This window comes from Pseudomonas sp. Fl5BN2, assembly GCF_009908205.1.
GTDB lineage: Bacteria > Pseudomonadota > Gammaproteobacteria > Pseudomonadales > Pseudomonadaceae > Aquipseudomonas.
Genome location: NZ_JAAARL010000006.1, coordinates 111,913 through 168,836, shown reverse-complemented (window position 1 = coordinate 168,836; position 56,924 = coordinate 111,913). Strand labels below are relative to the sequence as shown.

At 59.5% G+C, this 56,924-nt stretch carries 51 protein-coding genes, 4 tRNA genes and 1 riboswitch (2 of these 56 only partly in view); of the genes, 39 read left to right on the top strand and 16 right to left on the bottom strand.

Annotation, left to right across the window (positions count from 1 at the left end):
- The 14 genes from acs to astE all read left to right on the top strand — a co-directional run.
- Window positions 1-1,294: the 3' portion of an acetate--CoA ligase gene (gene acs, locus GV819_RS10610; RefSeq protein ID WP_161756023.1), read on the top strand. It extends 662 nt beyond the left edge of the window; only the last 1,294 of its 1,956 coding nucleotides appear in the window; its start codon lies beyond the left edge, outside the window; its stop codon occupies window positions 1,292-1,294.
- A gap of 624 nt (window positions 1,295-1,918) precedes the next feature.
- Window positions 1,919-2,695, top strand: a complete 777-nt coding sequence (locus GV819_RS10605) for an ABC transporter substrate-binding protein (RefSeq protein ID WP_161756022.1) — start codon at window positions 1,919-1,921, stop codon at window positions 2,693-2,695.
- A gap of 92 nt (window positions 2,696-2,787) precedes the next feature.
- Window positions 2,788-3,477 (top strand): ABC transporter permease, encoded by a 690-nt coding sequence (locus GV819_RS10600; protein WP_161756021.1) that lies wholly within the window; start codon window positions 2,788-2,790, stop codon window positions 3,475-3,477.
- Entirely contained in the window at window positions 3,474-4,172 is a 699-nt protein-coding gene (locus tag GV819_RS10595) for an ABC transporter permease (protein WP_161756020.1), read from the top strand. The genes GV819_RS10600 and GV819_RS10595 overlap by 4 nt, the downstream gene beginning before the upstream one ends.
- Before the next feature lies 1 nt (window position 4,173).
- The gene (locus GV819_RS10590) at window positions 4,174-5,286 is read left to right on the top strand and encodes a succinylglutamate desuccinylase/aspartoacylase family protein (protein WP_161756019.1); all 1,113 of its coding nucleotides are present in this window, start codon (window positions 4,174-4,176) and stop codon (window positions 5,284-5,286) included.
- A 23-nt stretch (window positions 5,287-5,309) separates the two neighbouring features.
- Window positions 5,310-6,074 (top strand): ABC transporter ATP-binding protein, encoded by a 765-nt coding sequence (locus tag GV819_RS10585; RefSeq protein WP_161756018.1) that lies wholly within the window; start codon window positions 5,310-5,312, stop codon window positions 6,072-6,074.
- A gap of 112 nt (window positions 6,075-6,186) precedes the next feature.
- The gene (gene argR / locus GV819_RS10580) at window positions 6,187-7,167 is read left to right on the top strand and encodes a transcriptional regulator ArgR (RefSeq protein ID WP_161756017.1); all 981 of its coding nucleotides are present in this window, start codon (window positions 6,187-6,189) and stop codon (window positions 7,165-7,167) included.
- A gap of 456 nt (window positions 7,168-7,623) precedes the next feature.
- A complete protein-coding gene (locus GV819_RS10575; RefSeq protein WP_161756016.1) occupies window positions 7,624-8,844 on the top strand; it encodes an aspartate aminotransferase family protein in 1,221 nt (406 codons plus the stop codon).
- 132 nt (window positions 8,845-8,976) lie between these two features.
- Complete coding sequence (aruF, locus tag GV819_RS10570) at window positions 8,977-9,996, top strand: arginine/ornithine succinyltransferase subunit alpha (RefSeq protein WP_161756015.1); 1,020 nt, start codon at window positions 8,977-8,979, stop codon at window positions 9,994-9,996.
- Window positions 9,997-10,081: 85 nt separating this feature from the next.
- On the top strand, window positions 10,082-11,107 hold the full coding sequence (gene astA / locus GV819_RS10565; protein ID WP_161756014.1) for an arginine N-succinyltransferase: 1,026 nt from the start codon (window positions 10,082-10,084) through the stop codon (window positions 11,105-11,107).
- On the top strand, window positions 11,104-12,573 hold the full coding sequence (gene astD / locus GV819_RS10560; RefSeq protein ID WP_368668888.1) for a succinylglutamate-semialdehyde dehydrogenase: 1,470 nt from the start codon (window positions 11,104-11,106) through the stop codon (window positions 12,571-12,573). Before astA ends, astD begins: the two co-directional genes overlap by 4 nt.
- Before the next feature lie 129 nt (window positions 12,574-12,702).
- Entirely contained in the window at window positions 12,703-14,049 is a 1,347-nt protein-coding gene (gene astB / locus GV819_RS10555) for an N-succinylarginine dihydrolase (RefSeq protein ID WP_161756012.1), read from the top strand.
- A gap of 62 nt (window positions 14,050-14,111) precedes the next feature.
- A complete protein-coding gene (locus tag GV819_RS10550; protein ID WP_161756011.1) occupies window positions 14,112-14,399 on the top strand; it encodes a topoisomerase II in 288 nt (95 codons plus the stop codon).
- A 12-nt stretch (window positions 14,400-14,411) separates the two neighbouring features.
- The gene (gene astE / locus GV819_RS10545; protein WP_161756010.1) at window positions 14,412-15,422 is read left to right on the top strand and encodes a succinylglutamate desuccinylase; all 1,011 of its coding nucleotides are present in this window, start codon (window positions 14,412-14,414) and stop codon (window positions 15,420-15,422) included.
- A 73-nt stretch (window positions 15,423-15,495) separates the two neighbouring features.
- On the opposite strand, the gene GV819_RS10540 is transcribed toward astE, so the two are convergent.
- On the bottom strand, window positions 15,496-16,005 hold the full coding sequence (locus GV819_RS10540; protein ID WP_161756009.1) for a 6,7-dimethyl-8-ribityllumazine synthase: 510 nt from the start codon (window positions 16,003-16,005) through the stop codon (window positions 15,496-15,498).
- Between the two features lie 117 nt (window positions 16,006-16,122).
- Window positions 16,123-16,293, bottom strand: a riboswitch (FMN riboswitch).
- A gap of 220 nt (window positions 16,294-16,513) precedes the next feature.
- Here GV819_RS10540 and ltaE point away from each other — a divergent pair.
- From ltaE to mgtE, 8 genes are all read left to right on the top strand, one after another.
- Complete coding sequence (gene ltaE, locus GV819_RS10535; RefSeq protein ID WP_161756008.1) at window positions 16,514-17,518, top strand: low-specificity L-threonine aldolase; 1,005 nt, start codon at window positions 16,514-16,516, stop codon at window positions 17,516-17,518.
- A 146-nt stretch (window positions 17,519-17,664) separates the two neighbouring features.
- Window positions 17,665-20,289: an alanine--tRNA ligase gene (gene alaS, locus GV819_RS10530; RefSeq protein ID WP_161756007.1), complete on the top strand. Its 2,625-nt coding sequence runs from the start codon at window positions 17,665-17,667 to the stop codon at window positions 20,287-20,289.
- Between the two features lie 96 nt (window positions 20,290-20,385).
- On the top strand, window positions 20,386-21,627 hold the full coding sequence (locus GV819_RS10525; protein ID WP_161756006.1) for an aspartate kinase: 1,242 nt from the start codon (window positions 20,386-20,388) through the stop codon (window positions 21,625-21,627).
- Window positions 21,628-21,815: 188 nt separating this feature from the next.
- The gene (gene csrA, locus GV819_RS10520; protein WP_002554426.1) at window positions 21,816-22,004 is read left to right on the top strand and encodes a carbon storage regulator CsrA; all 189 of its coding nucleotides are present in this window, start codon (window positions 21,816-21,818) and stop codon (window positions 22,002-22,004) included.
- Between the two features lie 62 nt (window positions 22,005-22,066).
- Window positions 22,067-22,157, top strand: a tRNA-Ser gene (locus tag GV819_RS10515).
- 107 nt (window positions 22,158-22,264) lie between these two features.
- Window positions 22,265-22,341: transfer RNA gene (locus GV819_RS10510), tRNA-Arg, on the top strand.
- Window positions 22,342-22,413: 72 nt separating this feature from the next.
- A tRNA-Arg gene (locus tag GV819_RS10505) sits at window positions 22,414-22,490 on the top strand.
- Between the two features lie 422 nt (window positions 22,491-22,912).
- Window positions 22,913-24,355, top strand: a complete 1,443-nt coding sequence (mgtE, locus tag GV819_RS10500) for a magnesium transporter (protein WP_161756005.1) — start codon at window positions 22,913-22,915, stop codon at window positions 24,353-24,355.
- Window positions 24,356-24,466: 111 nt separating this feature from the next.
- On the opposite strand, the gene GV819_RS10495 is transcribed toward mgtE, so the two are convergent.
- A complete protein-coding gene (locus GV819_RS10495) occupies window positions 24,467-24,793 on the bottom strand; it encodes an Arc family DNA-binding protein (protein WP_003204761.1) in 327 nt (108 codons plus the stop codon).
- A 378-nt stretch (window positions 24,794-25,171) separates the two neighbouring features.
- Here GV819_RS10495 and phnN point away from each other — a divergent pair, with 378 nt between their 5' ends.
- Entirely contained in the window at window positions 25,172-25,753 is a 582-nt protein-coding gene (gene phnN, locus GV819_RS10490; RefSeq protein WP_161756004.1) for a phosphonate metabolism protein/1,5-bisphosphokinase (PRPP-forming) PhnN, read from the top strand.
- Here phnN and GV819_RS10485 read toward each other — a convergent pair.
- Window positions 25,728-25,907, bottom strand: coding sequence for a PA3371 family protein (locus GV819_RS10485; protein WP_161756003.1), 180 nt, complete (start codon window positions 25,905-25,907; stop codon window positions 25,728-25,730). The genes phnN and GV819_RS10485 overlap by 26 nt on opposite strands.
- A gap of 23 nt (window positions 25,908-25,930) precedes the next feature.
- A complete protein-coding gene (locus GV819_RS10480) occupies window positions 25,931-26,170 on the bottom strand; it encodes a hypothetical protein (RefSeq protein ID WP_161756002.1) in 240 nt (79 codons plus the stop codon).
- Between the two features lie 290 nt (window positions 26,171-26,460).
- On the opposite strand from GV819_RS10480, the gene GV819_RS10475 reads away from it, so the two are divergent.
- A tRNA-Arg gene (locus tag GV819_RS10475) sits at window positions 26,461-26,537 on the top strand.
- Window positions 26,538-26,557: 20 nt separating this feature from the next.
- On the opposite strand, the gene GV819_RS10470 is transcribed toward GV819_RS10475, so the two are convergent.
- Genes GV819_RS10470 through GV819_RS10460 form a run of 3 tightly spaced genes read right to left on the bottom strand, consistent with a single transcriptional unit; the run spans window position 26,558 to window position 30,793 of the window.
- A complete protein-coding gene (locus GV819_RS10470) occupies window positions 26,558-27,217 on the bottom strand; it encodes a DUF1266 domain-containing protein (protein WP_161756001.1) in 660 nt (219 codons plus the stop codon).
- Between the two features lie 7 nt (window positions 27,218-27,224).
- Window positions 27,225-28,466: a hypothetical protein gene (locus GV819_RS10465; protein ID WP_161756000.1), complete on the bottom strand. Its 1,242-nt coding sequence runs from the start codon at window positions 28,464-28,466 to the stop codon at window positions 27,225-27,227.
- Window positions 28,457-30,793 carry a hypothetical protein gene (locus tag GV819_RS10460; RefSeq protein ID WP_161755999.1) on the bottom strand — a complete coding sequence of 779 codons (2,337 nt, stop codon included), beginning with the start codon at window positions 30,791-30,793 and terminating at the stop codon, window positions 28,457-28,459. Before GV819_RS10460 ends, GV819_RS10465 begins: the two co-directional genes overlap by 10 nt.
- Before the next feature lie 515 nt (window positions 30,794-31,308).
- On the opposite strand from GV819_RS10460, the gene GV819_RS10455 reads away from it, so the two are divergent.
- Window positions 31,309-32,913, top strand: coding sequence for a tetratricopeptide repeat-containing response regulator (locus GV819_RS10455; RefSeq protein WP_161755998.1), 1,605 nt, complete (start codon window positions 31,309-31,311; stop codon window positions 32,911-32,913).
- Window positions 32,910-33,599 (top strand): sensor histidine kinase, encoded by a 690-nt coding sequence (locus tag GV819_RS10450; RefSeq protein ID WP_161755997.1) that lies wholly within the window; start codon window positions 32,910-32,912, stop codon window positions 33,597-33,599. Before GV819_RS10455 ends, GV819_RS10450 begins: the two co-directional genes overlap by 4 nt.
- Here the strand turns inward: GV819_RS10450 and GV819_RS10445 are convergent.
- On the bottom strand, window positions 33,587-34,516 hold the full coding sequence (locus GV819_RS10445) for a LysR family transcriptional regulator (protein ID WP_161755996.1): 930 nt from the start codon (window positions 34,514-34,516) through the stop codon (window positions 33,587-33,589). The genes GV819_RS10450 and GV819_RS10445 overlap by 13 nt on opposite strands.
- A 318-nt stretch (window positions 34,517-34,834) precedes the next feature.
- On the opposite strand from GV819_RS10445, the gene GV819_RS10440 reads away from it, so the two are divergent.
- The gene (locus tag GV819_RS10440; protein ID WP_178124806.1) at window positions 34,835-36,076 is read left to right on the top strand and encodes a glutamine synthetase family protein; all 1,242 of its coding nucleotides are present in this window, start codon (window positions 34,835-34,837) and stop codon (window positions 36,074-36,076) included.
- Between the two features lie 73 nt (window positions 36,077-36,149).
- The gene (locus GV819_RS10435; protein ID WP_161755994.1) at window positions 36,150-37,532 is read left to right on the top strand and encodes an MFS transporter; all 1,383 of its coding nucleotides are present in this window, start codon (window positions 36,150-36,152) and stop codon (window positions 37,530-37,532) included.
- Between the two features lie 58 nt (window positions 37,533-37,590).
- Here GV819_RS10435 and GV819_RS10430 read toward each other — a convergent pair whose 3' ends face one another.
- The 4 genes from GV819_RS10430 to flgA all read right to left on the bottom strand — a co-directional run bounded on the left by GV819_RS10430 (window position 37,591) and on the right by flgA (window position 40,178).
- Window positions 37,591-38,337, bottom strand: a complete 747-nt coding sequence (locus GV819_RS10430) for a flagellar brake protein (protein WP_161755993.1) — start codon at window positions 38,335-38,337, stop codon at window positions 37,591-37,593.
- Window positions 38,338-38,433: 96 nt separating this feature from the next.
- On the bottom strand, window positions 38,434-38,901 hold the full coding sequence (locus GV819_RS10425; protein ID WP_161755992.1) for a flagella synthesis protein FlgN: 468 nt from the start codon (window positions 38,899-38,901) through the stop codon (window positions 38,434-38,436).
- A 48-nt stretch (window positions 38,902-38,949) separates the two neighbouring features.
- Window positions 38,950-39,267 (bottom strand): flagellar biosynthesis anti-sigma factor FlgM, encoded by a 318-nt coding sequence (gene flgM / locus GV819_RS10420; protein WP_161755991.1) that lies wholly within the window; start codon window positions 39,265-39,267, stop codon window positions 38,950-38,952.
- 149 nt (window positions 39,268-39,416) lie between these two features.
- The gene (gene flgA / locus GV819_RS10415) at window positions 39,417-40,178 is read right to left on the bottom strand and encodes a flagellar basal body P-ring formation chaperone FlgA (protein WP_161755990.1); all 762 of its coding nucleotides are present in this window, start codon (window positions 40,176-40,178) and stop codon (window positions 39,417-39,419) included.
- Between the two features lie 75 nt (window positions 40,179-40,253).
- Between flgA and GV819_RS10410 the strand changes: the two genes are divergently transcribed.
- From GV819_RS10410 to flgE, 6 genes are all read left to right on the top strand, one after another.
- Entirely contained in the window at window positions 40,254-41,186 is a 933-nt protein-coding gene (locus GV819_RS10410; protein WP_161755989.1) for a chemotaxis protein CheV, read from the top strand.
- Between the two features lie 43 nt (window positions 41,187-41,229).
- Complete coding sequence (cheR, locus tag GV819_RS10405) at window positions 41,230-42,057, top strand: protein-glutamate O-methyltransferase CheR (protein WP_161755988.1); 828 nt, start codon at window positions 41,230-41,232, stop codon at window positions 42,055-42,057.
- Between the two features lie 248 nt (window positions 42,058-42,305).
- Window positions 42,306-42,713, top strand: coding sequence for a flagellar basal body rod protein FlgB (gene flgB, locus GV819_RS10400; protein ID WP_161755987.1), 408 nt, complete (start codon window positions 42,306-42,308; stop codon window positions 42,711-42,713).
- A gap of 3 nt (window positions 42,714-42,716) precedes the next feature.
- Window positions 42,717-43,160: a flagellar basal body rod protein FlgC gene (gene flgC / locus GV819_RS10395; protein WP_161755986.1), complete on the top strand. Its 444-nt coding sequence runs from the start codon at window positions 42,717-42,719 to the stop codon at window positions 43,158-43,160.
- A 15-nt stretch (window positions 43,161-43,175) separates the two neighbouring features.
- The gene (flgD, locus tag GV819_RS10390) at window positions 43,176-43,904 is read left to right on the top strand and encodes a flagellar hook assembly protein FlgD (protein WP_161755985.1); all 729 of its coding nucleotides are present in this window, start codon (window positions 43,176-43,178) and stop codon (window positions 43,902-43,904) included.
- A 30-nt stretch (window positions 43,905-43,934) separates the two neighbouring features.
- Entirely contained in the window at window positions 43,935-45,278 is a 1,344-nt protein-coding gene (gene flgE / locus GV819_RS10385; protein ID WP_161755984.1) for a flagellar hook protein FlgE, read from the top strand.
- Window positions 45,279-45,526: 248 nt separating this feature from the next.
- On the opposite strand, the gene GV819_RS10380 is transcribed toward flgE, so the two are convergent.
- Window positions 45,527-48,421 (bottom strand): ribonucleoside-diphosphate reductase subunit alpha, encoded by a 2,895-nt coding sequence (locus tag GV819_RS10380; protein ID WP_161755983.1) that lies wholly within the window; start codon window positions 48,419-48,421, stop codon window positions 45,527-45,529.
- Between the two features lie 757 nt (window positions 48,422-49,178).
- On the opposite strand from GV819_RS10380, the gene GV819_RS10375 reads away from it, so the two are divergent.
- Window positions 49,179-49,901 (top strand): response regulator, encoded by a 723-nt coding sequence (locus GV819_RS10375; RefSeq protein WP_161755982.1) that lies wholly within the window; start codon window positions 49,179-49,181, stop codon window positions 49,899-49,901.
- The gene (locus tag GV819_RS10370) at window positions 49,898-51,508 is read left to right on the top strand and encodes an ATP-binding protein (protein ID WP_161755981.1); all 1,611 of its coding nucleotides are present in this window, start codon (window positions 49,898-49,900) and stop codon (window positions 51,506-51,508) included. Before GV819_RS10375 ends, GV819_RS10370 begins: the two co-directional genes overlap by 4 nt.
- 11 nt (window positions 51,509-51,519) lie before the next feature.
- On the opposite strand, the gene GV819_RS10365 is transcribed toward GV819_RS10370, so the two are convergent.
- Both GV819_RS10365 and GV819_RS10360 read right to left on the bottom strand, forming a co-directional pair.
- On the bottom strand, window positions 51,520-52,245 hold the full coding sequence (locus GV819_RS10365; RefSeq protein ID WP_161755980.1) for a 4'-phosphopantetheinyl transferase family protein: 726 nt from the start codon (window positions 52,243-52,245) through the stop codon (window positions 51,520-51,522).
- A gap of 107 nt (window positions 52,246-52,352) precedes the next feature.
- A complete protein-coding gene (locus GV819_RS10360; RefSeq protein WP_161755979.1) occupies window positions 52,353-53,144 on the bottom strand; it encodes a dienelactone hydrolase family protein in 792 nt (263 codons plus the stop codon).
- A 145-nt stretch (window positions 53,145-53,289) separates the two neighbouring features.
- Between GV819_RS10360 and GV819_RS10355 the strand changes: the two genes are divergently transcribed.
- The 3 genes from GV819_RS10355 to GV819_RS10345 all read left to right on the top strand — a co-directional run bounded on the left by GV819_RS10355 (window position 53,290) and on the right by GV819_RS10345 (window position 56,032).
- Window positions 53,290-53,892, top strand: coding sequence for a hypothetical protein (locus GV819_RS10355; protein ID WP_161755978.1), 603 nt, complete (start codon window positions 53,290-53,292; stop codon window positions 53,890-53,892).
- Window positions 53,893-54,011: 119 nt separating this feature from the next.
- On the top strand, window positions 54,012-54,689 hold the full coding sequence (locus tag GV819_RS10350; protein ID WP_161755977.1) for a response regulator: 678 nt from the start codon (window positions 54,012-54,014) through the stop codon (window positions 54,687-54,689).
- Complete coding sequence (locus GV819_RS10345; protein WP_161755976.1) at window positions 54,686-56,032, top strand: ATP-binding protein; 1,347 nt, start codon at window positions 54,686-54,688, stop codon at window positions 56,030-56,032. Before GV819_RS10350 ends, GV819_RS10345 begins: the two co-directional genes overlap by 4 nt.
- A 9-nt stretch (window positions 56,033-56,041) precedes the next feature.
- Here GV819_RS10345 and GV819_RS10340 read toward each other — a convergent pair whose 3' ends face one another.
- Window positions 56,042-56,924, bottom strand: partial view of an AraC family transcriptional regulator gene (locus GV819_RS10340; protein WP_161755975.1) — the 3' portion only. Its footprint extends 116 nt past the window's final position; only the last 883 of its 999 coding nucleotides appear in the window; its start codon lies off the right edge, out of view; the stop codon is at window positions 56,042-56,044.

Below are 56,924 nucleotides of genomic sequence, written 5' to 3'. Positions count from 1 at the left end.
GCGCACTGGTGGCGACATCAAATGGAACCAGCATCGCGACATCTGGTACGAAGACCTGATGAAGGTGGCCGGTAGCGTATGTGCACCTAAAGAGATGGGGGCCGAAGAGGCGCTGTTCATCCTTTACACCTCCGGTTCCACTGGCAAGCCCAAGGGCGTGCAGCACACCACCGGCGGTTACCTGCTCTATGCATCGCTGACCCACGAGCGGGTCTTCGACTACCGTCCGGGCGAAGTCTACTGGTGCACCGCCGACGTCGGCTGGGTCACGGGTCACACCTATATTGTCTATGGCCCGCTGGCCAACGGTGCCACCACCGTTTTGTTCGAAGGTGTGCCGAACTATCCGGACGTGACCCGGGTAGCGAAGATCGTCGACAAGCACCAGGTCAACATCCTCTACACCGCACCGACTGCGATCCGCGCCATGATGGCCTCGGGCACCGCCGCTTGCGAAGGTGCCGATGGCAGCAGCCTGCGTCTGCTGGGGTCGGTGGGTGAGCCGATTAATCCGGAAGCCTGGGACTGGTACTACAAGAACGTCGGTCAATCCCGTTGCCCGATCGTTGACACCTGGTGGCAGACCGAGACCGGCGCCACCCTGATGAGCCCGCTGCCGGGAGCGCATGCCTTGAAGCCGGGTTCTGCAGCGCGTCCGTTCTTCGGCGTGGTCCCGGCCTTGGTGGATAACCTGGGCAACATCATCGAAGGCGCTGCCGAGGGCAACCTGGTGATCCTGGATTCCTGGCCGGGCCAGGCGCGGACCCTGTACCGCGACCATGACCGCTTCGTCGATACCTACTTCAAGACCTTCCGTGGCATGTACTTCACCGGTGACGGTGCTCGTCGCGATGAAGACGGCTACTACTGGATCACCGGTCGCGTGGATGACGTGCTCAACGTTTCCGGGCACCGCATGGGCACCGCCGAAATCGAAAGCGCGATGGTGGCTCACCCGAAAGTTGCTGAAGCAGCGGTAGTGGGTGTGCCTCACGACATCAAGGGGCAGGGTATCTATGTCTATGTGACCCTCAACGGTGGCGAAGAGCCGAGCGAATCCCTGCGTCTGGAACTGAAGAACTGGGTGCGCAAGGAGATCGGTCCGATTGCCTCGCCGGATGTCATCCAGTGGGCGCCGGGCCTGCCGAAAACTCGCTCCGGGAAGATCATGCGGCGGATTCTGCGCAAGATCGCCACGGCGGAGTACGACGGATTGGGAGATATCTCCACCTTGGCTGACCCGGGCGTGGTGCAGCATTTGATCGATACCCACAAGACCATGAACGTCGCCTGAGGCGGTTCCTGAGTCATCCAGCCCCGCCCGGCCTTGCGCCGGGCGGGGCTTTTTCATGGCTGTCGTGTTGGGCGTGATTTACCGCTAAGGCGATGTCTACGCGGGTGCGTGCGCTGTTTGTAGGTGCGGGCTTGCAAGCGAAGAGGTGCGAATAAATATCGGTTTTATCCGGCCGACGTATCCGAATGTTACCTGGACCGATAAAGGTGTAACCCAGCGCCCGTTTTCGGGGCAATGGGAAACGCCAGGCCCCGTTTCAGGGCTGTTTATATCCATATAAAAAATAAGTCATCACGCTGCGCTTGCCGGAATAGAAGGCTTTGCCAATAATAGGCCCGCAATTTGCAGCATAGATCGGTTCCCCGCCTCTCGCTCTTGCATAGATTTGAAGAGCTGTCAATGCGCTGTCCCGGCATTCTCGATGCTTCTGTAATTTGTTGTCGCATTGAGGAAATATCGGCTTCCAGCCTGTCGTTAGAATGCCGGTCACTCGCTCGTCGTTGCCTGTGTGTGAGTCCTCTCTGGGCTCCCCGGGACGCAGCGCCGCAATTGCTGTTCCACCCATTCGCATATTGGGCTGTCGCTCACTCTGCCGTTTTCGCCCTTTACCGATGGAGTTCTAAGATGAAGAAACTCGTGCTTCTTGGCGCCCTGGCACTGTCCGTGCTCTCCCTGCCGACTTTCGCTGATGAAAAGCCCCTGAAAATTGGTATCGAAGCGGCTTACCCTCCGTTTGCCTCCAAGGCACCGGACGGCAGCATCGTCGGTTTTGACTACGACATCGGCAACGCCCTGTGCGAAGAGATGAAGGTCAAGTGCGTGTGGGTCGAGCAAGAGTTCGATGGCCTGATCCCGGCACTGAAAGTGCGCAAGATCGACGCTATCCTCTCGTCCATGTCGATCACCGACGATCGCAAGAAGTCTGTGGATTTCACCAACAAGTACTACAACACCCCGGCACGTCTGGTCATGAAGGCCGGTACCCAGGTCAGTGATGGCCTGACCGAGCTCAAGGGCAAGAACATCGGTGTGCAGCGCGGCTCGATCCATGAGCGTTTCGCTCGTGAAGTCCTGGCGCCGCTGGGTGCCCAGATCAAGCCTTACGGCTCGCAGAACGAAATCTACCTGGACGTGGCAGCCGGTCGCCTCGACGGCACTGTGGCGGACGCTACGCTGTTGAATGACGGTTTCTTGAAAACTGATTCGGGCAAGGGCTTCGCCTTCGTGGGTCCAGCCTTTACCGACGTCAAATACTTCGGCGACGGCGTAGGGATCGCTGTGCGCAAGGGTGACAAGGCCGATCTGGACAAGATCAACGCCGCCATCGCTGCCCTTCGTGAGAATGGCAAGTACAAGCAAATCCAGGACAAGTACTTCGACTTCGACATTTACGGTCAGTAATACCGTCGAGACAGTCAGTCCGAGATGGCGCAAGCAGCAGAATCTCTGAAGTTTGCGCCATTTTTTCATCCCAATTTTCGAGGACCTGAATCATGTTGAAAGGCTACGGGGCTGTCATCCTCGATGGCGCTTGGCTGACGCTTCAGCTCGCCTTGTCGTCCATGGCCTTGGCCATTGTTCTAGGTCTGATCGGGGTCGCGTTGCGTCTCTCGCCGGTGCGCTGGCTGGCCTGGCTGGGCGATCTGTATTCCACGGTGATCCGCGGGATTCCCGACCTGGTGCTGATCCTGCTGATCTTCTACGGCGGCCAGGACCTGCTCAATCGCGTTGCTCCGTTGCTGGGTTTCGACGACTACATCGATCTCAATCCGCTGGCGGCGGGCATCGGCACCCTCGGCTTTATCTTCGGTGCGTACCTTTCCGAAACCTTCCGTGGCGCCTTCATGGCGATTCCCAAGGGTCAGGCAGAAGCCGGCATGGCGTACGGCATGAGCAGTTTTCAGGTGTTCTTCCGGGTATTGGTGCCGCAGATGATTCGCCTGGCGATTCCGGGCTTCACCAACAACTGGCTGGTATTGACCAAGGCCACCGCACTGATTTCGGTGGTGGGGCTGCAAGACATGATGTTCAAGGCCAAGCAGGCGGCTGATGCCACCCGCGAGCCTTTCACCTTCTTCCTCGCAGTGGCGGCGATGTACCTGGTGCTCACCAGTGTCTCGTTGCTGGCGCTGCGTCACCTTGAGAAGCGCTACTCGGTAGGCGTAAGGGCGGCTGATCTATGATCTTCGACTACAACGTCATTTGGGAGGCGATGCCGCTGTACCTTGGCGGGCTGCTGACCACCCTGAAACTGCTGGCTATCTCGTTGTTCTTCGGCCTGCTGCTGGCGCTGCCGCTGGGGCTGATGCGGGTCTCCAAGCAGCCGCTGGTGAACATCACTGCCTGGCTGTATACCTATGTGATTCGCGGCACGCCGATGCTGGTGCAGCTGTTCTTGATCTACTACGGCCTGGCGCAGTTCGAAGCTGTGCGCAATAGCTTCATGTGGCCGTGGCTGTCGAGCGCGACCTTCTGTGCGTGCCTGGCCTTTGCCGTCAATACCAGCGCCTACACCGCTGAAATCATTGCTGGCAGCCTCAAGGCCACGCCGAATGGTGAGATCGAGGCGGCCAAGGCCATGGGCATGTCGCGCTATAAAATGTACAGCCGCATCCTGCTGCCGTCGGCTCTGCGCCGGGCGCTACCGCAGTACAGCAATGAAGTGATCATGATGCTGCAGACCACCAGTCTGGCGTCCATCGTGACCTTGATCGATATCACGGGTGCGGCGCGTACCGTCAACGCGCAGTACTACCTGCCGTTCGAGGCGTACATCACCGCAGGTGTGTTCTACCTGTGCCTGACCTTCATCCTGGTGCGTATGTTCAAGCTGGCCGAGCGGCGCTGGCTGGTCTATCTCGCGCCGCGGAAGCACTGATATGGAACGTATCGATCATGCATTGCCGTGGAGCCATCTGGGCAGCGAACGCCAGATTTCGGTGTTTCGTTTCGGCAGCGGCGAGCGCAAGGCTTATATCCAGGCCAGCTTGCACGCTGACGAACTGCCGGGCATGCGCACCGCCTGGGAGCTGAAAAAGCGCCTGAGCGAACTCGAGGCCCAAGGCGCCCTCAGCGGAGTGATCGAGCTGGTGCCGGTGGCCAATCCGATGGGCCTGGGCCAGCTGCTGCAAGGCAATCACCAGGGGCGCTTCGAGGTCGGCAGCGGCAAGAATTTCAACCGCGACTTCGTCGAGCTGAGCGCGCCGGTCGCGGCGCTGCTCGAAGGTCGCCTGGGTGATGATCCGCATGCCAACATCCGTCTGATTCGTCAGGCCATGAGTGAGGTGCTGGCGGCGTTGCCGGCGCCGGCGAGCCAGTTGCAGGGCATGCAGCGGGTGCTGCTGAGTCATGCCTGCAGCGCTGATGTGGTGCTTGACCTGCACTGTGATGCCGAGGCAGCGCTGCACATGTACGCCTTGCCGCAACACTGGCCGCAATGGCGTTCGCTGGCGGCGCACCTGAATGTGCGCGTGGGCTTGCTGGCAGAGGATTCCGGCGGCAGCTCCTTTGATGAAGCCTGCTCCCTGCCGTGGCTGCGCTTGTCGCGCTTGTTCCCGCAGGCGCAGATTCCGCTGGCATGCCTGGCGACCACCCTGGAGCTGGGTGGCCAGGCCGACACTGGCCGGTCGCAGGCTGAAACGCATGCCGAAGGCATTCTGGCGTTTCTCGCCGAGCAGGGTTTGATCGGCGGTGAGTGGCCAAAAGCCCAGCACGAAGCCTGCGAAGCGATGCCGTTCGAAGGCACCGAATTGTTGTTTGCGCCGCATCCTGGCGTGGTGAGCTATTTGCGTCCGGCGGGTTGCTGGGTGGAAGCGGGCGAGCCGGTTTTTGAAGTGATTGATCCTCTATCCGATCGGGTCAGCACGGTGTGTGCTGGCACCAGCGGCGTGTTGTTCGCCGTTGAGCGGCTGCGTTATGCCCAACCCGGTTTCTGGCTGGCCAAGGTGGCGGGGCGCGAAGCGCTGCGTCACGGGCGCTTGCTCAACGACTGACTGTTTTTGTGAGAACCGACCGCATGTACAAACTTGAAGTCCAAGACCTGCATAAGCGCTATGGCAGTCACGAAGTGCTCAAGGGCGTGTCCCTGAAGGCCGCGGCTGGCGATGTCATCAGCATCATCGGCTCCAGTGGCTCGGGCAAAAGTACCTTTTTGCGCTGTATCAACCTGCTGGAACAGCCCCACGCCGGCAAGATCCTGCTGAACAACGAAGAGTTGAAGCTGGTGGCCAATAAGGACGGTGCGCTGAAGGCTGCCGATCCCAAGCAACTGCAACGCATGCGTTCGCGCCTGTCGATGGTGTTCCAGCACTTCAACCTGTGGTCGCACATGACCGCGATTGAAAACATCATGGAAGCGCCGGTGCATGTGCTCGGCATGTCCAAGGCCGAGGCTCGCGAGAAGGCTGAGCTCTATCTGGCCAAGGTCGGCGTGGCTCACCGCAAGGATGCTTATCCGGGGCATATGTCCGGTGGTGAGCAGCAGCGCGTGGCCATTGCCCGGGCACTGGCCATGGAGCCGGAGGTCATGCTGTTTGATGAGCCGACCTCGGCCCTCGACCCGGAGTTGGTGGGCGATGTGCTGAAGGTCATGCAGGCTCTGGCGCAGGAAGGCCGGACCATGGTGGTGGTGACTCACGAAATGGGTTTTGCTCGTGAGGTTTCCAACCAGTTGGTGTTCTTGCACAAGGGCGTGGTGGAAGAGAGCGGCAACCCGCGGGAAGTGCTGGTTAACCCGCAATCAGAACGTTTGCAACAATTCCTCTCGGGCAGTCTCAAGTAATAACTGCCGTTATGCACCAAATTAGGTCATGCTGCGCACCGCGCGCCAGATGGTCTAACTTGGTGCTGCTGCCCTTGGCTTCTCACACTGTTTTCGTTTCGGATTGCCCGCCATGACTGCCCATCGAATTGGTTTCCTGATTTGGCCCAGCACTAAAGCCTTGACGCTGGCGCTGGCCGAGGAGGCCTTGCGTGTTGCCCAGCGGGTGCATCCGGAAGTGGTTTATGAGCTGGTTTTCCTCCAGGCCGAAGCGCCGACGGAAGGGGCCTGGCAACTGCCGGGAGAGCCTTGGGCGGGCAAGCTTGAGGGCTGTCAGAAACTGTTCCTGCTGGCGGATGAGCCGCCAGCGCCGATGAGCTCCGGGCTGAGCAGTGCTCTCAAGCAACTGGTGCGTGCCGGTTGCGTGATTGGTGGCCTGTCTGCCGGGGTTTATCCGTTGGCCCAGTTGGGTTTGCTCGATGGTTATCGAGCGGCCGTGCATTGGCGCTGGCAGGATGATTTTGCCGAGCGGTTTCCCAAGGTCATCGCGACCAGCCATTTGTTCGATTGGGATCGTGATCGCCTGACGGCCTGTGGTGGCATGTCGGTGCTGGATCTGTTGCTGGCGGTGCTGGCTCGCGATCATGGCGCTGAATTGGCCGGCGCGGTGTCCGAGGAGCTGGTGGTGGAGCGCATCCGCGAGGGAGGCGAGCGCCAGCGTATTCCGCTGCAGAATCGCTTGGGCTCCAGTCATCCGAAGCTGACCCAGGCGGTGCTGCTGATGGAGGCCAATATCGAAGAGCCGTTGACCACCGACGAGATCGCCCAGCACGTGTGTGTGTCGCGTCGTCAGTTGGAGCGGATCTTCAAGCAGTATCTGAATCGGGTACCGAGCCAGTATTACCTGGAACTGCGCTTGAACAAGGCGCGGCAGATGCTGATGCAGACCAGCAAGTCGATCATCCAGATTGGCCTGTCCTGCGGTTTCTCTTCCGGGCCGCATTTCTCCAGCGCCTACCGCAATTTCTTTGGCGCCACTCCGCGTGAAGACCGTAATCAGCGGCGCAGCAGCAGCCCGTTCGAGCTCTCTTCGGTGCCTGCCGAACGCGGTTGATCGTTTGCAAGCTGCGGTCAAGGTTCTCTGCGTTTTGCCCTGCACTCCCTCTGCATGATCTCGGCGGTCCTTGCCGCCGACTGCGCCCAATGTGCGTTGTCGCCCGGCTGGGCAGACGCGGTCTTCGGCTATTCGCAGGTCCCTGCACTTCTTGCCACGCAGGCGCGGCGCGAGCCTTCAGTGATGATCGGCGCGTGAGGCGTACCCTTTGCCGCAGTGCATAACTATCCAGATCATTCATACAATCAAATTCCCGGCAAACCTGCCGCTGGAGCGGTGCGCAGTTTAAACTGCGCCTTTGCGACGCTATTTGTCGCATTGCCATAAACCCGCCTAAAACCGGGGTTGGCGCTATAAGAAGTTGTCGCTTGGCGGCAAGGCCGGGCACAAAACTGTCCTTACAATCCCTCCATCGCTCGCCAGTTTCAGGCGGGTGTTCCTCTTCAGGAGACTCCGATGTCCGTTGAGCAAGCTCCGGTGCAACGCGCCGATTTCGACCAGGTGATGGTTCCCAACTACGCACCTGCGGCTTTCATTCCTGTGCGTGGCGCGGGGTCCCGAGTCTGGGACCAGTCGGGACGGGAGCTGATCGATTTCGCCGGCGGCATCGCGGTCAATGTACTGGGGCACGCCCATCCGGCGCTGGTGGGTGCTCTGACCGAGCAGGCCAACAAGCTGTGGCATGTGTCCAACGTCTTCACCAACGAGCCGGCCCTGCGCCTGGCCCACAAGCTGATCGACGCCACCTTCGCTGAGCGCGCGTTCTTCTGTAACTCCGGTGCAGAAGCCAACGAGGCTGCCTTCAAGCTGGCCCGTCGTGTGGCTCATGATCGTTTCGGTGCCGAGAAGTACGAAATCATTGCGGCCCTGAACAGCTTCCACGGCCGTACCCTGTTCACCGTGAACGTTGGTGGCCAGTCGAAGTACTCCGATGGCTTCGGTCCGAAAATCACCGGTATCACCCATGTACCGTTCAACGATCTGGCCGCGCTGAAAGCGGCGATTTCCGACAAGACCTGTGCCGTGGTGCTGGAGCCGATCCAGGGTGAAGGCGGCGTGCTGCCGGCCGATCTGGCCTACCTGCAAGGCGCTCGCGAGCTGTGCGACAAGCACAATGCACTGCTGGTGTTCGACGAAGTGCAAACCGGCATGGGCCGCTGCGGCGAGCTGTTTGCCTACCAGTATTTCGGCGTGACCCCGGACATCCTCACCAGTGCCAAGAGCCTGGGCGGCGGCTTCCCGATCGCGGCGATGCTGACCACTGAGGCGTTGGCCAAGCACCTGGTCGTCGGCACCCACGGCACTACTTACGGCGGTAACCCACTGGCCTGTGCGGTGGCCGAGGCGGTGATCGATGTGATCAATACGCCAGAAGTGCTGAACGGAGTTAAAGCCAAGCACGATCGTTTCAAGACCCGCCTGTTGCAGATCGGTGAGAAGTACCAGCTGTTCAGCGAAGTCCGTGGTCTGGGCCTGTTGCTTGGTTGTGTGCTCAGCGACGCTTGGAAAGGCAAGGCCAAGGACGTGTTCAACGCGGCCGAGAGAGAAGGCCTGATGATTCTGCAAGCCGGTCCGGACGTGGTGCGTTTCGCGCCGAGCCTGGTAGTCGAGGATGCTGACATCGAGCAGGGCCTGGACCGCTTCGAGCGCGCCGTGGCAAAACTGACTCAAGCCTGATCCAGGCGGCGGTGCTGCTTGACGCCGGCCTTTAAGGCCGGCGTCGAACCTAATTCCTGTGCCGGGTTGTCCCGGCATTTTTTTCCCTGAGTCGGACGGTTTCCGACCTGTTTTAGAGTAAGGAGTGACACCATGCTGGTGATGCGCCCCGCGCAAATGGCTGATCTGGGCGAGGTACAGCGTCTGGCTGCAGACAGCCCGATCGGTGTCACCTCCTTGCCGGATGATGTAGACCGCCTGAGCGACAAGATCGCCGCAAGCGAAGCGTCGTTTGCTGCTGAAGTGAGCTTCAACGGCGAAGAGAGCTATTTCTTCGTCCTTGAGGACGCCGCCAACGGCAAGTTGGTGGGCTGTTCGGCCATCGTTGCCTCGGCCGGTTATTCCGAGCCGTTCTACAGCTTCCGCAATGAAACCTTCGTCCACGCTTCCCGCGAGCTGAAGATCCACAACAAGATTCACGTCTTGTCCCAGTGCCACGACCTCACCGGCAACAGCCTGCTGACCAGCTTCTATGTGGTCCCGGAGTTGGTGGGTTCGGCCTGGTCGGAGCTGAACTCCCGGGGTCGCCTGCTGTTCGTCGCCAGCCACCCGGAGCGTTTCGCCGATTCGGTGGTGACCGAGATTGTCGGTTACAGCGACGAACATGGTGACTCGCCGTTCTGGGACGCCATTGGGCGCAACTTCTTTGACCTCAACTACGCCGAGGCCGAGCGTCTGTGTGGCCTGAAAAGCCGGACCTTCCTCGCCGAACTGATGCCGCATTACCCGATCTACGTGCCGCTGCTGCCCGACGCCGCCCAGGAAGCCATGGGCCAGGTGCACCCACGGGCGCAGATCACCTTCGACATTCTGATGCGCGAAGGTTTTGAAACCGATCACTACATCGACATCTTCGACGGTGGCCCGACCTTGCATGCGCGGGTCTCGGGAATCCGCTCGATTGCCCAGAGCCGCGTGGTGCCGGTGAAGATCGGTGACGCAGCCAAGGGCGGCGGCCGCCAGTACCTGGTGTCCAACGGCCAGTTGCAGGATTACCGCGCGGTGCTGCTGGAGCTGGATTACGCCCCGGGCAAACCGGTGACCCTGGATCTGCAAGCGGCCGAAGCCTTGGGCGTCGGCGAAGGTGCCAGCGTGCGCCTGGTCGCGGTTTAACGCCTGCTTTCACTACCTGGAAAGCAAGCCTGCAAAGCAGCGAGTTTCGCGAAGGCCGTCAGCGGCCTTCGCCTGAGGAGATAGCATGATCGTTCGTCCCGTACGCAGCAGCGATTTACCCGCGCTGATCGACCTGGCCCGCAGCACCGGCACCGGCCTCACCACCTTGCCGGCCAACGAAGAGCGCCTGACCCATCGGGTCGGCTGGGCGGAAAAGACCTTTCGCGGTGAAGCCGAGCGTGGCGATGCGGACTACCTGTTCGTGCTGGAAGACGACAATGGCCGGGTGGTGGGGATTTCTGCCATCGCCGGGGCTGTCGGCCTGCGTGAGCCCTGGTACAACTTCCGGGTCGGCCTGACGGTCAGCGCCTCCCAGGAGCTGAACATCTATCGTGAGATTCCTACGCTGTTCCTGGCCAACGACCTGACCGGTAAATCCGAGCTGTGCTCGTTGTTCCTGCATGCCGACTACCGCACCGGCCTCAATGGCCGCATGCTGGCCAAGGCGCGGATGCTGTTCATCGCCGAGTTCCCGCAGCTGTTCGGCAACAAGATCATTGCCGAAATGCGCGGCATGTCCGATGAACACGGTCGCTCGCCGTTCTGGGAAAGCCTGGGCCGGCATTTCTTCAAGATGGAGTTCAGCCAGGCGGACTACCTGACCGGGGTTGGCAACAAGGCGTTCATCGCCGAGTTGATGCCCAAGTTCCCGCTCTATACCTGTTTTTTGTCCGAGGATGCACGCGACGTCATCGCTAAGGTCCACACCGACACCGAGCCGGCGCTGGCCATGCTCAAGAGCGAAGGCTTCAGCTATCAAGGCTACGTCGATATCTTTGACGCCGGCCCGGCAGTGGAGTGCGAGACCAGCAAGATCCGCGCTGTGCGCGACAGCCAGCCGTTGGTGCTGGCCATCGGCACCCCGGGCGACGACGCCACGCCGTTCCTGATCCATAACCGTAAACGCGAGGACTGCCGCATTACTGCAGCGCCTGCACGCTTCGCCGCGGGCACCCTGGTGGTTGATCCCTTGACCGCCAAGCGCCTGCAACTCAACGCCGGCGACCAGGTCCGCGCGGTTCCGCTGTCTGCTTCTCGGGAGTCGAAATAATGAGCACGCTGTACATCGCCGGCCAATGGCTGGCTGGCCAGGGTGAAGCCTTCACCTCCCTTAATCCGGTGACCCAGGCGGTTGTCTGGTCGGGCAATGGTGCTACCGTCGCGCAGGTGGACAGTGCGGTACAGGCCGCTCGCCAGGCGTTTCCGGCCTGGGCCAAATGCTCCCTGGAAGAACGTATCAGCGTGCTGGAAGCCTTTGCTGCCAGCCTCAAAAGCCGTGCCGACGAATTGGCCCGCTGCATTGGTGAGGAAACCGGCAAGCCCCTATGGGAAGCTGCTACCGAAGTCACCAGCATGGTCAACAAGATCGCCATTTCGGTGCAGAGCTACCGTGAGCGTACCGGCGAGAAGAGCGGTCCGTTGGGCGACGCCACCGCTGTGCTGCGGCACAAGCCTCACGGCGTGGTAGCGGTGTTCGGTCCCTACAACTTCCCGGGGCATCTGCCCAACGGACATATTGTCCCTGCACTGTTGGCGGGGAACAGTGTGCTGTTCAAACCCAGCGAACTGACCCCAAAAGTCGCCGAGCTGACGGTCCAGTGCTGGATCGATGCCGGTCTGCCATCCGGCGTTCTGAACCTGCTGCAGGGCGCTCGGGAAACCGGCATCGCCCTGGCCGCCAATCCGGGCATCGACGGCCTGTTCTTCACCGGCTCCAGCCGCACCGGCAACCATTTGCACCAGCAGTTCGCTGGGCGCCCGGACAAGATTCTGGCCCTGGAGATGGGCGGCAACAATCCGCTGCTGGTTGAGCAAGTCGCAGATCTGGATGCGGCGGTATACACCATCATTCAGTCGGCCTTTATCTCTGCCGGCCAGCGCTGCACCTGCGCCCGTCGCCTGCTGGTGCCGGAAGGGGCCTGGGGGGATACGCTGCTGGCGCGACTGGTGGCGGTCAGCGCGACCCTCGATGTCGGTGCTTACGATCAACAGCCCGCGCCGTTCATGGGCTCGGTGATTTCTCTCGGTGCCGCTCGTGCACTGATGGACGCCCAGCAGCAGTTGTTGGCCAAGGGTGGCGTGGCGTTGTTGGAAATGACCCAGCCCCAGGCTCAGGCGGCGTTGCTGACCCCGGGCATCCTCGACGTCACGGCGGTGGCCGAGCGTCCTGATGAGGAATTGTTCGGGCCGTTGCTGCAGGTGATTCGCTACGCGGATTTCGATGGCGCGATTGCCGAGGCCAACCGCACTCAATACGGTCTGGCTGCCGGTTTGTTGTCTGATTCTGCCGAGCGTTACCAGCAGTTCTGGCTGGAGAGCCGTGCCGGGATCGTCAACTGGAACAAGCAACTGACCGGTGCCGCCAGCAGCGCGCCGTTCGGTGGCGTGGGCGCTTCGGGCAACCATCGGGCCAGTGCCTATTACGCGGCAGATTACTGCGCGTACCCGGTGGCTTCCCTGGAAACCCCGAGCCTGGTGCTGCCAAGCACGCTGACGCCGGGTGTGCGCCTGTCCTGATTCGAGAGGCCTTCATGCAAGCCTGCTCCTGCATCGACCGTAGGAGCCGGCTTGCCGGCGAACGAGCGCACTGCGTTCGTCATGTGTAGATACCGATGCCTATAACAACAGATTCGTGGAGCCTCGCTGATGAAATCCTATGAAGTCAATTTTGACGGTCTAGTGGGGCCGACCCATAACTACGGTGGTTTGTCCTACGGCAACGTCGCCTCCCAGAGCAACAGCCAGCAGGGCTCCAACCCCAAGGAAGCAGCGCTGCAGGGCCTGGCGAAAATGAAAGCGCTGATGGAGATGGGCTTTCAGCAAGGCGTGCTCGCGCCTCAAGAACGCCCGGACGTCGCCGCCTTGCGCAGCCTGGGGTTTGCCGGGACCGATGCCCAAGTCATTCAACAGGCCGCCAAGCAGGCGATGCCGTTGCTGGTAGCCAGTTGCTCCGCTTCGAGCATGTGGGTGGCCAACGCCGCCACTGTGAGTCCGAGTGCTGATACCGCTGACGCTCGGGTGCATTTCACTGCCGCCAACCTCAATTGCAAGTACCATCGCAGCATCGAGCACCCGACCACCAGTCGCGTGCTGGGGGCGATGTTCGCTGACCAGAAACACTTCGCGCACCATGCGGCCTTGCCGGCGGTGGCGCAGTTCGGTGATGAAGGTGCGGCCAACCACACTCGCTTCTGCCGCGAATATGGCCAGGCCGGTGTCGAGTTCTTTGTTTTCGGTCGCAGCGCTTTCGACACCCGCTATCCGGCGCCGCAGAAGTATCCGGCGCGCCAGACTCTGGAGGCCTCCCAGGCTGTGGCTCGGTTGCACGGCCTGAGCGAGGAGGGCGTGGTCTATGCCCAGCAGAATCCATCGGTGATCGACCAGGGCGTGTTCCATAACGATGTAATCGCCGTGGGCAACGGCGAAGTGCTGTTCTATCACGAAGACGCCTTCCTCGAGACCGAGAAGATGCTCGCTGAACTGCAGGACAAGCTGGGCAAGCGCGGTGGCAACTTCCAGTCGATCTGTGTGCCGCGCTCGCAAGTCACGGTGGAGGACGCGGTGCGTTCCTACCTGTTCAACAGCCAACTGTTGTCCCGTGCCGATGGCTCCATGCTGCTGATCGTGCCGGAAGAGTGCCGGAGCAACGAGCGGGTCTGGCAGTACCTGCAAAACCTCACCCGCTCCGGCAGCCTGATCCGTGAGGTGAAGGTCTTTGACCTCAAGCAGAGCATGCAGAATGGCGGTGGCCCGGCTTGTCTGCGCTTGCGTGTGGCGCTCAATGAAACTGAGCTGGCGGCGGTCAATCCTGGGGTTATCATGACCGCGCCGTTGTACGACACCCTGACCCAATGGGTCGGCAAGCACTACCGCGACCGCCTCAGCGAAAGTGATCTGGTGGACCCGCAGTTGCTGCTTGAGTGCCGGACGGCACTGGATGAACTGACGCAAATCCTTAAACTGGGCGCGGTTTACCCCTTCCAGATCAATTGAAAGCCCGCGCCTGGTGCTTGCAACCGGGCGCGCCGCTTCACCCCCAGATGAGAGCTAACACCATGAGCGATACCCTGCAGCTGATCCTTGAAGACACCGATGGCACTCAACTGGAAACCTCCTGCACCCGCGTCGCGGTAATGTGGCAAGGCAAGGAACTGTGGATTCAACAAGACGGCCGTGGCCAGTTGTTGATTGGCGTGGACGTAGAAGAGGGCGATGCGGAATACGCCAACCTGCTGCTGCGTCCGTTGGCGACCAACCTGGTCAGCCTGCAACTGGAAATGGAACCGGCCGATGCTGGTGATGATGATCACGTGCACGGCCCTGACTGCGGCCACGATCACTAAGGAAGCCGCTCTATGCTCGCCCTCGGCAAACTGCTTGAACTGACCCTCGCCGGCCGCGAACCGGCAGAGAAGACTCAACTGACTGTCGACGGCGTGCGCATGCGCTGGCTGAGCGAGGGTGCGCTGGAAGTGCGGCCGCCCGAAGCGCGCGATAACGGTCTGGACCTGCTGCTGTCAGCGGGTATCCACGGCAACGAGACAGCTCCCATCGAGCTGCTTGACCGTCTGTTGCATGACATTGCCCGGGGCGATCTCAAGCCCCGCGCACGTATTCTGTTCCTGTTCGGCAACCCCGAGGCCATGCGTCGCGGTGAGCGTTTCGTCGAGCAGGACGTCAACCGGCTGTTCAACGGCCGACATGAATTGAGCAGCGGCTTTGAAGCCCTGCGTGCCTGCGAACTGGAGCGCCTGGCGGCGAGCTTTTTCAGCCTGCCGCAGCGTCAGCGCTTGCACTACGATCTGCACACGGCGATCCGTGGGTCGAAGATCGAGCAATTCGCACTGTATCCCTGGAAGGATGGGCGCCAGCATTCGCGCCGTGAACTGGCGCGCCTGCGAGCGGCGGGCATGGAAGCGGTGCTGCTGCAGAACAAGCCTTCGATTGTCTTCAGCGCCTACACCTACGATCAGTTGGGGGCCGAGTCATTTACCCTGGAGCTGGGCAAGGCACGGCCATTCGGGCAGAACCAGGGAGTGAATGTCGAGCGCCTGGAAACCCGCCTCAAGCACATCATCGAAGGCGCCGAGCCGCCGGCCGAGCAGGACAGCCTCGACGGTTTGAAGCTGTTCAGCGTGGCTCGGGAAATCATCAAGCACAGCGACAGCTTCCACCTGCACCTGCCGGCGGACATCGAAAACTTTTCCGAGTTGCAAGTGGGTTACCTGCTGGCCGAGGACATTGCTCAGACTCGCTGGGTCATCGAGGAAGAGGGGGCGCGGATCATTTTCCCCAATCCCAAGGTGAAGAATGGTTTGCGTGCGGGAATTCTGATTGTGCCGACCACGGCCGACAGCCTGGCCTGAAATAATTCGCCGGCGAGCCGGCTCCTACAGAGTGGTGTAGGAGCCGGCTCGCCGGCGATGTTCCTTCTAGCGGTTAAACCGCTACTGCGCGCTGCTCGTTACGACGCAGGGCACGAACCTTCTGCAGGGTGTCGGCGCAGGTTTTTGCCGCTTCCTGGCCTTTATGCACGAAGTGCTCGAAGAAGAACTTCTGATGTTCGTCGCCCGCGTGGAAATGATGCGGGGTCAGCACCACGGAGAACACCGGCACTTCGGTTTCCAATTGCACCTGCATCAGGCCGCTGATCACCGACTGGGCAACGAACTCGTGGCGGTAGATGCCGCCATCCACCACCAGGCCCGCGGCGACTATCCCGGTATAGCGACCGGATTTGGCCAGCAGCTTGGCGTGCAGGGGGATTTCGAAGGCCCCACCGACTTCGAAGAAGTCGATATCGCTTTCCTGATAACCCTGGGCGAGCATTTCCGTGACGAATCCCTGGCGGCTCTGGTCGACGATTTCCTTGTGCCAGCAGGCCTGGATAAAGGCGACGCGTTCATTGGCGTGGTGTTTGCTTTTGCTATCGATTGCGGTGGGTTGCATGTTCTGACTCCTGTTTGTATGAAAAACAGGGCATATATGAATCGAATGGGATTTAAGGGTGCGCGCAGAACCGACGTGGATTCCCCACGCCTGCCAGCAACGGCCCTTTGGTGCCAATCCCGTTCTCTCTTCATCCGGACTATGACCGTCGGCCCCGGAATCACACCGGGTCTGCTGTCCTTGTCGTCACCTGTGGCCGAGCCAGAGGAATCGCCAAGCGCTCGCGGGCTATGCGCATTGCGCGCAATTACCGCCGGTGGGGAATTGCACCCCGCCCTGAGAACGTTTGCCCGCGGACTTTTCGCGGGCGGTGATTTTTTAACACAGATCGGCCGGAGACGCATTGCGCCTTTTGGATAATTCCCATCGGTTTTTTCGCAGCCAGGCTCAGGGGGTTCTACAGTTGCTGCTTGATTAATTGTGCGGGCGACGGCAGTAATCCGTTTCGAAAGGGAGTTTTCCCTGTTTGAGGCGGACCTTGCCGGTCCCATAGTCGAGGCCAGATGTGATGAGCGTGATCGATCTTCGTAGTGACACCGTGACCCAGCCAACCCCGGGAATGCTCGAAGCCATGGCCAGGGCCCGTACCGGGGACGACGTGTATGGCGAAGATCCGACGGTCAATCAGTTGGAAGCCGAGTTGGCACGGCGTCTCGGGTTTGCCGCAGCACTGTTCGTGCCTTCCGGCACCATGAGCAATCTGCTGGCGCTGATGGCCCATTGCGGTCGTGGCGATGAGTACATCGTTGGGCAGCAGGCCCACACCTATAAATATGAAGGCGGTGGTGCGGCCGTGCTTGGTTCCATTCAGCCGCAGCCGTTGGAGGTCCAGGCCGACGGTTCGCTGGACCTTGCCCAGGTGGCGGAGGCGATCAAGCCGAATGATTTCCACTTCGCCCAGACTCGTTTGCTGGCCCTGGAAAACACCATGCAAGGCAAGGTGCTGCCGTTGTCCTATCTGGCTCAGGCCCGAGCGTTTACCCGAGAGCGGGGCCTGGCGCTGCATCTGGACGGTGCGCGGTTGTACAACGCGGCAGTCAAGCTGGGCGTAGATGCTCGGGTGATCACCGAGCACTTCGACTCGGTCTCGGTGTGCCTGTCCAAGGGGCTTGGCGCGCCGGTGGGGTCGGTGTTGTGTGGTTCCGTAGAGCTGATCGGCAAGGCGCGGCGCCTGCGCAAGATGGTTGGTGGCGGCATGCGCCAAGCAGGCGGGCTGGCGGCGGCCGGTTTGTATGCGCTGGAGCACCAGGTGCAGCGCTTGGCGGATGATCATGCCAATGCGCAGTTACTGGCTGAGGGGTTGCGTCAGGCGGGTTACTCTGTCGAGCCAGTGCAGACCAACATGGCGTACGTACAGGTCGGCGAGCGTGCCGAGGCAGTCAAGGCGTTCGCCGCGGAGCGCGGCATTCGGCTCAGCGCTGCGCCAAGGTTGCGACTGGTGACGCATCTGGACGTCAATCGAGAGCAAATCGGGCAAGTGGTCAGCACTTTTGCCGAGTTTTCACGTAACTGACAGTGTTCTCCGTCCAATTGACTGTTTGTATCGTACAAACACGCTGTACCAAGTGATTAACGCCGATATAATGCGGCCCTTTGCCGTCGTTTCGTCTGTTGACGTTGCGCACAGGCCTTTGGCCGCAGTCTCCGTGGAAGAACCTAATGAAAAGCGCAGAAATCCGTGAAGCCTTCCTTCGCTTCTTCGAAGAGCAAGGCCACACCCGTGTAGCCTCCAGCTCCTTGATCCCAGGCAACGACCCAACCCTGCTGTTCACCAACGCGGGGATGAACCAGTTCAAGGACTGCTTCCTGGGCCAGGAAAAGCGCGCCTATACCCGCGCTGTCAGCAGCCAGAAGTGCGTTCGCGCCGGCGGCAAGCACAACGACCTGGAAAACGTCGGTTATACCGCTCGTCACCACACGTTCTTCGAAATGCTGGGCAACTTCAGCTTTGGCGATTACTTCAAGCGTGATGCCATCACCTTCGCCTGGAACTTCCTGACCTCTGACAAGTGGTTGAACTTGCCGAAGGAAAAGCTCTGGGTCACGGTCTACGCCAGCGACGACGAGGCTTACGACATCTGGACCAAGGAAGTGGGTGTTCCCGCCGAGCGCATGGTGCGCATCGGTGACAACAAGGGCGCGCCTTACGCCTCCGACAACTTCTGGACCATGGGCGATACCGGTCCGTGTGGCCCTTGCACCGAGATTTTCTATGATCACGGCGCCGACATCTGGGGCGGCCCTCCCGGCTCGCCGGAAGAGGACGGTGATCGCTATATCGAGATCTGGAACAACGTGTTCATGCAGTTCAATCGCACCGCCGATGGCGTGTTGCACCCGTTGCCAGCGCCGTCGGTGGATACCGGCATGGGCCTGGAGCGGATCAGCGCGGTGTTGCAGCACGTGCATTCGAACTATGAAATCGATCTGTTCCAGAGCCTGCTGAGCGCGGCGGCCAAGGCCATTGGTTGCACCAATGATGCCCAGGCATCACTGAAAGTGGTGGCTGACCACATCCGTTCCTGCGGTTTCCTGATTGCAGATGGCGTTCTGCCGTCCAACGAAGGCCGTGGTTATGTGCTGCGCCGGATCATTCGTCGCGCTTGCCGTCACGGCAACAAGCTGGGCGCCAAGGGCAGTTTCTTCTACCAGATCGTGGCTGCCCTGGTGGCCGAGATGGGCGAAGCCTTCCCTGAATTGAAGTCCCAGCAGGCACATATCGAGCGCGTGCTCAAAGCTGAAGAAGAGCAATTCGCCAAGACCCTGGAGCAGGGCCTGAAGATCCTCGAGCAGGATCTGGCCGAACTCAAGGGTTCAGTCGTGCCGGGCGACGTGGTGTTCAAGCTTTACGACACCTATGGGTTCCCGATGGACCTGACCGGTGACATCGCCCGTGAACGCAGCCTGACCCTCGACGAGGAAGGCTTTGAGCGCGAGATGGAAGCCCAGCGTGTGCGTGCCCGTTCTGCCAGCTCCTTCGGCATGGACTACAACAGCCTGGTCAAGGTTGATGTGGCCACCGAGTTCACTGGTTATCACGCCACCAGCGGTTCGGCCAAAGTGGTTGGCCTCTATAAGGGCGGGCAATCGGTCGACGTGTTGAGCGAAGGTGAAGACGGGGTGGTGATTCTCGACCAGACCCCGTTCTACGCTGAGTCTGGTGGTCAGATTGGTGACTGCGGGTTCTTGATCGCCGGCAACGCGCGCTTTGACGTGCGCGACACCACCAAGACCGGTGGCGCTTTCCTGCACCACGGCGTGCTGGCCAAGGGCAGCCTGACCGTTGGTGCTCCGGTTGAAGCCCAGGTTGATGCTGAAGTGCGTCATGCCACTTCGCTGAATCACTCGGCTACCCACTTGCTGAACGCAGCATTGCGCCAGGTATTGGGCGAGCACGTGCAGCAGAAAGGTTCGTTGGTGGACAGTCAGCGTCTGCGTTTCGACTTCAGTCACTTTGAAGCGATCAAGCCTGAGCAGATCAAGGCACTGGAAGATATCGTCAACGCTGAGATCCGCAAGAACACTGCGGTGGAAACCGAAGAAACCGACATCGATACCGCCAAGAAGAAGGGCGCCATGGCGCTGTTCGGCGAGAAGTACGGCGACAGCGTGCGCGTGCTGAGCATGGGCGGCGATTTCTCCGTGGAACTGTGCGGCGGTATCCACGCCAACCGCACCGGCGACATTGGCCTGCTGAAAATCACCAGCGAAGGCGGTGTGGCTTCCGGCGTGCGGCGTATCGAGGCGGTGACCGGTGCTGCGGCCCTGGCGTACCTGAACGCTGCGGAAGAACAACTCAAGGAAGCGGCGACCCTGGTCAAGGGCAGCCGCGACAACCTGATCGACAAGCTGTCGGCAGTGCTGGAGCGCAACCGCTTGCTGGAGAAGCAGCTCGAACAGTTGCAAGCCAAGGCTGCCAGCGCGGCGGGCGACGATCTGTCCGCTCAGGCGGCAGACGTCAAGGGCGTGAAAGTGCTGACTGCCCGTCTCGACGGCCAGGACGGCAAGGCGCTGCTGGCGCTGGTGGATCAGTTGAAAAACAAACTCGGTCGCGCAGTGATCCTGCTCGGCAGTGTCCATGAGGAAAAGGTCGTACTGGTTGCAGGTGTAACCAAGGACCTGACTGGCCAACTCAAAGCCGGTGATTTGATGAAGCAAGCCGCTGCGGCAGTGGGCGGGAAGGGCGGTGGTCGTCCAGATATGGCTCAAGGCGGTGGTGTTGATGCCGCTGCACTGGATGCCGCTCTCGCCCTGACCGTGCCATTTGTCGAGCAGGGTATTTAAGGCGCCGAGCCGGGCCCGTCGTCGAGTGGCGGGTCCTTGCGCTGTGCAGTTTGATTGTTAACGGGCGCCCCTTTACGGGCTGAGGCGGCTTAGAAAATGGCTTTGATCGTACAGAAATTTGGAGGCACTTCGGTCGGCTCTGTCGAGCGGATCGAGCAGGTCGCCGACAAGGTGAAGAAGTTCCGCGAAGCCGGCGATGACCTGGTGATCGTGCTGTCGGCGATGAGCGGCGAAACCAATCGCCTGATCGATCTGGCCAAGCAGATCAGTGGCGAAGCCAAACCGGTTCCCCGTGAGCTGGATGTGATCGTTTCCACCGGCGAGCAAGTGACTATCGCTTTGCTGGCCATGGCGTTGATCAAGCGCGGTGTTCCGGCGGTTTCCTACACCGGTAACCAGGTGCGGATTCTCACCGATAGCGCTCACAATAAAGCGCGAATTCTACAGATTGATGATCAGAGGATTCGCGGCGATCTGCAGGCCGGTCGTGTGGTTGTAGTTGCTGGCTTCCAGGGCGTTGACGAGCACGGCAATATCACCACTCTGGGACGTGGCGGTTCCGACACCACCGGTGTGGCGCTGGCGGCGGCCCTGAAGGCCGACGAGTGCCAGATCTACACCGATGTCGACGGCGTCTACACCACTGATCCACGCGTGGTACCCAAGGCTCAGCGCCTGGACAAGATCACCTTCGAAGAGATGCTGGAAATGGCCAGCCTCGGTTCCAAGGTGTTGCAGATCCGCGCGGTGGAGTTTGCTGGCAAGTACAACGTTCCGCTGCGCGTGTTGCACAGCTTTCAGGAGGGTCCGGGCACCCTCATTACTATTGATGAAGAGGAATCCATGGAACAGCCGATCATTTCCGGCATCGCCTTTAACCGCGATGAAGCCAAGCTGACTATCCGTGGCGTGCCAGACAACCCTGGCGTGGCCTTCAAGATTCTCGGCCCGATCAGTGCGGCGAATATTGAAGTCGACATGATCGTGCAGAACGTTTCGCACGATAACACCACCGACTTCACCTTCACTGTGCACCGCAACGACTACCTGGCGGCCCAGACCGTACTGGAAAACACTGCGCGGGAAATCAGCGCACGTGAAGTCGTTGGCGATACAGATATCGCCAAGGTCTCGATCGTTGGTGTCGGCATGCGGTCCCACGCGGGCGTGGCCAGCCGTATGTTCGAAGCGTTGGCAAAGGAAAGCATCAATATCCAGATGATCTCCACTTCTGAAATCAAGGTTTCGGTGGTGATTGAAGAGAAGTACCTGGAGTTGGCGGTGCGTGCGTTGCACACTGCTTTCGAGCTTGACGCTCCGGCCCGACAGGGCGAGTGATAGGTGTTTGAAAGGGGCGCGGTCTGACCGCGCCCTTTGTGTTTTTGATCGGCGCGGGAGAAAACTGTTCTTTTGCCCGTGCTAGTCAATACTTAGGCGTGTAGGACTACAGCCGACCCGGTTGTGGGCCGACACCCTTTTTTTTGCAGACTGTAGTCCCTGAAAATGTAATGCGTGAGGAGAAAGGTATGCTGATTCTGACTCGTCGGTGTGCAGAAAGCCTGATCATTGGTGATGGAGAAATCACTGTGACCGTGCTCGGCGTCAAAGGTAATCAAGTGCGTATTGGTGTCAACGCCCCCAAAGAAGTGGCGGTTCACCGTGAGGAAATTTACCTGCGAATAAAGAAAGAGAAGGACGAAGAACCAAGCCATTAATTTTTATCGTTTTTTTTGTTTGCAAACGGGGAGAAAGCTGGTTAATATACGCCCCGTGTTGCGGAGAGCTGGCCGAGTGGCCGAAGGCGCTCCCCTGCTAAGGGAGTACACCTCAAAAGGGTGTCGGGGGTTCGAATCCCCCGTTCTCCGCCATTATTTGTTTAGTACGTTGTAATCTGGCTTCTTCTGTAAGTTGTTGAAATTACTAGAAAAAGAGCTTTACAAAAAGATTTAACGGCCTATAATGCGCGGCAACAAATGCACTCGTAGCTCAGCTGGATAGAGTACTCGGCTACGAACCGAGCGGTCACAGGTTCGAATCCTGTCGAGTGCACCATTTAAGAGTTAGTTGCAGTGATGTAGTTAACTTTGCTTCAGCCAGTTGTGGTCTGGTCTAAAAACACAAAATGCACTCGTAGCTCAGCTGGATAGAGTACTCGGCTACGAACCGAGCGGTCACAGGTTCGAATCCTGTCGAGTGCACCATACATCAGAAAGCCCGCATCGTAAGATGCGGGCTTTTTGTTTTCTGCGTTGTATATTTCTGCCTCTCCTCTCTTCTGATTCATTTCTCTGGAACGGTGTCGTCCTGGCGAAGTCGAATTCAGTGTCCATATGCCTGCACGCGGACTTTTTTCTCCAGGTGTGTGTTTTCTTTTTGCACCTGTGCGTCGCAGTTTTATAGATTCGGTTACTGCTCAGGTTTATGCCGCAAGCGCTTGTTCTTGCCGCGATTTTTAGCGTTTAAAACCGCCAGGCGGTGTATGATTGCGCCCGTCAGCCCCGCCGGGGCTTGTGGAATACCTCCATGGACTTACCCAGTAGTTGCTCAGTATCCCGTTTTTACAATCATGAACTGACTGATTGATCCTTCCGGCGTGCTCCTCTGCTGGGAGTGGAGTTCGCCTATGACCGAAGTAGAAGTAAAGAAGACGCAAGAAAGCCTGCAGGACCGCCTCGCTCAAGTCGTTGAGCTGTTACAGCGCCAGCGGGTGGTCGAAGACCTGACGCACCGTCAGGAAGGCCATCATCAAGACCGGGTCGAGAACCTGGTCCATCGGCAGAACCTTGTCGAGCTGCAACGCAAGCTCGATGACCTGCACTCCGCCGACGTTGCCTACATCCTTGAAGCCTTGCCTCTGGACGAGCGTCTGACCGTCTGGCAGTTGGTCAAGGCCGAGCGTGACGGCGACATCCTTCTCGAAGTATCCGATTCCGTACGTGAAACCCTGATCGCCGACATGGACGATCATGAGCTCCTGGCTGCCGCCAAGGAGATGGACGCTGACGAACTTGCTGACCTGGCTCCCGAGCTTCCGCGAGACGTTGTCCATGAGCTGATGGAGACCCTCGACGGCCAACAGCGTGAGCGCGTTCGCTCCGCGTTGTCCTATGACGAGGAGCAGGTCGGCGCACTGATGGACTTCGAGATGGTGACCATCCGCGAGGACGTCAGCCTAGAAGTGGTTCTGCGGTACCTGCGCCGCCTCAAAGAATTGCCAGGCCACACCGACAAGCTGTTCGTGGTGGATTACGACGGCGTGCTCAAGGGGGTGCTGCCGATCAAGCGCCTCTTGGTCAATGATCCGGACAAGCAAGTGGCAGAAGTCATGGCCAGTGACCCGGTGAGCTTTCATCCGGATGAAGATGCCTATGATGCGGCCCAGGCATTTGAGCGTTATGACCTGATTTCGGCCCCGGTAGTCGACAAGAATGGCAAGCTGATCGGCCGTTTGACCATTGACGAAATGGTCGACCTGATTCGTGAGGAAAGTGAGACCGAAGTCCTCAATATGGCTGGTCTGCGCGAGGAGGAGGATATCTTCGCTTCGGTGTGGAAGTCCCTGCGCAACCGTTGGGCTTGGTTGGCAATCAATCTGATTACCGCCTTCGTCGCGTCGCGAGTGATTGGCTTGTTCGAGGGCTCCATCGAAAAGCTGGTGGCGCTGGCCGCCCTGATGCCGATCGTTGCGGGTATCGGCGGTAATTCGGGTAATCAGACCATCACCATGATTGTGCGGGCAATGGCCCTGGATCAGGTAAGCACCGGCAATACCTCGCGCCTGATGCGCAAGGAGTTGGCGGTCTCCTTGATCAACGGCCTGGTCTGGGGTGGGGTGATCGGCATTGTCGCCTACCTGCTCTACGGGAGTTGGTCGCTGGGAGTGGTAATGACGGCTGCCATGACCTTGAACCTGCTGCTGGCGGCCCTGATGGGGGTCTTGATCCCCATGACCTTGGTACGACTTGGGCGCGATCCAGCGATGGGGGCGAGTGTGATGATCACTGCGATGACGGACAGTGGTGGTTTTTTCATCTTTCTCGGCCTGGCGACGATCTTCCTGCTCTGACTCGTCCCTTGCATAGGTTTTGCCCGCGAAGCGCCTTTATGGCGCTTCGTTGCTTATTCGGCGGGCAAAAAAAAGCCAGCAACTAGGCTGGCTTGAGCATTCTGGGTCGAATCAGGTGGCGTCTGCGGCCATTTCAGCGTCATGGGCGATCAGCGAAACCAAAGCGTTTTGCTGGCGATGTGAAAGTTGGCGGAAACGCTGAAGCAGTTCGCGTTCATGCAAGGACAGCTCGGGGCTGTCCAGGCGCATGCTCAACTCTTCACCCAAGGCGCCTTCCTGAATAAGACTTTGTTCCAGGCGCGCGATGATTTCGGAGTTCATGCTGCGGTGATGATTGCGAGCCACCTCGGCAATGCGTTCACGCATCCCGTCTGGTAGACGTACGACGAACTTGTCAGCCGTACGGCTGGAATAAATTGCCTGTTTCAATGGGCGCATATATTTAACCGGTTAGTTCAGGGGAGCGGTTCTCGGAATTGGCCGCGGGCTGTCTTTTAGGACAAGCCTGATTGCCAAATGTTCAACCTGAATTGTTAAGAGGCCCGCATCATGCCTCAAAATTGCCAGATCATTGGCGTCAATTCTGTGACAAATATTGAACTGGATAAAGGCGTTATGCCAGCACCAATTATCAGAAATGCGGACTGGTTTGAAAAGATCGCTGATCCGCGTTATTGACCGCATTCTCCCTCCTGGTGGGAGTGTCAGTGCACTAGCGAAGGTGCATGCTATGCGTGTGAGCTACGTAATCCCTACCTGTTAGAGGATAGTGGCAAATGGCCGATTTACTAGTTGTGCTGTCTGGGGCAGCGACCTATGCCAGGTAGACTGATTTACATGATGGGGCCTTCAGGGGCCGGCAAGGATAGCCTGATTGATGCAGCCAGGCAGCCTTTAAGTGTTTTGCGTTGTAAGGTCGCAAGGCGGGTGATCACGCGCTCTGCGGAGTCTGTGGGCGAGGAGGCCCTCGAGGTCTCTGAGCTGGAGTTTGAGCGGCAGGTGGAGCGGGGTGATTTCGCCTTGTTCTGGCGGGCCAATGGCCTTGGGTATGGCATTCCCGTGGAGATTGATCGTTGGTTGGCGCAGGGCTGTTATGTGCTGGTCAACGGTTCCAGGGGCTATTTGTCCCTGGCCCGAGAGCGTTATCCCGATTTGATTCCGATAGTTCTGACTGTGGATACGGAAGTATTACGCCGTCGTTTGCTGCGTAGGGCTCGGGAAAGTCTGTCGGAGATCGAAAGCCGTCTGCAGCGTAATGAGCTATTCGCCAGTGCTGCCTGGCTCGACGAAGAGTCGGTTGTGCGTCTAGACAACTCGGGAGAGTTGCAGGTTACTTTGCAGCGGTTGCTGGAAATACTGTGTCAGCGGGGCGTTAGCGCAGCACCGGGTCGAACTTGATCTTGCGTCCGGCGATCAGTGCCAGCAGGAGCAGGCTGAAAAATGAGCCGCAGGCGATCAGCAAAGCACTGCCGAGAGTCTCTTCAGGCAACAAAGCTGCAGCGAATCCGCTGAGCAGCGTCAGAATAAGCAGGCTTTTGGCTGCAGTGGACATGTGTAGCTCCTGATGTTTTGATCTCAAAATACCCAGTTTTCAGCTTGTGTATTGGCTGACCGCTGCGGGTTTTGTCCCTCGGTAACCCGGGTTGCGACTCCAGGCTGGATCTGGGTGTTCATGACTGCCAGTTGTGGTGCCTGGCTTTGGGGGTGACGGGCAGTTGCACTCCCAGTCAGTTCAGCGTTGTCTGCCGGCTGAAAGTGAAAGGCCATCAGTATGGCGATGGCTATCGCGTTCAAGAGAAACAGGGCGCTGCTCATGGGCGTGATCTCCGCGGTGTTTTATCCGTTGATAAAGCAGGCCACATGCCAAGAGTCTACATGCCATTAAATCCTTTAAAAACAACTAGTTGTGTTGTTCAAAAAAGCAAAGGCAATTGCATTTTGCAATGATGGCATTTTGCAGTGATGCAATTTGCACGAAGTTGTTGCCGGTCTGCTGACGGCTCTTGGTGTCTCGTGCAAAAAGCCCTATGGATGACATGACAAATGCGGCCTTGGCCGTTAACATGCACGCCGTCATTCGCGCCGTGTCAGGCGCTCGCCGTTCAGTCTCAGTAGCTCAATTGGATAGAGCATCCCCCTCCTAAGGGGAAGGTTGGCAGTTCGAACCTGCCCTGGGACACCACTCCATTCTCCTTCGTCGCCTCACTGCGCCACTGGACAGAACGCCGGTAACCCTTGCCAGGCAACGCCTGCCCAAACGCCGCTACCAGGGGCAAGTAGCCGGTTCAGGCTCGCCTCATCGAATGCTTCTCCCAGGGAGTCGGCCCTGAATGCTGCCACCCACTGCTGACGTCCGAGCATGTAGGCCTTGCCGAAATCCTCCCAGCTGTTGAAGCAGTCCCGGGCTCGTTGAGCATTGAGCAGCATGATGCGCCATCCGGTCTCGGGCTCGATCCAGTTCATCAGCATGGCGCAGCGAATAAAGAAGGCGCTTCGCACGCAGGCGAAGGCCATTGCTGCGCGTGGGTCATCGGTCGCACTCAGGCCATGCAGGTCAACCCCAAACCAGCGCCGTTCCAACGTACCGTTCAGGTGCTCGCTGACTTCGTTGTCGGTGGCGTTGCTGCGAAAACCGATCTGGTGCAGCAGTGGAGCCCTGAGTGAGGTTTTCGCCTGGTCCATGAAGTGGGTGGTGTCGGGGTCGAAGAAGCCGGTCATCCCCCTGGCGTCGACCATGGGTTGTGCCAGTGTCAGTGCCCAACGTTTGCGTGGGGTGAACATCAGCAGGGAGATGGGCGGCTGGCGGCGAAAGTAGCGCCAGACCAGCCAGGCGCCGAATAGCAGCGCAATTATCGTCATCATGGTCGTTTCACCGGGTTCTGGTTTGCCAGGCTGCGATTTCCTCGGCCAGGGCGGGGGACATGTCGGTCCAGGGCACGCCTTCGGTCTGGTACCGCGGATCGTCGGCCTGACGTGGTGGCCAAGGGGTTTTCTTGAAAATGTGGCGGGTGGCGTACTTCACCGATGGTGCTTGAGGAGAAACCTCCAGCAGTAAGTCGGACTGACGGGCTGCCACCAGCCATTCGACCATGGCTGAAGGCGCGTCCAGTCGATAGAACAGCTGCGGATAGCGAGCGACCAGGCGGGTCTGAGCCTCAGGGTCGCTGACGTCCTCAATGCGCAGCCAGCCCGACTCGGTGCGCACGATGCCGATGGCAATGCAGTCGGCCGGGGTTTGCTGGTCGGTGCCTATGGCGTTGAGGAACAGCAGCAGATCCTGGAAGTAGCGTTCTACCGGTGGGCGGTTCTGCTTGCCTTTGACTTGCTCCACGGTGAGTGCGCCGTTGTCCTGGATGATCAGGCTGACGGTTATGTGAGGCTGGCCCTGAGCATCGCGTAGGCTGAATACACGCATGCCCTGTTGCTCCACGGCTTCGGCGTAGCGTTCGCCGTAGCCGCCGGTCAAGGCACGACGATTGGCGAACTGGCCCAGGCAGTGGCGCATCACGTAGCTTTCAAAGGCCATCTCGGCCCGTAGCAGCGAGCTGTCCGGGCGTAACTCCACCCAGCTGTGCTCGGCGCAGGTCACCGTCGTAGTCAGGGCTTCGATCGAGCTCTGGCGCCAGCCCTGGTCGACCCGGGCGGACATCTGCGCATGTTCTTTTTCCCACAACGCCAGCGCCTGCGGGCAGGTGATGCGATCAAGCTTGCCTTCCAGTGCCGTGCCTTTGCGCGAGGTCAGGAACTCCACCAGCAAGGCCTCCTGGTGGAGCAGTTGTGGATCCAGTGGGTCGATCCAGACCAGCGTGGCCAAGGGTTCCGAGGATGTCTCTGTGGGTGTTTTGGCTGTGGCACTAAAATACCCGGCGACCCAGTTCGGCAAGGCTTCAGTGCCCAGGGTTACACCGGCTTCTTCCAGGGTCTGGATCCGTCGTGCGGGTTCGAAGTTGCCTACCAGATGCCGATAGAAGTGATTCAGTAGCCAGCTTTGCACTGGCACTTCATCGTCACGCCCCTGGCTCCGCTGGCGGATGCCGTCTTTGAGTTGCTCGGCATTCAACAGGTTGCGTGGGGCGTAGCTGGAGGCGCGTTTGTCGACGCTTACTTCCATATCTGCCACCAGCTTTTCTTGCCGGAGGGTTGTTCCGGCGCCTGAAGCTCTGCCAGGAGCTGCTCGGTCCGGGCCCGGCACTCCACGTCGTAGTCATCGTGCGGGGTGCATAGCGCCAGAGTCCGTGCGCAGTAGTCGATGGCCTCGGCGGTGCGTCCACGCGCCTTGAGGAAATCTACCGAGCAGGACATGACCGAAACCTCGTTCATGGCCAGTACCAGCGGCTCGTAACGTTGCCAGAGGCTATCGGCGTTATCCGGATGAGCGTGGGCCAGGTAGCGCGCCACCCTGATCCGGGCGAACAGTGCCGAGCTGTCCAGTTGCTGGTCGTTGACTCCTTGCTCTTCTTGCCACTTGAGCAGGCGTTCGAGCCAGATGAGGATTTCACTGTCACGGTCCAGCGAGTACAGAGCGTATGCCAACGGGCCCATGTAGTCATTCGGATCATGGCGGCTGTAGCCGAACTCCATCGAGTAGTGCCACAGCTGTTCTGCGGCTTCGATGATGCCGGGTTGGTCGTTCATGCCGATGCGGGCACTGAGCAGGCCATTGTAGTGCTCAGCGAACGAGCTGGCGGCGATGCCGCGCAGGTGCAGGTCGATGGCTTCCTGGTAGCGCTTCTGTTCGTTGTAGCAGCGGTAGTTGATTGCCAGGTTGTTGCAGAGCATGGAATAGAGGTGCGCGCAGGCATCGAACGGATGGCCGTTACCTGTGGCGAAGTAGCGCTCCATATGCGCCTGGCCTTGCTCGTAGGCGTCTTTCTGCGCCTCGCGCAGCAGCGAGTAGGCTTCGTTTCGGGCGTCTGTCGGCAGCTTGTCCGCTTCAGCTTCTGTCAGGTCGTCGATGGTCAGCGCGTAGTTGTAGGCGTATCTGCCGCTGGCCAGGATCGGCTTTGGCAGTTTCAGTGTTTCGATCACTCCCAAGCTTTTGACCCGCGCGGCAAACAGCGAATAGGCGCTGCGATTGTCCTGCAGGCGGCCGGCCTGAATGGCGTTTTGCAGCAGGCTGACTTCTGTGGCAGCGTCGATCAGGCCGCGCTCTCCATCATGCACGGCGGCCAGGCGGTTGATCCAGGGCTGGTCGGGGGCGCGGCGCTGCGCCTCGGCCCGCGCCTCGGCAAACAGCGGGTCGAGCAGCTCTGGGTCATCCATGGCGCCATACAGGGCCGTCAGTAGCGGAGTGGTTGTGGGGTCGATGGATTCGATGGCCGGCAGGGCCGAGAGAAAACTCTGCAGTACCTCTTGGTTGATGCAGGCGCGCATCACGCAGATCGGCCACCAGGCGCTGTGGTCTTCGGGATCTTGCAGGCGATGGAGAACCAGGCGGGCGGTGGCCGGCCACATTTCGGTTTGTCTGTCATACACGTCGATGAAGGCTCGGTGCCCGGCTTCATCGATGCGTCCGGCTTCTATCAGCCAGGGCAGTTCGTACTCGATGAAGTTGGTACCGCCGTCGGAGTCCAGGCTCAGCGCTGCAGCGTTGCAGATTTTCAAGGCTCCGCTCAGATCGTCCTGGGCATACAGGGCGCGGGCGGCCAGGCGTGCAGTACGCACCTCCCATTCGCGGCGCCGGGGCAGGGAGAGGCCGGCGGTCAGTTGGGCGATGGGTTGCTCGAACAGCGCTAGGCGTAGCGGGACGATATCGATCAGTGCGTTGCCCAGCCACAGCCAGTCGCCTTCATCGATGTCCTGTTCGGGGCTGGCAGTACGCACGGCGTTGACTGCATCCAGTGCGGCACTGCGGGCTTCGTCTTCACGCTCGTGGGCGGCCAGCACCCGGGCGCGGCGCCGATGTTGGTCGGCAGCGTCCCAGGCCCGTAATGCAGCGCGCGCAGGATTGACCAGGGTCAGCGCGTAACGCACATCGATGGTTTTCAGTGCGACTTCGGCGCTGCCTTGTTCCAGCTCGTCGAAGATCCGGTAGCGACGGTAGTGCTCAACGTCGAAGTCCAGAGTTTGCGTAGCCATCTGGTTGAGTTGCTCGAGTACCTCGAGAAGGGTCGACTCATCGTCGAGATAACTGGCGATTCGCAGGCGCAGGATGGCCAGGTTCATTTTCAGCTCAGCTTGGGCTGGCTGATGCGTGGCTTGCAGCAAGGCGTCGCCGTCCTGATCGATGACGGTCTTGGCCGCTGCTGAATCACCGGCCTGCATCCAGAGTGTGTGCAGGCGGTCGATGGATGCCAGCGAGTTGGCCTGCAGCGGTTGTGCCTGCAACTGGGCCAGCAAGGCATCGGTTTCCTGCTCCTGCTCTTGCTGTTGGGCCTCAAGGCGGTCCATGAACTGTTCCAGTTCAATGCCGGTTATCGCACTGCTGTTATGCGCCATCGTTAACTCCATTTGATAATGACCTGCGCATCGCTTGATGCACTGCCTGGCAGACCGGCACTTCCTCGTCGATGATACCGCCGTCGGGTGCCATGCCGATCCCTCGACACCCGGGTTGCAAATCTGTACAGCGTGCAGCTGATGGATCATTTGCCCCTTGGCCGATACCGTGCACAGCACTGGCATGGCAGGCAAAAACGATCGAGGTTTTGAGGCGCAGCACGCTATCAGGTGAAGTTTCAGAATCCAAGGTTTCAACAGCGGAGTGAGCAGTTTTCAGAGAGTTTTTTCGGGGGCGGATGGATTCTTGCGAACACCTATAAGGGAATGCCAAAGCCGGCCGATAACTTCAGTGGACAATTGTGTTCCCAAGTCGCGATCTGTATCACAGGGCGACTGGAAAATGGTTGATAGCCCGTGGCCAGCAGCTATTATCTGCGCGCCAAAAACAGGCTGTGAAGCCGGGCGGGTCCTGGTGTCTGTGGATTGATCTTCTTACTTGCCTGGAATCTTCGATGCTGGCGTACCACCAAAAGAGCTTTTTGATCGTCGATGATTTCTCGGACTTCCGCAGTTCGGTGCGTTCGATGTTGCGTGAGCTGGGTGTCAAGGATGTGGATACCGCCGATACTGGCGAACAGGCCCTGCGCATGTGTGCGCAGAAGCGCTACGACTTCATCCTCCAGGATTACCATCTGGGCGACGGTAAGAAAAACGGTCAGCAGGTGCTGGAAGACTTGATGCTGGAAAAGCTCATCAGTCATGAAAGCGTGTTCCTCATGGTCACTGCCGAGAGCAGCCAGGCCATGGTGCTCAGTGCTCTGGAGCACGAGCCTGACGCCTATCTGACCAAGCCTTTCAACCGCTCCGGCCTGGCCCAGCGCCTGGAGCGCCTGCAGCAGCGCAAGACTCTGCTCAAGCCGATTCTTCAAGCCCTTGACCGGGGCAAGCCGGTGGAAGTGCTTAACGCCTGCATCGCGCTCTGCAAGCAGGACCCGCGGTACGCGCCCCTGTGCCTGCGTTACCGGGCGGATGCCCTGCGCGACATGCATCAGAATGAGCCCCTGGAGCGCCTGTACAACAGTATTCTGGCGGACCGGCCTTTGCCTTGGGCCTATGTCGGGCTGGGGCGCTTGCTGTTCAAGCGTGGCCAAGCAGGTGAGGCCAAGGCGGTGTATGAAAAGGCCTTGAAGGCATTTCCGATGATGCCCGGGCTCTACGACGGGTTGGCGGATGTGCTGGTTGCCGAAGGCGATACCAAGCGCGCCCAGAGCGTGCTGGAAGAGGCGGTGCGCCTGTCGCCGCTGGCCGTGCGTCGTCAGGCGTTGCTGGGCAAGCTGGCCATGACCAACGAAGATTTTGACAGCGCCTCCAGAGCCTATCGCCAGGCGGTGTACCAGGGCGCGCAGTCGCGCTTCAAGGACCCGGAAAGCAACCTCGGCCTGGCCCACGCATTGATCAGCAAGGGCAGTGAGAAGGGCTTGGACACTCGCACTCGCCTGGAGATCAACCAGACCCTGAGCGCGGTGGCCAAGGAGAACCCCAGCGATCCGGGCCTGCAGATCCGCGCGCGACTGATGAAGGCCACCAGCCTGTTACTCAATGATGCGGAAACCGCTGAAAAGCTCACCGAGCAAGCATTGATGCGCCTGGACGGCATGGAGCAATTCATGAGTCCCGAAGCGGCGCTGCTGGTGGCCAAGCAACTGCAGATGCTGGGGCAGGCCAGTGCGGGTGCGTCGATGTTGAAGAACTGTGCGGAGATCTACGGCGATGATCCGAAGGTCATGCAGAACATTGCCAAACTGACCGACGACCCGACGATCCTCAGTTCGTCCAATGCGGCGGCCGACATCAACCGTCAGGGCGTACGTAGTTACAAGGGCGGCAATCTGGTCGAGGCCCGGGACTTGTTCCGAAAAGCCCTGGCCATGCAGCCGAAGAACATCAGTATTGCCCTGAACATGGCACAGTCGCTGTTGCACGGCGCGGACGCCAATCCGGATGCGGCACTCCTGGAAGAATGCCAGGCGTGCCTGAAAATGGTCGGCATGATGCCCGATACCGACGCGCGTTTTCTGCGCTATCAGAAGCTGCGAAGCAAGGCGTTTGGCGAATGATCGAAAAGCAACAGGTGCTCGACTTTTCCACGGTGATCGCATCCACCGTACATGACATGAAAAACTCCCTGGCCATGCTGATGCAGGCTCACGCCCAGTGGCTGGCACGCTTGCCCGAGTCGCAGCAGGCGCCCGAGCAAGGAGTGATCGACTACCAGTTTGCGCACCTCAACGGCATGCTGGTGCAGTTGTTGGGGCTGTACAAACTGGGAGTCAACCAGTTGCCGTTGCAGCCGGCCTACCACGAGCTGGATGATTTCATCGAAGCGCAGTTGGTGAGTCATCAGGAGGTCTTCAAGAGCCGTGGTATCTCTGTCGCCTACGAGGTCGATCCGTTGAGTCCCCTGGGCTTTTTCGATCGTGAGCTGATTGCCTCGGTGTTGGCCAACTGCATCAACAATGCGATCCGCCATGCGCGTCATGCGTTGTTGATCACGGTCAGTGATGAAGAGGGGCAGGTAGTGCTGTCGATCAATGACGACGGCGAGGGCTATCCCCAGGTGATGATCGAGCGTCAGGCCGACTATGTTCAGGGCATCAATCAAAGCAGCGGCAGTACCGGGCTGGGGTTGTACTTCGCCGGGCGTATCGCCGAGCTGCATCAGCGCAACGGCGTGTGCGGGCATACCCTGATCAGCAACGGTGGCCCTTTGGGCGGTGGCCTGTTCAAGATTTACTTGCCTTGAGCGCTGGTGTTGCCCAGCTCTTGCCCGGCCAGATCCAGGCATTCGAGAAAGGCGGCCAGCGCCGCTTTGGGTTCCTGTCCCTGGCGAGTGATGCAGTGAAAGCTCGAGCGATAGGCCAGGCGCTGGGGTAGCAGGGCGCGCAGTTGGCCCTTGGCGACCCAGTTGGCGGCGTAGTGGCTGGGCAGATAACCCAGGTAGGTGGTCGAGAAGATCAGCGTTGCGATGGCTTCCATGGTGTAGGCGCTGACGGTCTGGTTGAAGGGCAGGTCGTGAGGTCGTTGATTTTCCGCCATATAGCCTCGACCCACGTAATCGGCGGCGCAGATGTCTTCCATGGTCAATGCTTCATCGCGGCGTAGAAACAATGGATGCCCGTTGGCGCAGTAGAGGTTCTGTTCTTCATCGAACAGGTGCTGGTAGTGCAGCCCCGACAGTTGATGGTGGAAGGCGCCGATAGCCAGGTGCAGGCGCTCGTCGAGCACTGCCTGTTCCAGCTCATCGGGGCGCATCAGGTGCAGGTTCGGGCGCACTTGTGGCAGGCGACGACGCAAATGATTCAGGGCCAAAGGCAGGGGCGCGCAGGGCAGGCTGACCAGGCTGTCGACGCTGCCGATCTGCAGGTGTTCACGGGCTGCCGGACCTAGCCGGTTGGCATGCTGACGAAAGCGCTCGATGTCAGTGAACAGCAGTTGCGTGGCCTCGAACAGTTCCTGGCCCTGATCGGTCAGCTGAAAGCCGCTGCTGCCCCGTCTGCACAATGAGTATCCCAGGCGTTCCTCAAGATCGCGCACTACCACGCTGAGTCGTGACAGGCTGGTGTTGAGCCGTACTTGAGCTGCGGTGAAACCACCGGCTTCAACGATGGCGCAGAAAACCCGCAGCATCCGCAGGTCGATATCGGCAAGGCTTCCCAGCATGCGGGCCTCCATCGGTCAGGCTAGGGCAGGCGGTTGAGCCTACTCCTTTCGCTGAGTGGCTGGATACTGGCTGTGTATCGGCAGTGAACGTGCGGGTTGTTTGCCGATGTGCAGACGGCTGGGGATTTTATTCTCGCCTGCTTGAAATCCTGAGCGGGTGGTGCGTATTTTGTACGGGTCGCCGTTCGCGGCTCGTATAACAACAAGGATTGAGTCATGACAACCGATGGCCACAGTTCACTCGCCGAGCGATTGACGGGCATTGATGAGATTGAATGTGTCACTGCGGATTTGAATGGCGTACCGCGGGGCAAGGTAATGACCGCCGAGGGATTCCTTGAAGGGCGGCGTTTGCAGATGGCACGGGGGGTGCTGCTGCAATGCATCATGGGCGGTTACCCGCCTGCGCGTTTTTACGGCAGCGACGACGGCGACCTGGCGCTCAATGCCGATCCACAGCAGATTCATCGCCTACCCTGGAGCCAGGCTCCACGGGCGCTGGCTATCTGTGATGCGGATGAGCTCAGTGGCGAGAGTTCGCGACTGTCCACCCGTGGTCAACTCAAGCACGTGGTCTCCCGCTATGCGGCCCTGGGGCTGGCGCCGGTGGTGGCTACGGAGCTTGAGTTCTTTGTGTTCGCTCCCAACGACGATCCCGCGGAGGTTTTCCGGCCACCAGTGGGGCTGGATGGTCGGCGGGAGGAGGGCTACTCGGCATTCAGTGTCAGCTCCAACAACGGCCTGCGACCGTTCTTCAAGGAGGTCTACGAGTGCATGGCCGCTCTTGGCCTGCCCCGCGACACCTTCATGCACGAGATGGGCGTCAGCCAGTTCGAGATCAACCTGCTGCACGGCGATCCGCTACTGCTGGCGGACCAGACGTTCCTATTCAAGCACCTGCTCAAGGAAGTGGCGCTCAAGCATGGCCTAATCGTGGTTTGCATGGCCAAGCCACTGGCCCATACACCGGGCAGTTCGATGCATATTCACCAGAGTGTGGTGGAGATCGGTAGCGCTCGTAACGTCTTCAGTGACGAAACTGGGCAGCCGACGGCGATGTTCCGTCATTTCATTGGTGGCCAGCAGGCGGCAATGGCGGATTTCACGGCATTGTTTGCCCCCAACGTGAACTCCTATCAGCGCTTGTGCCATCCTTACGCTTCGCCGAACAATGCCTGCTGGTCCCATGATAATCGGGCGGCTGGGTTGCGAATCCCGGCCAGTTCGCCGGTGGCGCGACGGGTGGAGAACCGCTTGCCGGGCGCGGATGCCAATCCGTACCTGGCGATTGCCGCGAGTCTGGCAGCGGGCTTGCATGGGATCGAGAATGAGCTGGAGCCGACGGCTGCTATCCAGGGTGAATTTACAGTGCCGGACAATTTGTCATTGCCCTGTACCTTGCATGCGGCGCTGGAGCGTCTCAAGCGCAGCCAGTTGGCCAGGGAACTGTTTGGCAACGAGTTCATCGAAGGCTACATCGCTTCGAAGACCATGGAATTGACCAGCTTCTTTGATGAAATTACTCCCTGGGAACGGCGTGTGTTAGCGGCCCAGGCATAACCGAACCGTCGCTGGTCGGGCCCCGTCTTGCCAGGGGTCCGGCACCTCATTCAAGGAGCCGCTCGGAACGCCGATGCGCCAAATCTGGAAATCCTTTCGAGCGCTTTATTTTGCCTCGCTGATGATGCTGATCGGCTCGGGTCTGCTCAGTACTTATCTGGCGTTGCGCCTGGCCGCCGATCATGTCGATAGCCTGTGGGTGGGCGCGCTGATGGCGGCCAACTATTTCGGCCTGGTTCTGGGGGGCAAGCTGGGGCATCGGCTGATTGCCCGGGTCGGGCATATCCGCGCCTACGCCACCTGTGCCGGGATCGTTGGTGCAGCCGTACTCGGGCATGGGTTGGTGGACTGGCTGCCGGCCTGGCTGGTGCTGCGGATGATTGTTGGCCTAGGGATGATGTGCCAGTACATGGTCATCGAAAGCTGGCTCAACGAGCAGGCCGATGCCAAGCAGCGTGGGTTGGTCTTCAGCGGCTACATGATTGCCTCTTATCTGGGGCTGGTTCTGGGGCAGTTGATTCTGGTCATGCATCCATCCCTGGGGCTTGAACTGTTGATGCTGGTAGCCCTGTGTTTTGCCTTGTGCCTGGTGCCGGTGGCCATGACCCGGCGTATTCACCCGGCGCCTTTGCATCCGGCGCCGATGGAGCCGCGGTTCTTTATCAAGCGGGTGCCGCAATCCCTGAGTACGGTGTTGGGTTCTGGGCTGATCGTCGGGTCGTTCTACGGCCTGGCGCCGCTCTACGCGTCGCAGCAGGGCCTGAGTACCGAGCAGGTGGGCCTGTTTATGGGTAGCTGTATTTTTGCTGGCCTGGTGGTGCAGTGGCCGCTGGGCTGGTTGTCCGATCGTTACGATCGGGCGCTGCTGATACGTTGCTTTGCGTTGTTCCTGGCGGTGGCAGCCTTGCCCTTAGCGATATTGCCTGCGGTGCCGCTGGAGGTTTTGTTCGTCCTGGGATTTTTCTGTTCCCTGGTGCAGTTCTGCCTTTATCCGTTGGCGGTAGCCTTCTCCAATGATCATGTCGAGGGAGACCGACGGGTATCGCTGACGGCGATGCTGTTGGTGACCTATGGCGTGGGGGCGAGTATCGGGCCGCTGGCTGCGGGGGTGCTGATGAAGTTGTTCGGCAGTCAGATGCTCTACGCCTTCTTCAGTTTCTTTGCGCTGGTCCTGGTTTGGCGGATCCGGCCAAAGGCTGTGACCAATCTGCATCAGGTGGACGATGCGCCACTGCACCACGTGGCGATGCCGGACAGCATGTCCAGTTCGCCTTTGGTGGCGGCCCTCGATCCGCGAGTGGATGAGCAGGTGGTTCAGGATCAAATGCAGACCACGCCTGCGCCAGACGCGGCACCTGGGGAGCCGGAGTCAGAGGCGCCCGACATGCCAGAAGTGGTGGATGAGGTGCCGCTTGAGGAGTGCGCGCGGGATCATCTCAGTGGGGCCAGGCCTTAGCGCCAAAAAAAACGGGCAGTGCCGCAAGGCACTGCCCGTTTTCATTGATGCCTGGTGATTAGATGTCGTCTTTATCGAAGCGCCGCGCTTCGCGCTGCAGTTGATAGACGAAGCGCTCGACCTGACGCTGTACCAGGCCGCTCATGTTATGAAAGCGCACACCGGCAAAGGTCGTGTTGATGCGTTCCTCATGGTGCAGGTAACGCAATTCAACTGGAGCGGTCATGCTGCCGAAGGGCAGGGCTGCGATAAAGCGCTCATAGACCTGGCCCAGTTGCAGGTGCGAGGAAATGTCGCCGTCGAAGCGCAACTTGCAACCGGTGGCGGAAATGTCCAGCAGTTTACCGTTGAGGGGCGATTTTAGTTTCTCGCCGCTAAGTTCGATATCCACCAGTTGTGCCAACTTCAGTGCGGCACGGAAGGCGTTTCGACGTTGGTGGTAAACCACTTCGTCCGGCAGCGCGGTATGGTAGCAGCGGCCGCCGTTGGATTCATCCAGGGTTGGCAGGCCGTTGCTTTCCCAGGCAATGCGTACACCCTCATGGAAGCCTTCAACGCGAAATGGCTCGCCCGCCAACATGAAGCGTTCGCCGTCGCGGGGAATCATCTCGTCGAGGGCAATCATGTTGCTCTCGCGGTCCACTTCCACCAGATAGCTTTGGAAGCGCTGGCTACGCTCGTGGAAAGTGATGATCAGTGGGTCATGGCTCTCTTGCAGCAACCGCAGGTTGGAGGAAATTTCCAACGCAGTGGTGAGCACCTTAGGTGGCTGCGGAGCATCTTCCGCGTTTGAGGCGTTGAACACGGTTCATCAATCTCCAGACAAAATACAACAACACGCATGAGCTGGCATTTTGCCAGCATGTTTCACGGCTTGGTAGCGCGCGCTCATTTTTGGGGCTTAAGCCTGACTGAGTGGGCGGGGCTTCGCAAGCATTGAGGTAGAGCCGCGGGCGTCATAGAGGGCTGGAGGTTCGCCGCCATTGAGGATTTTCAACTGGTTGGCGGTGGTGGCTTGCTGAATCTGGATCGATCGACCGTTGAGCTCGTTGGTGGCTTGGCAGTCGGCCAGCAGTTGGGTAAGGAGATTGCCCTGCTCAAGCAGTTGCTCACCCAGGCTTGAGTGGCTGGCCAGTTGCTCGAGGCCGGCTCGATTGGTCGGCAGGTTCAGGCTCGCGAGGATCTCTGTGCGTTTGCGGCCATGCTGTTCCAGCAAAATGACCAGGGCTTGCTTCTGCGCCAGAATATTTTCCAACAGCGGCATGTCGCGGCCGTGCAGGGCTACGGATTCGGCTTTCAGCAGCTCCAGCAAGTGTTGAGCTGGAGCAAAGTCATCGTTGATCAGTTGCAGTAGATTGGTGTCGTGCATGGCTGGCCTTGGGGGTTAAGCGTCCAAAAGCCTAGCGCAAGCCTGTGGCTAGCGCAGGGCTTCGAAATTAAGCAGTTTGCTGGCTATACGGTTGCTATCGACCTTATAGCTGCCATCGGCAATGGCTTGCTTCAACTCGGCCACCCGGGCTTTGTCGACAGCAGGCTGATCGCGCAGCTTGTCAGTGATTTTCTGCAACTGTTGAGCCTCATTGCTGAGGTGTACTGATTCTCCGCTTTTGCTGGTCTCGGCCGAAGTCGTCAGCGGCGTGGATTTACCGGCATCGCCGGTTTCCTTGCTGGCGCTAGTACGCGTACTGCCTGTCAGTGAAGGGGAGCTGTTTAAACGGCTGAAGTCGATGACCATGATGGAGAAAACCTCTGGGTATTTGGACGCTTGCCATGTTTTCGGCCAAACCCTGAAAAACTTTAGGCCAAATCTCGACAAGCCAGCGCAGGTATCTGCGACCCGTTATCGACCACAGTTTAGGGAACGAGTGGGCCTAGCGCCAGTCACTACATAGCCACTTCCACTTGTCCGGGGGCGGTGACGCGCGCCTTGATCACTCGCTGCGAGTTCAAGTTCTTGACCCGGATCTGCTCGCTCATGCCGCCGTTGGACAGCGCCTCGCCCGGCATTCGTACATTCAAGGTGCCGCTGCGTGCCGAAATCACCACCTGGTCGCCTTTGCGCACCACTTCGGCCTGCTCCAGGTGAGCCAGGGTGATGAGTTGGTCGGCTACCATTGGTCGGACAAGTTTCTGCCCAATGGCTTGGTCCACCGAGGTCAAGTAGCCCTGATTGTTCTGGCTGATATCCCGCTCGCGCAATACCACATCGTCCGGTTCGATGATTCCAGTACGTTTAAGGGCGCGCGAGCTGGTAACAACTTCGCGAAACAGTTTGACCTGCGCCGGTACAAACACCGTCCAGGGCGAGGCGCCTTCGCAGCGTACCTTGACCGTGACCCGTCCTAGTGGCTGCGCCGGACTTTCCAGGCTTGCTGTCAATTCCTTGTCGCAAGCGGGCATGTGCATGCGCGGGTCCAGTTGGTTAACCTGGATTTCGTAGCGTCCTTCCGTTTGACTGGTGGCCAGATAGTCTTCTACCGTGAATTCAAGAAACCCTTGAGTGACGCCGATAAGAAGATCAGGCAGGGTGAGCGAGTCAGCAACGGCAGGGCTGCCAGGGTTTAAAATGCACAGCGCCGACAACCCGCAAAGCAATTTGCGGTAGTGTGATGTCAGGCGTCGGAAAAATGTCGTTTTGGCGTTCATAACAGTTAAAAAGCAAGCCCCGTGCCGTTTAGTAATGAGCGTGCGTCGGATCTTAAAGCTTTGGGGAGTCTGGGCATGGCTGGTGTAATGGATTCGGTGAACCAGCGCACGCAATTGGTTGGGCAGAATCGCCTGGAGCTGTTGCTTTTCCGTCTTGATGGGGGGCAGCTCTACGGGATCAACGTATTCAAGGTTCGCGAGGTGCTGCAATGCCCCAAGCTGACCGTGATGCCCAAATCCAGTCCTGTGGTGTGCGGTGTCGCGAATATTCGAGGGGCGACCATTCCGATCCTGGATCTGGCAATGGCCACTGGCTCTGGCGGATTGAAAGATCAGAGCAATCCGTTCGTCATCATCACTGAGTACAACACCAAGACCCAGGGGTTTCTGGTGCGCTCAGTGGAACGCATCGTCAATATGAACTGGGAAGAGATTCATCCGCCGCCCAAGGGTACCGGGCGTGATCACTACCTGACGGCGGTGACCCGGGTGGATAACCAACTGGTCGAGATCATCGACGTGGAGAAGGTGCTCGCGGAAGTCGCACCTACTTCCGAAGCGATTTCGGTCGGTGTGGTGGATGTCGAGACCCAGCACAAGGCAGTTTCCCTGCGGGTGCTAACCGTCGACGACTCGTCGGTGGCGCGCAAGCAGGTCACTCGTTGCCTGCAGACTGTGGGTGTTGAAGTGGTGGCCTTGAATGATGGTCGGCAGGCACTGGACTATCTGCGCAAGTTGGTGGATGAGGGCAAGAAGCCGGAAGATGAGTTCCTCATGATGATTTCCGACATCGAGATGCCTGAAATGGACGGCTACACCCTCACGGCCGAGATACGCAACGATCCACGCATGCAAAAGCTGCATATCATCCTGCATACTTCGTTGTCAGGCGTATTCAATCAGGCGATGGTGAAGAAGGTCGGTGCCGATGACTTCCTTGCCAAGTTCCGCCCTGATGACCTGGCATCCCGGGTAGTCGACCGGATCAAAGCAGCAGACCATAGCTGAGGGCACCAGCCCTTGGCGGACATAGATTTAAGAGGCGGCAGCATTGTCTACGGGTAATTTGGATTTTGAACAGTTCCGGGTCTTCCTGGAAAAAGCCTGTGGTATTTTGCTCGGGGAAAACAAGCAATATCTCGTCTCGAGCCGTCTCAACAAACTGATGGAACAGCAAGGCATAAAAACCTTGGGTGAGTTGGTTCAGCGTATCCAGACCCAACCTCGCAGCGGATTGCGCGAGATGGTCGTGGACGCCATGACGACCAACGAAACCTTATGGTTTCGTGACACCTATCCGTTCGAGGTATTGAAGAACAAGGTGCTTCCCGAGGCGATCAAGGCCAGCCCCAACCAGCGCCTGCGGATCTGGTCGGCCGCCTGCTCGTCGGGGCAGGAGCCCTACTCGCTGTCGATGTCCATCGATGAGTTCGAGCGCAGCAATATGGGACAGTTGAAGATGGGGGTGCAGGTCGTGGCCACCGATCTGTCCGGAACCATGCTCAATAACTGCAAGACCGGCGAGTACGACAGTCTGGCGATTGGTCGTGGCTTGTCGGCCGAGCGTCTGCAGCGCTTTTTCGATCCCAAGGGGCCGGGGCGCTGGGTGATCAAGGCGCCGATCAAGAGTCGGGTGGAATTTCGCTCGTTCAACCTGCTGGACAGTTATGCCAGTCTCGGCAAGTTCGATATCGTATTTTGCCGTAACGTGCTGATCTACTTCTCGGCCGAGGTCAAGAAGGACATCCTGATGCGCATTCACAGTACTCTGAAGCCGGGTGGTTACCTGTTTCTGGGGGCTTCCGAAGCGCTCAATGGCTTGCCAGACCATTATCAGATGGTGCAATGCAGCCCGGGGATCATCTACCAGGCGAAGTAAGCAGCGATTGCGCAATGAAAAAGGAGGCCTATGGGCCTCCTTTTTTATGCGCGTCATTTGAGCTGTACAGGCTGAAAGCGGCAGAGCGATTGCCGCTTTGCCGGCGTTTCGCGGAAAGTCATTGCCGCTTTTCTGGCATTGCCGCGGCATCTGCGCCAGCAATCCCTTGATTTACGGGGCTTGCGGACTTGGCACGCAGCTTGCTACATCCAGGTTACGAAAAATCAGGTCACCCAAAGGTTTCCGACATGAGCATCAGCTTCGATAAAGCGCTCGGTATCCACGAACAGGCTCTTGGCTTTCGCGCCAAGCGTGCCGAAGTACTGGCCAACAACATCGCCAACGCCGATACCCCGAACTACAAGGCTCGGGATCTGGACTTCTCCGCGGTGCTCGCCGAGCAGAACGACAAGGTTAAGAACGGCGCTTTCGCGTTGAACATGACCAACAACCGGCATATCGAAGCGCAAGGCTTGAGCGGTGGCGATGAGTCCCTGCTGTATCGCACGCCGATGCAACCCTCGATCGACCAGAACACCGTGGATGCCCAGCTTGAACAGTCGAGCTATGCGCAGAACTCAGTGGATTTCCAGGCCAGCTTCACGCTGCTTAATAGTAAGTTCAAAGGGCTGGTTGCAGCCCTGCGCGGAGAGTAATCCATGTCCCTTGCCAGTGTTTTCAATATTGCCGGTAGTGGCATGAGCGCTCAGACCACCCGTCTGAACACCGTCGCCAGTAACATCGCCAACGCCGAGAGCGTGTCGTCAAGCATCGATCAGACCTATCGCGCTCGTCATCCGGTATTCGCCACCATGTTCCAGGGCGCGCAGAGCGGTGGCACTGATTCGCTGTTCCAGAATCAGGATGCTGCAGGCCAGGGCGTACAGGTGCTGGGCGTGGTCGAAGACCAGAGCAATCTTGAGGCCCGCTACGAACCTAATCATCCAGCCGCCGACGCCAAGGGTTATGTCTACTACCCCAACGTCAACGTGGTGGAAGAGATGGCCGACATGATCTCCGCCAGCCGTTCGTTCCAGACCAATGCGGAAATGATGAACACCGCCAAAACCATGATGCAGAAGGTCCTGACCCTGGGTCAGTGATAAGGGGCGAATCCAATGAGCGTTACTGATACCACCAACGCCCCATCCCTCAAGGATGTGCTGGCCAATTCGTCGAAAAAAACCACGACCACCAGCGCCGATGGCCTGGCGGCGGCCACTAACAGTGCGACCGGCAAGCAGTCCCTGGGCAAGGATGCGTTCCTCAAGCTGTTGGTGACTCAGCTGAACAACCAGAACCCACTCGATCCTCAGGACAACAGTGCGTTCGTTGCCCAGTTGGCGCAGTTCTCCACCCTCGAGGGCATTACTACCCTCAATACTTCGGTGAACTCGATCACAGGCAACTACAAATCGTCCCAGGCCTTGCAGGCTTCTTCCCTGGTGGGCCGTTCGGTCATCGTGCAGACCGGTACCACTCAGGTGGATACCAGCAAGAGCATGACCGGCTCGGTGACCGTACCGTCCAGCGTGAGCTCGGTCACCGTGACCGTCACCGACAAGGCTGGCAACACCGTCAAGACTATCGACATGGGCAGTCAGAAAGCCGGCAATGCCAGCTTCGTCTGGGATGGCACCAAGACCGACGGTACCAAGGCAGATCCGGGTAATTATACCTTCAAGGCCAGTACCACCATTGATGGCAAGGGCACTGACTTGGTCACCTACCTGCCGGCAACGGTCAACAGCGTCACTATCAGCCAGACCGGTGGTGAATTGATGTTGAACCTGGCCGGTATGGGCAGCCCGATTGCCCTGTCCAAAGTACAAACCATTGGTATCTAGAGCCGACTAAACCGGCACAAGGAGTGGAATATGTCTTTCAATATCGGCCTTAGCGGTCTCTACGCTGCCAACAAACAGTTGGACGTTACCGGCAACAACATTGCCAACGTCGCGACCACGGGTTTCAAGTCATCTCGTGCAGAGTTCGCCGATGTGTACTCGGCCACCAAACTGGGCAGCGGCACTCAGGTCGTGGGTAACGGTGTGCGCCTGGCCAACGTTTCCCAGCAGTTCACCAACGGTGATATCAGCAACACCGGCAACGTGCTGGACATGGGTATCCAGGGCCAGGGTTTCTTCGTGCTGAGCACCAACGGTTCCCTGACTTATACCCGTGCCGGTACTTTCAAGACCGACAAGGAAGGCTACATCACCAACAGTGATGGCACTGCTCGCCTGCAAGGCTATGCGGTCGACGCCAACGGCAAGATCGTCAACGGTGTGCTGACCGACCTGCGGATCGATACCTCGAACCTCGCACCGAAGCCGACCGACTCGATCTCCTCGACCATCAACCTGGATTCCAACGCAACCCCGATCAATACTGCCGCGACAACTCCGGCGTATGTGTTCAATCCGACCGACAACACCACCTACACCAAGCAGTTCAGCACGCCGGTCTACGACACCCAGGGCAACAAGCACGTCATGGATCAGTACATGATCAAGACGCCGAATGCCAACACTTGGCAGACCTATACCCTGATCGATGGTCGCAATCCGGATGGCTCGGCCTTCAGCATGGCCAACCAAGCACCGATCACCATGACCTTCGACTCGTCGGGTAAGCTGCAGGCTGTGACTCCGCCAACCCCGGCGACTGGCAGCCAGTTCACCGTCGTCGGTAACAACGTTGTCATGTCTGCTGCCGCCTGGACTCCAGGTACCGTTACCAACGGTGTATTCGCCCCCAACGGTGCCAAGGCCGCGCCGAACGGTGTCAGCATCGACATGACCAAGACCGGTTCGGTGTTCGGTGATAGCAACCGTTCGGTGATCGCGCAGAATGGTTACGCCACCGGCCAGATCAGCAGCCTGACCATCGACGGCACTGGCGTCATGCTGGCCAACTTCAGCAACGAGCAGACCAAGCCGATCGGTCAGATCTCCCTGGCAAGCTTCACCAATGAGCAAGGCCTGCAGCCAGTTGGCGGCACCAGCTGGAAAGAAACCTACTCGTCCGGTATTCCAGGTTATGACGCGCCGAAGACTGGCACCCTGGGGGCGATTCAGTCCAACTCCCTGGAAGAGTCCAACGTCAACCTGACCAACGAACTGGTCAACCTGATCAAGGCCCAGAGCAACTATCAGGCGAACGCCAAGACCATCTCCACCCAGAGCACCATCATGCAGACCATCATCCAGATGACCTGATGCCGGTGGGTTGAAGCGCTGTACGAAAAGCCCCTCCTGGAGGGGCTTTTTTGTGCCTGTTCCCTGCAGAATCTACTGCTGTAGGAGCTGGCTTGCCAGCGAAGGCGGCCTCGGAGGCAGTGCCGCCTAGATTCTCTTCGTCGGCAAGCCGACTCCTGTGGGTTTTTCGCAGGCAAAAGAAAACCCCCGATAAGCCGTAGGCGTATCGGGGGTTGTGGCAGGTGCCTGCAGGCACCTGTCAGCTCAGCTTATTGGCAAGCTTCGCAATCCGGCTCGTCGATGGCGCAAGCCTTCGGCACTGGAGCGGGGCCGGCAGGAGCGGCCAAGACCGAGTCGTCACCGTGGTTGCCGCCGCTGGAAACGGCGTTCAGCTTGCCGGTGTTGATGGTCGACTTCTCGGTGCTGGTCGCGGCCAGGGCACGGAGGTAGTAAGTGGTTTTCAGGCCACGGTACCAAGCCATGCGGTAGGTCACGTCGAGCTTCTTGCCCGAAGCGCCGGCGATGTACAGGTTCAGCGACTGAGCCTGGTCGATCCACTTCTGGCGACGGCTGGCGGCGTCGACGATCCACTTGGTGTCCACTTCGAAGGCAGTCGCGTAGAGCTCTTTGAGTTCTTGCGGGATGCGCTCGATCTGCTGCACCGAACCGTCGTAGTACTTCAGGTCGTTGATCATCACCGAATCCCACAGGCCGCGGGCTTTCAGGTCGCGAACCAGGTACGGGTTGATCACGGTGAATTCGCCGGACAGGTTCGATTTCACATACAGGTTCTGGTAGGTCGGTTCGATCGACTGCGATACGCCGGTGATGTTGGCGATAGTCGCGGTCGGTGCGATGGCCATGATGTTGGAGTTACGAATACCTTTCTGCACGCGGGCACGTACTGGCGCCCAGTCCAGGGATTCGTTCAGGTCAACGTCGATGTACTTCTGGCCACGCTGCTCGATCAGGATCTGCTGCGAATCCAGCGGCAGGATGCCTTTGGACCACAAGGAGCCCTGGAATGTCTCGTAGGCACCGCGCTCGTCGGCCAGGTCGCAAGAAGCCTGGATCGCGTAGTAGCTGACCGCTTCCATGGACTTGTCGGCGAACTCTACCGCAGCGTCCGAGCCGTAAGGAATGTGCTGCAGGTACAGCGCGTCCTGGAAGCCCATGATGCCCAGGCCAACCGGGCGGTGCTTGAAGTTGGAGTTCTGCGCCTGTGGTACCGAGTAGTAGTTGATGTCGATCACGTTATCGAGCATGCGCACGGCGGTGTTCACGGTGCGTTGCAGCTTGGCGGTGTCCAGCTTGCCGTTGGTGATGTGGTTCGGCAGGTTGATCGAGCCCAGGTTGCAAACGGCGATCTCGTCCTTGTTGGTGTTCAAGGTGATCTCGGTGCACAGGTTCGAGCTGTGGACCACGCCAACGTGCTGCTGCGGGCTACGCAGGTTGCACGGGTCTTTGAAGGTCAGCCATGGGTGGCCGGTTTCAAACAGCATGGACAGCATCTTGCGCCACAGGTCTTTGGCCTGGATGGTCTTGAACAGCTTGATCTTGCCAGGGTACTGCGACAGGGCTTCGTAGTACTCGTAACGCTCTTCGAAGGCCTTGCCGGTCAGGTCGTGCAGGTCCGGCACTTCGGAAGGCGAGAACAGGGTCCACTGGCCGTCATCGAAGACACGCTTCATGAACAGGTCAGGGATCCAGTTGGCGGTGTTCATGTCGTGGGTACGACGACGGTCATCACCGGTGTTCTTGCGCAGCTCGATGAACTCTTCAATGTCCATGTGCCAAGTTTCCAGGTAGGCACATACAGCGCCTTTGCGCTTGCCGCCCTGGTTGACCGCTACGGCGGTGTCATTGACTACTTTCAGGAACGGTACAACGCCCTGGGACTTGCCGTTGGTGCCCTTGATGTACGAACCCAGTGCACGCACCGGAGTCCAGTCGTTACCCAGGCCACCAGCAAACTTGGACAGCATGGCGTTGTCGTGGATTGCGTGGTAGATGCCCGACAGGTCGTCCGGCACGGTAGTCAGGTAGCAGCTCGACAGCTGTGGACGCAGGGTGCCGGCGTTGAACAGGGTCGGGGTCGACGACATGTAGTCGAAGGACGACAGCAGGTTGTAGAACTCGATGGCACGGTCTTCTTTGTGCTTCTCTTCGATCGCCAGGCCCATGGCCACGCGCATGAAGAAGATCTGCGGCAGTTCGAAGCGGATACCGTCCTTGTGGATGAAGTAACGGTCGTACAGGGTCTGCAGGCCCAGGTAGGTGAACTGCTGGTCGCGCTCGTGGTTGATCGCCTTGCCCAGTTTTTCCAGGTCGAAGGTGGCCAGAACTGGGTTCAACAATTCGAACTCGATACCCTTGGCGATGTAGGCCGGCAGTGCCTTGGCGTATAGGTCGGCCATCTCGTGGTGAGTGGCGCTTTCGGCGACCTGGAGGAAGCCCAGGCCTTCGGCACGCAGGGTGTCCATCAGCAGGCGGGCGGTGACGAACGAATAGTTCGGCTCACGCTCAACCAGGGTACGGGCAGTCATCACCAGGGCGGTGTTGACATCGGTCAGGGCCACGCCGTCGTACAGGTTCTTCAGGGTTTCGCGTTGGATCAGGTCGCCGTCGACTTCTTCCAGGCCTTCGCAGGCTTCGGTGACGATGGTGTTCAAGCGGCCCATGTCCAGCGGCGCCAGGCTGCCATCGGCGCGGGTGATGCGGATCGATGGGTGGGCTTGTACCGGCTCTTCGCTGGTGGAGCGGGTGGCGCGTTCCTTGGCGCGGGAGTCACGGTAGATCACATAGTCACGGGCGACTTTCTGTTCGCCGGCGCGCATCAGGGCCAGTTCGACCTGGTCCTGGATTTCTTCGATGTGGATGGTGCCGCCCGAAGGCATGCGACGTTTGAAGGTTGCGGTGACCTGTTCGGTCAGGCGCGCCACGGTGTCGTGGATTCGCGACGAGGCAGCGGCGGTGCCGCCTTCAACTGCGAGGAACGCTTTGGTGATAGCGACGGTAATCTTGTCATCGGTGTAAGCAACGACAGTGCCGTTACGCTTGATCACGCGCAATTGGCCAGGTGCGGTAGCAGACAGATCCAGGTTGGAATCGGCGGCCTGCGGCGCATTGACCTGCGAGTTCTCGCGAGTTGTGTCGGTTTGCATGGGTGTCTCCACGTTCTCTATGTTTGTTTGGGCACCATTGAGGTGCCCACCGTTCCGTCCTGAAGCACTACAGCCGGCAGAGGCCGGGCATAACGACTTCGGGACAGTTCAGGAAGGGGGCTATGGGCGCCGCTTCCATGCCGAAGTCATGGGTGTCGAGCCAGTGCTCGGCACCTTGTTCCTGATGGGTGACAGTCTCTTGCTGCAACACCCGTACCGTTTTCCCCTGAGTAGGGTGGAAAACGGCGCCATCCGCACACGCGGTCTTGGTCTTCTAAATCAGCGATTGGTTCCACCAAACAGGAGCAAGAAAAGGGCTTGAGTTTCTTGTCTGATTTGTGTTTGGTTTTTTGTGAAAAACCCTAGATATAGGGATTTTTAGCCGCCGGGATACAAGATAATGCGTTTTGGGGACTGATTGCAACGTACTGCCTGTGGATAAGGCTGTGCGTAAATTGTGTATGAATCGGGTAAGACTCATGCAGCCCGCAGTCCCCGTGCATGCAACCGTTTGTCACTGTTTTTTACGTCCAGAAATTACCGTGGGCGGATTTTTGCGGGCGCGAACCCTATCACAAAAAAACGTCCTGACCGAATCGTTTTAGCTGCTTGTGTGGAGCCCCGCACCGGTTGCTACAATCCGCCGCGATCTACTGGGTGTTATCTGCCTTTCTCATGGCAAGTTATCCGCCTTTTTCATGACAAAAAGACGGGTGTCTTCTTTCCGACGGTGTGCTGGCAATAAAAGAGGTCGAGCATGGAGCAAGAAGCCTGGCAGGTACTGATTGTCGAGGATGACCAGCGGCTGGCTGAGTTGACCCGTGAATACCTGGAGAGCAGCGGCCTGCAGGTGGCGATTGAGGGCAATGGAGCACTGGCCGCCGCGCGGATCATTGCCGAGCAACCGGACCTGGTGATTCTCGACTTGATGCTGCCGGGAGAAGACGGCTTGAGCATCTGCCGCAAGGTTCGTGATCGCTATGACGGACCTATCCTCATGCTCACTGCCCGCACCGATGATATGGACCAGGTCATGGGTTTGGACCTGGGTGCCGACGACTATGTCTGCAAGCCGGTACGTCCACGGCTGTTGCTGGCGCGGATCCAGGCCTTGCTGCGCCGCAGTGAAGCGACAGAGCCTGTGGCGGAGAAAACCCGACGCCTGCAATTCGGTCCCCTGGTGGTGGACAACGCCCTGCGTGAGGCGTGGCTGAGCGACGCCGGGATCGAGCTGACCAGCGCCGAGTTCGACCTGCTGTGGCTGCTGGTAGTGAATGCCGGACGGATTCTTTCCCGAGAGGAAATCTTCACCGCGCTGCGCGGTATCGGCTACGACGGGCAAGATCGCTCCATCGATGTGCGGATCTCGCGCATCCGGCCCAAGATCGGTGATGACCCCGAGCACCCGCGACTGATCAAGACCATTCGCAGCAAGGGGTATCTGTTCGTCCCTGAAGCCGCCGCCGATATGTCCCTGTGAACTCGATCTTCCTGCGTATCTATGGCGGCATGTGCGCCGCGCTGATTCTGGTGGCGTTACTTGGGGTGCTGGCCCTGCATTTGCTGAACCAGGTGCGCAGCGAGCAATACCGCGAGCGTCTGGCCCACGGGACCTTCTCGCTGATGGCAGATAACCTTCAGCCGATGAGCGAGATCGAGCGTCGTCGGGCGCTGGCGGTGTGGGAGCGGCTGCTGGGGATTCCCCTGAGCTTGAAGACGTTCAGCCAGACTGACCTGGACAGCAGCCAGCGTGGTCGGGTGCTACGCGGCCAGGCGCTGGTAGAGCAGATCGGGCCATTTGCCGCTCGGGTCTATCGCCTGGTCAGCGAGAAGGAGCAGTTGCTGCTCAGTGCCGAAGTGCAACAGATCAGCGAGCAATTGGCCCGGGCCACCATCTATCTGCTGGCTGACGAACTGGTGCGTTATCCGGTGGCAGAGCAGCCGCAGCGTCTGGCGGCATTGAAGGAAGCCAAGGGCTTCGGTTTCGATATGCACTTGTCCACCCTCGACGCCGCGGACATGGACGAGGATCAGCGCCGGCGGGTGGCCGAGGGCGATACGGTAATGGCCCTGGGCAAGGGCGGCGATTCGATCCGGGTCTTCGCCGGACTGGTGGGCACGCCCTGGGTGCTGGAGATCGGTCCCCTGTATCAGATGAATCCTTATCCTCCCGAATGGCTGGTGCTGATTACCGTGTTGGGCCTGAGCCTGATCGGTTTGATCGTCTATCTATTGGTCCGTCAGTTGGAGCGACGCCTCAGTGGCTTGGAATCCGCAGCCACGCGGATTGCCAAGGGCAGCCTGGAAACCCGGGTGCCGGCCCGTGGTGCGGACTCGGTGGGGCGCCTGGCGGCAGCATTCAACGGCATGGCCGAGCACCTGCAGCGCTTGCTGGCGATCCAGCGTGAACTGGTGCGGGCGGTCTCCCACGAGCTGCGCACACCGGTGGCGCGGCTGCGTTTCGGTCTGGAGATGATTGCTTCGGCGAGCACCGATCAGGCGCGGCAGAAGTACCTGGATGGCATGGATAACGATATTCAGGATCTCGACCGACTGGTGGACGAGATGCTCACCTATGCGCGCTTGGAGCAGGGCTCGCCGGCCTTGAACTTCCAGCGTATCGACCTGAATGCCCTGATCAACCAGGTGATCAGCGAGCTGGCGCCGTTGCGGGCCAACCTCAAGGTCCAGCGTGGCTTGTGCCTGTCTGCCGCAGAGTGTGATGGTGCCTGGGTCGAGGCTGAGCCGCGCTATCTTCACCGGGCGCTGCAGAACCTGGTGAGCAATGCCATGCGCCATGCGCGATCCCAGGTGACCGTGAGTTATCAGGTGGGCCAACTGCGTTGCCGAGTGGATGTGGAAGATGACGGTCCTGGTGTGCCGGAAAGCGCCTGGGAGAAGATCTTCACGCCGTTTCTGCGCCTGGATGACAGTCGGACCCGGGCCTCCGGCGGCCATGGGTTGGGGCTGTCGATTGTGCGGCGGATCATCCATTGGCACGAGGGGCGTGCCCTGATCAGCAACAGCAAGAATCTTGGAGGCGCCTGCTTCAGCCTGAGTTGGCCTCGACAGCAGGAGCCCCATTGAGTGTGAAAGGGTCAGGCCTTGATGGCGATCAGGCTTAGCAGTTGATCGCCCTCGACGGCGAATTGGCCCAGTAGCTCGCGTCCGTGGTGCCATTCCTCGGACAAGTCCGTGAGCAGGCGTACCCGCACCTGGCCTTCCGGGCTCCACTCCAGCACTTCGGCGTGTTCGAAGTAGAAGCTTTTGCGCACCAGCGGATACAGGGTCTTGAACAGGCTTTCCTTGATCGAAAAGGTCAGGGTCACCGCCAGGGCCTGCTGCTTGGCTGTCAGTTGGTCCCGGCGTTGCAACTCCGCGGGGGTGAGAATCTGCTCTGCCAGCTTGGCTGCGCGCTCTTCGCTCAGCAGTGTTTCCAGGTCCATCCCCAAGGCTTGCCAGTGTTGCTTGTCGGCGACGATGGCGGCAGCACGCCCGCTGCTGTGGGTGATCGAGCCGCAGATATGCGCAGGCCAGATCGGTGCCCGATCGGTATCGATGGGAGGCACCCAGTCCAGTTGTTGCAACTGGCGCAAGGCGGCCCGGGCACACAGGCGTCCGGCGAGGAATTCAGTCTGGCGCTTGGCCACCGAGCGCTGGATGCTCGGCGGTGCTTCAATTCCACTGCGTTGGAAGTCATCCATGGTCAACTGCCCGGGGTTGAACCGGGTGCTTAGCCAAAGGGTGTGGGGCAAGGCTTGCGGCAATGGCCAGGAAGCGTCCAGTGGGGTGCAGCAGGCTGGTAGGGGAGGGAGAGCATTCATGGTCGCTAGTGTGCCGGGTTGCGCTCATCGAGGGTAGTCGTCCATCGCGCGAGGGGTTGCCGCAGAGCCGTTGCGGCAACTCCATAACGCACGGGTTCGAGACGCTGTCAGCCGAACAGCTTCTTGAAGAAGGCTTGCATGTCCGCCCAGGAATGTTCATCGGCGGCCTTGTTATAGCCGATGTCCAGGCCGCCGTGTTCGCCATGGCTCAAGCGGTCGGCATCGGGATTACTGAAGCCGTGTTTGGCGCCTTGCAGGCTGACAAATTGATAGTCGGCACCGGCCTTGTCCATCTCTGCCTTGAAGGTGGCGACGTTGTCGGCCGTGACCATGCTGTCCTGCGCGCCATGCTCCACCAGGATTTTTGCTTTGACACTGCCAGGCGTCGCCGGTGCTTGTGTGACCAGGGCACCATGAAAACTCACCACGCCGGCCAGTGGGAGGCCCTGGCGGGCAGCGTCGAGGACGACCTTGCCGCCAAAGCAGTAACCAATGGCCGCGAGTTTTTGCGGGTTGGTCTGCGGCTGTTGCTTCAGCAGTTCAAGGCCGGCATCGAAGCGCGCGCTGGCGGCAGCACTGTCCTTGAGTGCGGCCTGCATGAACGCCATGGCGTCTTGCGGGTGTTCGGTGTGCTTGCCTTCGCCATACATGTCGATGGCCAGTGCGCTGTAGCCCAGGGCGGCAAGGTCCCGAGCCCGGCGCTTGGCGTAATCGTTGAGCCCCCACCATTCGTGGACCACGACCACGCCTGGGCGAGGACCCTGTACGGCGTCGTCGTAGGCGTAGTAGCCGATCAGCGGCGTGCCATCGGCACTGCGATAGGGGATTTCCTGGGTCTTGATTGCAGCCTGGCCGAGGCCGCTGAGGGTTAACAGAAAGACAGCCAAGAGCACGCGCATAGGAGGAACTCCGGTTGAAAAGGCGTCAAAACAGCCTAGTCGATCTGGTTCAGGCGAGGTTAAGGGTGTGTTCAGGGGGAGTTCAGGGCGGGCTGTTTACTCTAGCCCCGTACCCAAAAAGCCTATAGTGCAAAGGAAACTTCCTATGACTTTATTGAAAAAAATGCTCCTGGCCTTTACCGTTCTCGGCGCCAGCGCCGCTGTCCAAGCGGCTGATAGCAACTTCGCCAGCCTGACTTTTGGCCAGACCAGCGACAAGGTCAAGAAGTCCAGTCAGCTCAACAGCAACCTCGGCCATCCGAACGCCGATGGTGTGATTGGCAAGGACAACACTTGGGGTGTGCGCTTCGGTCAACAGAATGACCAGGGCCGCTACTACGCCACTTACGATTACGTTTCCGGCTCCCACAATGGCATTAAACTGCGTCAGCAAAATCTGCTGGGCAGTTACGATATGTTCCTGCCGGTGACCAGCAGCACCAAACTCTTTGGCGGCGGCACCGCAGGCCTGACCAAGCTGACTCAGGAATCTCCAGGGTTCAGTCGTGACAGTGATATCGGTTACGCGGTAGGGGTGCAGGCCGGTGTCCTGCAACAGGTTTCGCAAAATACCTCGGTGGAGCTCGGCTACCGTTACCTGCGCAGTAATGCCGGGACCGAGATGAGTGAACGCGGTGGCAGCAAGCAGGGTTCGCTGAGCCTCACCAGCAGTGCCCAGACTTACCTGTCGGCCAACTACGCTTTCTGATAAGCGGTTTGGCCTGACCCGCGCCGGATCGTGCCTTGGGCACGGTCCGGCGTTGTCGCATCAATCATCAGGGCGCAGGGGCGCCCATGGAGATGCTGAATTTTGCCTGGGAGCGCGTTATGAAATTGCTGGTCGTTGAAGATGAAGCGCTGTTGCGCCATCACTTGCAAACCCGCCTCACCGACAGCGGTCATGTGGTTGAGTCCGTGGCGAACGCCGAAGAGGCGTTGTATCAGACCGAGCAGTTCAATCACGATCTGGCGGTGATCGACCTGGGCTTGCCCGGCATGGGTGGGCTGGACCTGATCCGACAGTTGCGCGCCCGTGGCAAGACCTTTCCGATCTTGATCCTCACCGCCCGCGGCAACTGGCAGGACAAGGTTGAGGGCCTGGCCGCCGGTGCTGATGACTATGTGGTCAAGCCGTTTCAGTTCGAAGAGCTGGATGCGCGGCTCAATGCATTGTTGCGGCGCTCCAGCGGGTTCACCCAGTCGACTATCATCGCCGGCCCGTTATTGCTGGACTTGAACCGCAAGCAGGCATCCCTGGATGAAGAGCCCCTGGCCCTGACTGCCTACGAATACCGGATCCTCGAATACCTGATGCGTCATCACCAGCAGGTGGTGGCCAAGGACCGGCTGATGGAGCAGCTGTACCCGGATGATGACGAGCGCGATCCGAACGTTATCGAGGTACTGGTTGGGCGGTTGCGCCGCAAGCTGGAGGGGCCGTCGGGCTTCAAGCCGATCGATACGGTGCGCGGCCTGGGTTATCTGTTCAATGAGCGCTGCCGATGATTCGATCGCTGCGCCTGCGGCTGATGCTGGCGGCCACCACCTTGGCGGTGCTGTTCATGCTGGCGTTGCTGCCGGCCATGCAGGGGGCTTTCAGTCTCGCGCTGCAGGACTCCATCGAGCAGCGTCTGGCCTCCGACGTCACTACCCTGATTTCCGCCGCGCGGATCGAAAACAACCGTCTGCAGATGCCAGCGCAGCTGCCTGACGAGCGCTTCAATCTCGCCGACAGTCGGCTGCTGGGTTACATCTACGACCGTGAAGGGCACCTGGTCTGGCGTTCGCGAGCAACCCAGGAAGAGAACATCAACTACCGGCCGCGGTACGACGGGCGCGGTAATGAGTTCGCCAGGATCCGCGAAGCCAATGGCCAGGAGTTCTTCGTCTACGACGTCGAGATCAAGTTGCTGGGGGGCAAGAACGCGGCGTTCAGTATTGTTGCGCTGCAGCCGGTACGTGAGTATCAGCAGACCCTGGAAGGGGTTCGGGAGAACCTCTATCTGGGGTTTGGCGCGGCGCTGCTGGTGCTCCTGGCATTGCTCTGGCTGGGGCTGACCTGGGGCTTGCAGGCCCTGCGGCGCTTGAGTCAGGAGTTGGACCAGATCGAGAGTGGCACTCGCCAGAGCCTGAGCGAGGAGCACCCTCGAGAGCTGCTGCGCCTGACGGGCTCGTTGAACCGCCTGTTGCAAAGCGAGCGTGAGCAGCGCGCCCGCTACCGGGACTCCCTGGATGACCTGGCCCACAGCCTGAAAACCCCGCTGACGGTGTTGCAAGGCGTCAGTGAGGACATGGCGCAACGACCTCAGGATCGTGAGCAGGCTTGGGTCCTGCAGGCGCAGATCGAGCGTATGAGCCAGCAGATCAGTTACCAGTTGCAGCGTGCCAGCCTGCGCAAGAGTGGCCTGGTGCGCCACCAGGTTCATTTGCGACCGTTGCTGCAAAGCCTGTGTGACACGCTGGACAAGGTCTATCGCGACAAGCAGGTGCGGGTGTCGTTCGATTTGCCCGAACACTGCCATCTGCCCATCGAGCATGGTGCTTTGCTGGAGTTGCTCGGCAACCTGCTGGAGAACGCTTATCGCCTATGCCTGAGTTCGGTGCGCATCAGCGTGCGCGAGACCCTCGATGGCTCGCAGCTGTGTGTGGAAGACGATGGCCCGGGAGTGCCCCCGGATCAGCGGGCGCGGATCCTCCAGCGCGGCGAGCGTCTGGATCGTCAGCATCCGGGGCAGGGCATTGGCCTGGCGGTGGTCAAGGACATCATCGAAAGCTACGGTGCGCAACTGACCCTGGGTGATTCTGCCTTGGGCGGTGCGGCCTTCCGAATCCATTTTCCGGCCTTGTGACGCTACCCCTCACTGCTCCCGAGCGCGATAGGCACCCGGAGTCAGGCCGGTCCATTTCTTGAACGCGCGATGAAAGGCCGAGGGTTCGGAAAAGCCCAGTTGCTCGGCGATCTGTTGCAATGACAGGTTGTCGCGGCCGAGGTGGTAAATGGCAATGTCGCGGCGCAGTTCATCCTTCAATTCTTGAAAGCTCGAGCCTTCTTCCCGTAGATGCCGACGCAGGGTTTGCGGACTGATGTGCAGGTGTTGGGCCACGCTTTCCACGTCCGGCCAGCGCTCACGGTCGCGGCTGAGCAGGTGTCGCAACTGGCTGCTGAGGCTGTCGCCCTCATCCGGCCGGGATAGCAGGTCAGCGGGTGAGCGCTCGAGGAAGTGCTTGAGGGTGCGCTCATCCTGCAGCAGCGGCATGCTCAGGTAGCGACTGTGGAACAACAGGCTGCTGCGATCTTGCGCAAATTGCAGCGGGCAGGGGAAGAGCAGGTCATATTCTGCGCCGTGCTCAGGCTTTGCATAGCTGAAGCAGGCTTGCTCCAGGCGGATTCGACGGCCGATCAGCCAACTGGCCAGGCGGTGCCAGATCACCAGCAGGCTTTCACTGAGAAAGTGATCGGGGTCCCACAGTTCGGAATCATCCAGGCTCAGTCGAGCCATTTCCCCTTCGCGTGTCAGGTACAAGCGCGGGGCTTCCGGGAATAAGCTATAAAATAATAAGCCGCGATTGAGTGCTTTTTCCAAGGTGCGGCAGTGGATCAGTGCGTGACACATCATGGCAAAGGTCCCGCGTTTGCTGGGGCGATGACCGAACCCGAGGTATTCATCGTCCAGTTCCAGCCACAGTTGCTGCAGCAGTCGGGTGAATTGCTCGGGGGCGATACGGGCCTTGGGCTGATTC

Bases quoted from the DNA above. Each gene is read 5' to 3' on its own strand.
- GV819_RS10605 (WP_161756022.1), top strand. From the start codon at position 1,919: ATGAAGAAACTCGTGCTTCTTGGCGCCCTGGCACTGTCCGTGCTCTCC.
- GV819_RS10600 (WP_161756021.1), top strand. From the start codon at position 2,788: ATGTTGAAAGGCTACGGGGCTGTCATCCTCGATGGCGCTTGGCTGACG.
- GV819_RS10595 (WP_161756020.1), top strand. From the start codon at position 3,474: ATGATCTTCGACTACAACGTCATTTGGGAGGCGATGCCGCTGTACCTT.
- GV819_RS10590 (WP_161756019.1), top strand. From the start codon at position 4,174: ATGGAACGTATCGATCATGCATTGCCGTGGAGCCATCTGGGCAGCGAA.
- GV819_RS10585 (WP_161756018.1), top strand. From the start codon at position 5,310: ATGTACAAACTTGAAGTCCAAGACCTGCATAAGCGCTATGGCAGTCAC.
- argR (WP_161756017.1), top strand. From the start codon at position 6,187: ATGACTGCCCATCGAATTGGTTTCCTGATTTGGCCCAGCACTAAAGCC.
- GV819_RS10575 (WP_161756016.1), top strand. From the start codon at position 7,624: ATGTCCGTTGAGCAAGCTCCGGTGCAACGCGCCGATTTCGACCAGGTG.
- aruF (WP_161756015.1), top strand. From the start codon at position 8,977: ATGCTGGTGATGCGCCCCGCGCAAATGGCTGATCTGGGCGAGGTACAG.
- astA (WP_161756014.1), top strand. From the start codon at position 10,082: ATGATCGTTCGTCCCGTACGCAGCAGCGATTTACCCGCGCTGATCGAC.
- astB (WP_161756012.1), top strand. From the start codon at position 12,703: ATGAAATCCTATGAAGTCAATTTTGACGGTCTAGTGGGGCCGACCCAT.
- GV819_RS10550 (WP_161756011.1), top strand. From the start codon at position 14,112: ATGAGCGATACCCTGCAGCTGATCCTTGAAGACACCGATGGCACTCAA.
- astE (WP_161756010.1), top strand. From the start codon at position 14,412: ATGCTCGCCCTCGGCAAACTGCTTGAACTGACCCTCGCCGGCCGCGAA.
- GV819_RS10540 (WP_161756009.1), bottom strand. From the start codon at position 16,005: ATGCAACCCACCGCAATCGATAGCAAAAGCAAACACCACGCCAATGAA.
- ltaE (WP_161756008.1), top strand. From the start codon at position 16,514: ATGAGCGTGATCGATCTTCGTAGTGACACCGTGACCCAGCCAACCCCG.
- alaS (WP_161756007.1), top strand. From the start codon at position 17,665: ATGAAAAGCGCAGAAATCCGTGAAGCCTTCCTTCGCTTCTTCGAAGAG.
- GV819_RS10525 (WP_161756006.1), top strand. From the start codon at position 20,386: ATGGCTTTGATCGTACAGAAATTTGGAGGCACTTCGGTCGGCTCTGTC.
- csrA (WP_002554426.1), top strand. From the start codon at position 21,816: ATGCTGATTCTGACTCGTCGGTGTGCAGAAAGCCTGATCATTGGTGAT.
- mgtE (WP_161756005.1), top strand. From the start codon at position 22,913: ATGACCGAAGTAGAAGTAAAGAAGACGCAAGAAAGCCTGCAGGACCGC.
- GV819_RS10495 (WP_003204761.1), bottom strand. From the start codon at position 24,793: ATGCGCCCATTGAAACAGGCAATTTATTCCAGCCGTACGGCTGACAAG.
- phnN (WP_161756004.1), top strand. From the start codon at position 25,172: ATGCCAGGTAGACTGATTTACATGATGGGGCCTTCAGGGGCCGGCAAG.
- GV819_RS10485 (WP_161756003.1), bottom strand. From the start codon at position 25,907: ATGTCCACTGCAGCCAAAAGCCTGCTTATTCTGACGCTGCTCAGCGGA.
- GV819_RS10480 (WP_161756002.1), bottom strand. From the start codon at position 26,170: ATGAGCAGCGCCCTGTTTCTCTTGAACGCGATAGCCATCGCCATACTG.
- GV819_RS10470 (WP_161756001.1), bottom strand. From the start codon at position 27,217: ATGATGACGATAATTGCGCTGCTATTCGGCGCCTGGCTGGTCTGGCGC.
- GV819_RS10465 (WP_161756000.1), bottom strand. From the start codon at position 28,466: ATGGAAGTAAGCGTCGACAAACGCGCCTCCAGCTACGCCCCACGCAAC.
- GV819_RS10460 (WP_161755999.1), bottom strand. From the start codon at position 30,793: ATGGCGCATAACAGCAGTGCGATAACCGGCATTGAACTGGAACAGTTC.
- GV819_RS10455 (WP_161755998.1), top strand. From the start codon at position 31,309: ATGCTGGCGTACCACCAAAAGAGCTTTTTGATCGTCGATGATTTCTCG.
- GV819_RS10450 (WP_161755997.1), top strand. From the start codon at position 32,910: ATGATCGAAAAGCAACAGGTGCTCGACTTTTCCACGGTGATCGCATCC.
- GV819_RS10445 (WP_161755996.1), bottom strand. From the start codon at position 34,516: ATGCTGGGAAGCCTTGCCGATATCGACCTGCGGATGCTGCGGGTTTTC.
- GV819_RS10440 (WP_178124806.1), top strand. From the start codon at position 34,835: ATGACCGCCGAGGGATTCCTTGAAGGGCGGCGTTTGCAGATGGCACGG.
- GV819_RS10435 (WP_161755994.1), top strand. From the start codon at position 36,150: ATGCGCCAAATCTGGAAATCCTTTCGAGCGCTTTATTTTGCCTCGCTG.
- GV819_RS10425 (WP_161755992.1), bottom strand. From the start codon at position 38,901: ATGCACGACACCAATCTACTGCAACTGATCAACGATGACTTTGCTCCA.
- flgM (WP_161755991.1), bottom strand. From the start codon at position 39,267: ATGGTCATCGACTTCAGCCGTTTAAACAGCTCCCCTTCACTGACAGGC.
- flgA (WP_161755990.1), bottom strand. From the start codon at position 40,178: ATGAACGCCAAAACGACATTTTTCCGACGCCTGACATCACACTACCGC.
- GV819_RS10410 (WP_161755989.1), top strand. From the start codon at position 40,254: ATGGCTGGTGTAATGGATTCGGTGAACCAGCGCACGCAATTGGTTGGG.
- flgB (WP_161755987.1), top strand. From the start codon at position 42,306: ATGAGCATCAGCTTCGATAAAGCGCTCGGTATCCACGAACAGGCTCTT.
- flgC (WP_161755986.1), top strand. From the start codon at position 42,717: ATGTCCCTTGCCAGTGTTTTCAATATTGCCGGTAGTGGCATGAGCGCT.
- flgD (WP_161755985.1), top strand. From the start codon at position 43,176: ATGAGCGTTACTGATACCACCAACGCCCCATCCCTCAAGGATGTGCTG.
- flgE (WP_161755984.1), top strand. From the start codon at position 43,935: ATGTCTTTCAATATCGGCCTTAGCGGTCTCTACGCTGCCAACAAACAG.
- GV819_RS10380 (WP_161755983.1), bottom strand. From the start codon at position 48,421: ATGCAAACCGACACAACTCGCGAGAACTCGCAGGTCAATGCGCCGCAG.
- GV819_RS10375 (WP_161755982.1), top strand. From the start codon at position 49,179: ATGGAGCAAGAAGCCTGGCAGGTACTGATTGTCGAGGATGACCAGCGG.
- GV819_RS10365 (WP_161755980.1), bottom strand. From the start codon at position 52,245: ATGAATGCTCTCCCTCCCCTACCAGCCTGCTGCACCCCACTGGACGCT.
- GV819_RS10360 (WP_161755979.1), bottom strand. From the start codon at position 53,144: ATGCGCGTGCTCTTGGCTGTCTTTCTGTTAACCCTCAGCGGCCTCGGC.
- GV819_RS10355 (WP_161755978.1), top strand. From the start codon at position 53,290: ATGACTTTATTGAAAAAAATGCTCCTGGCCTTTACCGTTCTCGGCGCC.
- GV819_RS10350 (WP_161755977.1), top strand. From the start codon at position 54,012: ATGAAATTGCTGGTCGTTGAAGATGAAGCGCTGTTGCGCCATCACTTG.
- GV819_RS10345 (WP_161755976.1), top strand. From the start codon at position 54,686: ATGATTCGATCGCTGCGCCTGCGGCTGATGCTGGCGGCCACCACCTTG.